The 56,245-nt window shown below is 73.9% G+C and carries 49 protein-coding genes (1 of these 49 cut by a window edge); 20 read left to right on the top strand and 29 right to left on the bottom strand.

The window, feature by feature from the left end:
- Both ADK52_RS22055 and ADK52_RS22050 read right to left on the bottom strand, forming a co-directional pair.
- On the bottom strand, positions 1-1,360 hold the 5' portion of the coding sequence (locus ADK52_RS22055) for a class I adenylate-forming enzyme family protein (RefSeq protein ID WP_053691586.1). The gene continues 389 nt to the left of window position 1, outside the view; 1,360 of the gene's 1,749 nt are visible here — the first part of the coding sequence; the start codon lies at positions 1,358-1,360; its stop codon lies beyond the left edge, outside the window.
- Positions 1,357-2,136 carry an SDR family oxidoreductase gene (locus ADK52_RS22050; RefSeq protein ID WP_053691559.1) on the bottom strand — a complete coding sequence of 260 codons (780 nt, stop codon included), beginning with the start codon at positions 2,134-2,136 and terminating at the stop codon, positions 1,357-1,359. The genes ADK52_RS22055 and ADK52_RS22050 overlap by 4 nt, the downstream gene beginning before the upstream one ends.
- A gap of 79 nt (positions 2,137-2,215) precedes the next feature.
- Here ADK52_RS22050 and ADK52_RS22045 point away from each other — a divergent pair, with 79 nt between their 5' ends.
- From ADK52_RS22045 to ADK52_RS22030, 4 genes are all read left to right on the top strand, one after another.
- Entirely contained in the window at positions 2,216-3,511 is a 1,296-nt protein-coding gene (locus ADK52_RS22045) for an exo-beta-N-acetylmuramidase NamZ domain-containing protein (RefSeq protein ID WP_053691558.1), read from the top strand.
- Positions 3,512-3,676: 165 nt separating this feature from the next.
- On the top strand, positions 3,677-5,053 hold the full coding sequence (locus ADK52_RS22040) for a hypothetical protein (protein ID WP_053691557.1): 1,377 nt from the start codon (positions 3,677-3,679) through the stop codon (positions 5,051-5,053).
- 151 nt (positions 5,054-5,204) lie between these two features.
- Positions 5,205-5,831: a hypothetical protein gene (locus tag ADK52_RS22035; protein ID WP_063783905.1), complete on the top strand. Its 627-nt coding sequence runs from the start codon at positions 5,205-5,207 to the stop codon at positions 5,829-5,831.
- Entirely contained in the window at positions 5,828-6,652 is an 825-nt protein-coding gene (locus ADK52_RS22030; protein ID WP_234344125.1) for a 3-keto-5-aminohexanoate cleavage protein, read from the top strand. Before ADK52_RS22035 ends, ADK52_RS22030 begins: the two co-directional genes overlap by 4 nt.
- On the opposite strand, the gene soxR is transcribed toward ADK52_RS22030, so the two are convergent.
- Positions 6,633-7,076: a redox-sensitive transcriptional activator SoxR gene (gene soxR, locus ADK52_RS22025; RefSeq protein WP_053691584.1), complete on the bottom strand. Its 444-nt coding sequence runs from the start codon at positions 7,074-7,076 to the stop codon at positions 6,633-6,635. The genes ADK52_RS22030 and soxR overlap by 20 nt on opposite strands.
- A 134-nt stretch (positions 7,077-7,210) precedes the next feature.
- Here soxR and ADK52_RS22020 point away from each other — a divergent pair, with 134 nt between their 5' ends.
- On the top strand, positions 7,211-7,672 hold the full coding sequence (locus tag ADK52_RS22020; protein WP_053691556.1) for a MaoC family dehydratase: 462 nt from the start codon (positions 7,211-7,213) through the stop codon (positions 7,670-7,672).
- Here the strand turns inward: ADK52_RS22020 and ADK52_RS22015 are convergent.
- The 3 genes from ADK52_RS22015 to ADK52_RS22005 form a co-directional block, all read right to left on the bottom strand.
- A complete protein-coding gene (locus ADK52_RS22015; RefSeq protein ID WP_053691555.1) occupies positions 7,663-8,310 on the bottom strand; it encodes a TetR/AcrR family transcriptional regulator in 648 nt (215 codons plus the stop codon). The genes ADK52_RS22020 and ADK52_RS22015 overlap by 10 nt on opposite strands.
- 119 nt (positions 8,311-8,429) lie before the next feature.
- Positions 8,430-8,720: a YiaA/YiaB family inner membrane protein gene (locus tag ADK52_RS22010; protein ID WP_030161828.1), complete on the bottom strand. Its 291-nt coding sequence runs from the start codon at positions 8,718-8,720 to the stop codon at positions 8,430-8,432.
- 71 nt (positions 8,721-8,791) lie between these two features.
- Positions 8,792-9,943, bottom strand: a complete 1,152-nt coding sequence (locus tag ADK52_RS22005; protein ID WP_053691554.1) for an acyl-CoA dehydrogenase family protein — start codon at positions 9,941-9,943, stop codon at positions 8,792-8,794.
- 90 nt (positions 9,944-10,033) lie between these two features.
- Between ADK52_RS22005 and ADK52_RS22000 the strand changes: the two genes are divergently transcribed.
- The gene (locus ADK52_RS22000) at positions 10,034-10,690 is read left to right on the top strand and encodes a TetR/AcrR family transcriptional regulator (protein ID WP_053691583.1); all 657 of its coding nucleotides are present in this window, start codon (positions 10,034-10,036) and stop codon (positions 10,688-10,690) included.
- 18 nt (positions 10,691-10,708) lie between these two features.
- Here ADK52_RS22000 and ADK52_RS21995 read toward each other — a convergent pair whose 3' ends face one another.
- The 8 genes from ADK52_RS21995 to ADK52_RS21960 all read right to left on the bottom strand — a co-directional run bounded on the left by ADK52_RS21995 (position 10,709) and on the right by ADK52_RS21960 (position 22,441).
- The gene (locus ADK52_RS21995; RefSeq protein WP_053691553.1) at positions 10,709-11,788 is read right to left on the bottom strand and encodes a Zn-dependent alcohol dehydrogenase; all 1,080 of its coding nucleotides are present in this window, start codon (positions 11,786-11,788) and stop codon (positions 10,709-10,711) included.
- A 62-nt stretch (positions 11,789-11,850) separates the two neighbouring features.
- On the bottom strand, positions 11,851-13,263 hold the full coding sequence (locus ADK52_RS21990; RefSeq protein WP_053691552.1) for an aldehyde dehydrogenase family protein: 1,413 nt from the start codon (positions 13,261-13,263) through the stop codon (positions 11,851-11,853).
- A gap of 107 nt (positions 13,264-13,370) precedes the next feature.
- Complete coding sequence (locus ADK52_RS21985) at positions 13,371-14,861, bottom strand: CitMHS family transporter (RefSeq protein ID WP_053691551.1); 1,491 nt, start codon at positions 14,859-14,861, stop codon at positions 13,371-13,373.
- 73 nt (positions 14,862-14,934) lie between these two features.
- Positions 14,935-17,214, bottom strand: a complete 2,280-nt coding sequence (locus tag ADK52_RS21980; RefSeq protein ID WP_053691550.1) for a molybdopterin-dependent oxidoreductase — start codon at positions 17,212-17,214, stop codon at positions 14,935-14,937.
- A gap of 111 nt (positions 17,215-17,325) precedes the next feature.
- Complete coding sequence (locus tag ADK52_RS21975) at positions 17,326-17,946, bottom strand: TetR/AcrR family transcriptional regulator (RefSeq protein ID WP_053691582.1); 621 nt, start codon at positions 17,944-17,946, stop codon at positions 17,326-17,328.
- 35 nt (positions 17,947-17,981) lie between these two features.
- Positions 17,982-19,289, bottom strand: coding sequence for a hypothetical protein (locus ADK52_RS21970; protein WP_053691581.1), 1,308 nt, complete (start codon positions 19,287-19,289; stop codon positions 17,982-17,984).
- 153 nt (positions 19,290-19,442) lie between these two features.
- Positions 19,443-20,246: a cupredoxin domain-containing protein gene (locus ADK52_RS21965; RefSeq protein ID WP_234344129.1), complete on the bottom strand. Its 804-nt coding sequence runs from the start codon at positions 20,244-20,246 to the stop codon at positions 19,443-19,445.
- A 131-nt stretch (positions 20,247-20,377) separates the two neighbouring features.
- The gene (locus tag ADK52_RS21960; RefSeq protein WP_053691549.1) at positions 20,378-22,441 is read right to left on the bottom strand and encodes a right-handed parallel beta-helix repeat-containing protein; all 2,064 of its coding nucleotides are present in this window, start codon (positions 22,439-22,441) and stop codon (positions 20,378-20,380) included.
- A 139-nt stretch (positions 22,442-22,580) separates the two neighbouring features.
- Here ADK52_RS21960 and hmgA point away from each other — a divergent pair, with 139 nt between their 5' ends.
- Together hmgA and ADK52_RS21950 are read left to right on the top strand one after the other, a co-directional pair.
- A complete protein-coding gene (gene hmgA / locus ADK52_RS21955) occupies positions 22,581-23,903 on the top strand; it encodes a homogentisate 1,2-dioxygenase (RefSeq protein WP_053691548.1) in 1,323 nt (440 codons plus the stop codon).
- A gap of 82 nt (positions 23,904-23,985) precedes the next feature.
- Entirely contained in the window at positions 23,986-24,735 is a 750-nt protein-coding gene (locus tag ADK52_RS21950) for a GntR family transcriptional regulator (RefSeq protein WP_053691547.1), read from the top strand.
- 27 nt (positions 24,736-24,762) lie between these two features.
- On the opposite strand, the gene ADK52_RS43065 is transcribed toward ADK52_RS21950, so the two are convergent.
- Complete coding sequence (locus tag ADK52_RS43065) at positions 24,763-24,927, bottom strand: hypothetical protein (RefSeq protein ID WP_182508688.1); 165 nt, start codon at positions 24,925-24,927, stop codon at positions 24,763-24,765.
- A 194-nt stretch (positions 24,928-25,121) separates the two neighbouring features.
- Between ADK52_RS43065 and ADK52_RS21945 the strand changes: the two genes are divergently transcribed.
- Positions 25,122-26,249, top strand: a complete 1,128-nt coding sequence (locus ADK52_RS21945; RefSeq protein WP_234344127.1) for a type ISP restriction/modification enzyme — start codon at positions 25,122-25,124, stop codon at positions 26,247-26,249.
- A 148-nt stretch (positions 26,250-26,397) separates the two neighbouring features.
- Positions 26,398-27,621, top strand: coding sequence for a CaiB/BaiF CoA transferase family protein (locus ADK52_RS21940; RefSeq protein WP_053691546.1), 1,224 nt, complete (start codon positions 26,398-26,400; stop codon positions 27,619-27,621).
- Between the two features lie 35 nt (positions 27,622-27,656).
- Here the strand turns inward: ADK52_RS21940 and ADK52_RS21935 are convergent, their stop codons facing one another.
- Positions 27,657-27,926 (bottom strand): hypothetical protein, encoded by a 270-nt coding sequence (locus ADK52_RS21935; RefSeq protein ID WP_172671376.1) that lies wholly within the window; start codon positions 27,924-27,926, stop codon positions 27,657-27,659.
- Positions 27,927-28,241: 315 nt separating this feature from the next.
- Between ADK52_RS21935 and ADK52_RS21930 the strand changes: the two genes are divergently transcribed.
- Positions 28,242-30,032, top strand: a complete 1,791-nt coding sequence (locus tag ADK52_RS21930; protein ID WP_063783904.1) for a serine/threonine-protein kinase — start codon at positions 28,242-28,244, stop codon at positions 30,030-30,032.
- Between the two features lie 74 nt (positions 30,033-30,106).
- Here ADK52_RS21930 and ADK52_RS21925 read toward each other — a convergent pair whose 3' ends face one another.
- Positions 30,107-30,910, bottom strand: a complete 804-nt coding sequence (locus tag ADK52_RS21925) for an SGNH/GDSL hydrolase family protein (RefSeq protein ID WP_053691578.1) — start codon at positions 30,908-30,910, stop codon at positions 30,107-30,109.
- A gap of 253 nt (positions 30,911-31,163) precedes the next feature.
- On the opposite strand from ADK52_RS21925, the gene ADK52_RS21920 reads away from it, so the two are divergent.
- Both ADK52_RS21920 and ADK52_RS21915 read left to right on the top strand, forming a co-directional pair.
- On the top strand, positions 31,164-32,264 hold the full coding sequence (locus tag ADK52_RS21920) for a DUF5925 domain-containing protein (RefSeq protein WP_053691577.1): 1,101 nt from the start codon (positions 31,164-31,166) through the stop codon (positions 32,262-32,264).
- 141 nt (positions 32,265-32,405) lie between these two features.
- Positions 32,406-32,948 carry an FABP family protein gene (locus tag ADK52_RS21915; RefSeq protein WP_053691545.1) on the top strand — a complete coding sequence of 181 codons (543 nt, stop codon included), beginning with the start codon at positions 32,406-32,408 and terminating at the stop codon, positions 32,946-32,948.
- Between the two features lie 33 nt (positions 32,949-32,981).
- Here ADK52_RS21915 and ADK52_RS21910 read toward each other — a convergent pair whose 3' ends face one another.
- Positions 32,982-33,386, bottom strand: a complete 405-nt coding sequence (locus tag ADK52_RS21910) for a GntR family transcriptional regulator (RefSeq protein WP_053691544.1) — start codon at positions 33,384-33,386, stop codon at positions 32,982-32,984.
- 53 nt (positions 33,387-33,439) lie between these two features.
- Here ADK52_RS21910 and ADK52_RS21905 point away from each other — a divergent pair, with 53 nt between their 5' ends.
- The 3 genes from ADK52_RS21905 (at position 33,440) to ADK52_RS21895 (ending at position 36,163) form a co-directional block, all read left to right on the top strand.
- Complete coding sequence (locus ADK52_RS21905; protein ID WP_053691543.1) at positions 33,440-34,384, top strand: GNAT family N-acetyltransferase; 945 nt, start codon at positions 33,440-33,442, stop codon at positions 34,382-34,384.
- Positions 34,381-34,863, top strand: coding sequence for a DUF402 domain-containing protein (locus ADK52_RS21900; protein WP_053691542.1), 483 nt, complete (start codon positions 34,381-34,383; stop codon positions 34,861-34,863). The genes ADK52_RS21905 and ADK52_RS21900 overlap by 4 nt, the downstream gene beginning before the upstream one ends.
- A gap of 262 nt (positions 34,864-35,125) precedes the next feature.
- Positions 35,126-36,163 (top strand): lytic polysaccharide monooxygenase, encoded by a 1,038-nt coding sequence (locus ADK52_RS21895; RefSeq protein ID WP_053691541.1) that lies wholly within the window; start codon positions 35,126-35,128, stop codon positions 36,161-36,163.
- Between the two features lie 32 nt (positions 36,164-36,195).
- On the opposite strand, the gene ADK52_RS21890 is transcribed toward ADK52_RS21895, so the two are convergent.
- The 3 genes from ADK52_RS21890 to ADK52_RS21880 form a co-directional block, all read right to left on the bottom strand.
- Positions 36,196-37,062, bottom strand: coding sequence for an esterase/lipase family protein (locus ADK52_RS21890; RefSeq protein WP_053691540.1), 867 nt, complete (start codon positions 37,060-37,062; stop codon positions 36,196-36,198).
- 228 nt (positions 37,063-37,290) lie between these two features.
- A complete protein-coding gene (locus ADK52_RS21885; RefSeq protein ID WP_053691539.1) occupies positions 37,291-38,283 on the bottom strand; it encodes a DNA polymerase Y family protein in 993 nt (330 codons plus the stop codon).
- Entirely contained in the window at positions 38,280-41,888 is a 3,609-nt protein-coding gene (locus ADK52_RS21880; protein WP_199828534.1) for a DNA polymerase III subunit alpha, read from the bottom strand. The genes ADK52_RS21885 and ADK52_RS21880 overlap by 4 nt, the downstream gene beginning before the upstream one ends.
- Positions 41,889-42,014: 126 nt before the next feature.
- On the opposite strand from ADK52_RS21880, the gene ADK52_RS21875 reads away from it, so the two are divergent.
- Positions 42,015-43,109 carry a hypothetical protein gene (locus ADK52_RS21875; protein WP_053691537.1) on the top strand — a complete coding sequence of 365 codons (1,095 nt, stop codon included), beginning with the start codon at positions 42,015-42,017 and terminating at the stop codon, positions 43,107-43,109.
- A gap of 63 nt (positions 43,110-43,172) precedes the next feature.
- On the opposite strand, the gene ADK52_RS21870 is transcribed toward ADK52_RS21875, so the two are convergent.
- The gene (locus ADK52_RS21870; RefSeq protein ID WP_053691536.1) at positions 43,173-44,825 is read right to left on the bottom strand and encodes an amidohydrolase; all 1,653 of its coding nucleotides are present in this window, start codon (positions 44,823-44,825) and stop codon (positions 43,173-43,175) included.
- A 68-nt stretch (positions 44,826-44,893) separates the two neighbouring features.
- Complete coding sequence (locus tag ADK52_RS21865; protein ID WP_053691535.1) at positions 44,894-46,306, bottom strand: purine-cytosine permease family protein; 1,413 nt, start codon at positions 46,304-46,306, stop codon at positions 44,894-44,896.
- A gap of 252 nt (positions 46,307-46,558) precedes the next feature.
- Here ADK52_RS21865 and ADK52_RS21860 point away from each other — a divergent pair, with 252 nt between their 5' ends.
- Entirely contained in the window at positions 46,559-47,116 is a 558-nt protein-coding gene (locus ADK52_RS21860) for a TetR/AcrR family transcriptional regulator (protein WP_053691534.1), read from the top strand.
- A gap of 162 nt (positions 47,117-47,278) precedes the next feature.
- A complete protein-coding gene (locus tag ADK52_RS21855; RefSeq protein WP_053691533.1) occupies positions 47,279-48,142 on the top strand; it encodes an alpha/beta fold hydrolase in 864 nt (287 codons plus the stop codon).
- A gap of 81 nt (positions 48,143-48,223) precedes the next feature.
- Here the strand turns inward: ADK52_RS21855 and ADK52_RS21850 are convergent, their stop codons facing one another.
- The 4 genes from ADK52_RS21850 to ADK52_RS21835 form a co-directional block, all read right to left on the bottom strand.
- Positions 48,224-48,997, bottom strand: a complete 774-nt coding sequence (locus tag ADK52_RS21850) for a hypothetical protein (RefSeq protein ID WP_053691532.1) — start codon at positions 48,995-48,997, stop codon at positions 48,224-48,226.
- 88 nt (positions 48,998-49,085) lie between these two features.
- The gene (locus tag ADK52_RS21845; protein WP_053691531.1) at positions 49,086-49,961 is read right to left on the bottom strand and encodes a S1 family peptidase; all 876 of its coding nucleotides are present in this window, start codon (positions 49,959-49,961) and stop codon (positions 49,086-49,088) included.
- 148 nt (positions 49,962-50,109) lie between these two features.
- Entirely contained in the window at positions 50,110-50,940 is an 831-nt protein-coding gene (locus ADK52_RS21840) for a DUF1684 domain-containing protein (RefSeq protein WP_053691530.1), read from the bottom strand.
- Positions 50,941-51,018: 78 nt separating this feature from the next.
- Positions 51,019-52,359: a DUF5685 family protein gene (locus ADK52_RS21835; protein WP_053691529.1), complete on the bottom strand. Its 1,341-nt coding sequence runs from the start codon at positions 52,357-52,359 to the stop codon at positions 51,019-51,021.
- A gap of 282 nt (positions 52,360-52,641) precedes the next feature.
- Here ADK52_RS21835 and ADK52_RS21830 point away from each other — a divergent pair, with 282 nt between their 5' ends.
- Positions 52,642-53,091, top strand: coding sequence for a cell division protein SepF (locus tag ADK52_RS21830; RefSeq protein ID WP_053691528.1), 450 nt, complete (start codon positions 52,642-52,644; stop codon positions 53,089-53,091).
- Positions 53,092-53,100: 9 nt separating this feature from the next.
- On the opposite strand, the gene ADK52_RS21825 is transcribed toward ADK52_RS21830, so the two are convergent.
- Together ADK52_RS21825 and ADK52_RS21820 are read right to left on the bottom strand one after the other, a co-directional pair.
- Entirely contained in the window at positions 53,101-54,270 is a 1,170-nt protein-coding gene (locus ADK52_RS21825) for an acyl-CoA dehydrogenase family protein (protein ID WP_053691527.1), read from the bottom strand.
- A 95-nt stretch (positions 54,271-54,365) separates the two neighbouring features.
- Positions 54,366-56,042: an MFS transporter gene (locus ADK52_RS21820; protein WP_053691526.1), complete on the bottom strand. Its 1,677-nt coding sequence runs from the start codon at positions 56,040-56,042 to the stop codon at positions 54,366-54,368.
- Positions 56,043-56,245: the final 203 nt, after the last annotated feature.

The following is a 56,245-nucleotide window of genomic DNA, read 5'->3' as shown; positions in this document are numbered from 1 at the left end:
CCGTGTCCGCCGGCAGCCCCCAGTAGCCGGGGACGACCTGGGGTCCGCGGACGGCGATCTCGCCGCTCTCGCCGAAGGGCACCTCGGCGCCGTGCTCGTCCAGGATCCGTACGAGCGTGTCGGCGCCGGGCAGGCCCACCGAGAGGGTGCCGGAGACGGGGTCCACCGGGGCTTCGAGGTGTACGGGCACGGAGGCGCAGGGGGCGGTGCACTCGGTGAGGCCGTAGCCGTTGCGCAGGTAGAAGCCGAAGGCGGAGCGGAGCCGTTCGACGAGGGCGGGCGGGAGCGGGGCGCCGCCGGAGGAGAGCACCTGGAACGAGGCGAAGTGGTCGGCGGTGGCCCCGGGGTGGGCGGCGAGGGCCATGAAGGCGGTGGCCGGGCCGACGGTGTAGGCGGGGCGGTGCGCCAGGAAGGCGTCGAGGACGACGCCGGCGTCGAAGCGGTGGGCGAGGACGAGGGTGCCGGCGTTGGCGAAGCAGGCGCCGAGCTCGCAGACCATGCCGGTGATGTGGAAGAGGGGGGCGAGGGCGAAGTAGGTGGCGCCCTCGGGGAGCGGGTGCCCGGTGACCTGGCGGACGGCGTTGTGGGTGAGCGCGCCGTGCGGGTTCATGGCGCCCTTGGGGGTGCCGCTGGTGCCGGAGGTGTAGCTGATGAGCGCGGTGTCGGCGGCCGTGAGGCCGGGGTCCGGCGGGGTGGGGTGGCCCCGGCGGGCCACGGCGGTGAGGTCGGCCGCGACCACGGGGGTGGCGGGGGCCGGCCCGATGGGGTCCGGGCCGGCGGGGGCCGGTTCCGCGGGGGCCGGTTCCGCCGCGGCCGGCTCTGCGGGGGCCGGTTCCGCGGGGGTGAAGACGCGCGGGTCGTTCCGGGTCTGGAAGTCCCGGTCCGAGGCGGTCAGGGCGACCCGTACGGCCGTGTCGCGGACCGCGCCGGCCACGTACGACGTCCACGCGCGGTCTCCGCAGACCAGTGCGACGGCCCCGGAGTCACGCAGGATGTGCCCGATCTCGCCCGATTTGTACATGGGGTTGAGCGGGACGACCACCGCCCCGGCCTTCCACGCGGCCAGGACGGCGAGCACGAAGTGCGGGGTGTTCTGGAGCATGACGGCGACGCGGTCCCCGCGCCCGATGCCGTGCGCGGCGAGGTGGCCGGCGACGGAGTCGGAGAGCGCGTCGGTCTCCGCGTACCCGATGCGGCCGTCGAAGTAGGCCAGCGCGGTGCGCCCGGGGGCCCGGGCGACGGCGTCGCGGAAGGCGTGCAGCAGGCTCGGCGGCGGGGAGACGGGGGCGCGCTGGGCCGGGCTGAGCAGTCCCAGCCACGGCTTGGCGGCGTAGCGGGAGGACGGGTCCGGCCGCGTCACCTGGTCTCCCACTTCTGCTGGATGTGGTTCATGCCGGTGAGCCAGCGGTCCGGTTCGGTGGCGCGGGCGGCGTAGTAGTCCGCGACCTCGGGGTGCGGGAGGATCAAGAACCGGCCCTTCTCCATGCCGTCGAACAGTGCGTCCGCAACCGCTTCCGGCTCGATCGCGGTCGGCGCGAGGACGAGTTCGCCCGCCGAGCCCGCGGCCGTCAGCATGTCGGTGCGCACCCCCTGCGGGCAGATGGCGTGGACCTCCACGCCGCGGTGGCGGTAGGTCAGCGAGAGCCACTCCGCGAAGGCGAGCGCACCGTGCTTGGTGACACTGTACGGCGCCGCCCCGATCATGGTCAGCAGTCCCGCGGCCGAGACGGTGGACACGAAGCGCCCGCTCCCGCGCTCCAGCCAGTCCGGCAGCAGCAGCCGGGCCGCGCGGACGTGCGCCATGACGTTGGTGTCCCAGGCCGCCTCCCACACGGCCTCGTCGGCGAACGCGTCGCCGCCCGAGCCGAGTCCGGCGTTCGCGCAGTAGACGTCCACGCTGCCGCCGAGGGCCTCGCGGGCCTCGGCCACGACGGTCGACGCGTCTCCCGGGACGGCGATCGCCCTGGCCCCGATCCCGCCCGCCACGGCGGCGGCCTTGGCGGCGTCGAGGTCGTTGACCACCACCGTGGCCCCCTCGGCGGCGAAGCGGCGGGCGAGGGCGGCGCCGATGCCGCCGCCCGCGCCGGTGACGACGACTCGCTGGTCCTGGTACGCGCTCACGGGATCACCTTTCATGGCGTTCACGGCCGGATGCCCGGCAGACTAACCGGTCGGTATGTCGGGGTGGAAGAGGGCCGACGTCTAGCGTGGCCGGATGACGCTGTCGCGACGGGGGCTGCTGGGACTGGCGGGTACGACGGGGGCCTTGGGGACGCTGGGGGCGGTGGGTGCGGCGCCGCCCGGGCGGGTGGCGGGCGTGGCCGCGGCTCCGGCTCCGGGTCCCGCGCCGGCCACCGGCGACCGGGTGCGCACGGGCTTCGAGCAGCTCGCCGCGGATGGCTACGAGGTGCTCGCCGGCCGGCGGGTGGGGGTCGTCACCAACCCCACCGGGATCACCGCCGACGCCCGCCACCTGGTCGACGTACTGCACGAGGACGCCCGGGTGGACCTGGTGGCGGTGTTCGGGCCGGAGCACGGGTTCCGCGGCACGGCGCAGGCGGGCGACTCCGAGTCGGCCGGGCGCGATCCGGCGACGGGGCTGCCGGTGTACGACACGTACGGCAAGAGCGGGCAGAACCTCGCGGACGTGTTCACGGCGGCCGGGATCGACACGGTCGTCTTCGACATCCAGGACGTCGGGGCGCGCTTCTACACCTACATCTGGACCCTGTACGACTGCATGCGCGCGGCCGCGCTGGCCGGCAAGGCCGTGGTCGTACTGGACCGGCCGAACCCGGTGGGCGGCCGGGGGGCCGCCGGACCCGTCCTGGAGCGCGCGTACGCGAGCGGCGTGGGCCGCGAGCCGATCGCGCTCGCGCACGGGATGACCGTGGCCGAGCTGGCCCTGCTGTTCAACGCGGAGTTCCTGGCGGCGAAACCGGTCAGGCTGAGCATCGTACGGATGACCGGGTGGCGGCGGGACTCGTTCTTCGGGGCGACGGGACTGCCCTGGGTGCCGCCCAGCCCGAACGTGCCGACGCCGGACACGGCCCTCGCGTACGCCGGCACCTGCCTGTTCGAGGGCACCAACCTGTCCGAGGGGCGCGGGACGACCACGCCGTTCGAGGTGGTCGGCGCGGAGGGGACGGACCGGCGGTGGGCCGAGGCGGCGCAGGCGCTGGGGCTGCCGGGGGTGTGGTTCCGGGAGGCCTGGTTCACGCCCACCTTCTCGAAGTTCACCGGGAAGGTGTGCGGCGGGGTCCGGCTGATCGTGCACGACCGGGCGGCCTTCGATCCGGTACGGGCCGGGATCGGGCTGCTGGTGACCGCGAAGCGGACCTGGAGCGGCTTCGCGTGGCGCACGGACCACTGGATCGACCAGCTGACCGGATCGGACCGGGTCCGGAAGATGGTGGACGCGGGGGCGGGGGTGGAGGAGATCGCGGGCGACTGGGCGGCGGGGCTGGAGCGGTTCGCGGCGGTGCGGGGGCGGTACCTGCTCTATCCGTGAAACCCGCGCGGGCCGTGGGGATCCGTGAGCATGCGCGTGGATCCGTGAGCATCCTCGTGGATCCGTGTGAATCCTCGTGAATCCGTGGTCGGCAGGGGTCTGGCCGGGTAAGCGCGGCAGCAGGATGCTGGACGGCACCGGAGAGACGGCGCGGAGGGGGACCTCATGTCGGATGCAACGGCGGCGGCGGGCGGGATCGGGGTCGGTCCGTACGCGGAGCTGACCTTCGACGCGGACGGTGACGTGGACCAGGGCACCCAGGATGCGGTGGCCGCCCTCGAAGCCACCGACCTGCTGGTCTTCGCGCACGGCTGGAACAGCGACCGGTCGACCTCGACCCGGCTCTTCGACCGCTTCTACGCGCCCTTCCCGGGGCTGGTGGGGCCAGGGGTGCGGCTGGGGTACGTGGGCGTCGTCTGGCCCTCGATCCGGTTCTCGGACGAGCCGATACCGGACTTCGACCCCCACGGCGCGCTCGCCGAGCCGGGCCACGGGACGGCCCTGGACCCCGCCACGCTGCGGGCGCTCGGGGAGTTCTGGCCGGGGCGGGTGGCGGAACTGGACCGGGTCGCCGAACTGCTGGAGGAGCGGCCGGATTCGGCGGCGGCGTTCACCGAGTTCGGGGCGCTGGTACGGGAGCTGGCGGGCGTGGACGTGGTGGACGCGGGGGGCGGCGGGGGCGCGGGGGATGCGGGGGGCGCCGTCGATCCGGCGGGCGCGGCCGCCGCCGTCGCCGTCGCCGGGCCGGTCGTACGGGACGTGCCCGCCATCTTCACGCTGGACGTGCTGGAGGTGTGCCGCGCCTTCACGGAGGGGCTGGCCGAGGCGGGCGCGCCGGTCGGGGGCGCCGCCGAGCCCGGTTTCTCCCTCGGCGGCGGTCTGCGCGCGCTGTGGAACGGCGCCAAGGAGCTGCTGCGGCAGGCCACGTACTACCAGATGAAGAAGCGGGCCGGAGTCGTCGGCGAGCGCGGCCTCGGCCCGGTGCTGGCCGAACTCGCGGGCCGCCGCCCGGCCCTGCGGATCCATCTGATCGGCCACAGCTTCGGGGCCCGGGTGGTGTCCTTCTCGCTGCGCGCGGTGCCGGACGGCGCCCGGTACGTGAAATCCGCGACGCTGCTCCAGGGGGCCTTCTCCCACTACGCCTTCACCGACCGGCTCCCCCACGACAAGGGCAGCGGCGGCGCCCTGCGCGGGATGCAGCGCAGGGTCGACGGCCCGGTGCTCGCCTGCCACTCCCCGTACGACTCGGCCCTCAAGGTCTTCTATCCGCTGGCCTCCCGGATGGCAGGGGATTCGGCCGGTCTCCTCGGCTTCGACGAGCGGTGGGGCGCGATCGGTCATGACGGGGTGCAGGCGGTGCCGGGCGCGCCGCGGCTCACCCTGGACGCGGCCCTGCGCGCGGGCATCCCGGAGGCCGGTTGCGTCAGCGTGGACACCGGGTCCGTGGTGCGCCGCGGCGGTCCCCCGTCGGGGGCGCACAGTGACATCTGCCACGAGGAGCTGGCCCGGCTCGTGGTTGCTGCGGGGCGCATGGGGCGCTGAGTTCCGGCCATGTGCCACCCGTACGCCTCGACCGCCCCCGCATGCGCCCGCACCTGGCCGGGCATGTTGGGCACATCTCACGGTGCGTCGTCGTTCGACGTAGTACGACGCCCCCCGGTGCGGGCGTGGGCGCGACGGAGGTGAAGGTGTGATGGCGGGATTCCGAAGTCTGGCGTACCAGGTGCGGGACGCACGCAATGACCGTGCCCTGCGGCGCCATTCGCTGCGCCGCTGCCTGGAGCGGTTCGCTCCGTACGGGCACCGGGCGACGTGGTGGCACCTGTGCGACCGGCACGGGATAGCCCCCGAGGACCGGGCGGCCGATCCGCAGCGGCTGGTGGCGGCGTTGGAGGAGCTGGAGGACGCGCGGGCGGTCTGGCTGGAGTACGAGCGGCAGTTCGCGGAGCGGCGCCGGCGGGAGAAGCACCACGGGCTGCGCCGGCCGGAGTGGGCGTGGGGCGGCAGCGGGGATGCGGTGGTGCGGTGCGCCGATCCGGGGGTGCGGCCGGACGGGACGCTGGGCGAGGTGCTGCGGCGGCTGGTCGCGGCGCTGGAGTCGGAGCCGGGGACGGGGTGCCCGGTCTGCGGGGAGCAGGAGCTGCGCTGGCCCGCGCACGGGCCGGGGCAGAGACGGGGGCCCCGCGCGGGGCATCGCACCTGGGAGGGTGCGTGGGCCTGGGACGGTCCGGTGTGTGCGGGTTGCGGGATCGTCGTCCCGAGGCCGGCGCTGGCGGACGCGGTTTCGGTGGCGGACCCGGCTTCGGCGGGGGCGGCGTGAGCCTGCGGGAGCCGGGGGCGCCGGGGCCGGATCCGGTTTCGGTCCTGGTGTCGCTGAACGGGGCGCGCGGTGCCGTCGACGGCGGCGCCGTGCCCCTGTCCCCGCCGGACGTGGTGGAGTCGGCGCTGGCGGCGGTGGCCGCCGGGGCCGGGGAGGTGCTGGTCCATCCGCGGACCCCGTGCGGCCGGGAGAGCCTGTCGCCCCGGGTCGTGGGGCCGCTGCTGGAGGCGGTGCGGGGCGCGGGGGTCTCCGTACCGCTTTCGGTGTCCGCGGGGATCGGGGCCGAGCCCGATCCGGCGGGGCGGCTGGAGCGGGTCCGGTCGTGGACGGTGCTGCCGGACCGGGCGGTGGTGCATTTCGCGGAGCCGGGGGCCGAGGAATTGGCACAGGCCCTGCTGGCGCGGGGCGTGGCGGTGGACGCGGTGGTTCCGCTGGGCGGGGAGGCCGGGGCCGGGCGGGGCGCCGAGCCGGAGACCGGGGCCGGGACCGAGCCGGGGGCCGGGCCGCTGGCTCGGTTCCTGGCCTGGCCGGTACGGGACCCGGCGCGGATCCGGCTCGCGGTGGAGCTGGCCGCGGCCGATCCGGCGCTGGTGGCGGGGCTGCGGTGGCTGCCGCCGGTACCGCTGCTGCTGTTCGGGCGGGAGGCCGCCGCCTGGCCGGTGCTGCGGCTGGCCGCACGGTGCGGTGCGGGAGCGCGGACCGGCCTGGGCGACGTACGGCACCTGCCGGACGGCCGGCCGGCGCGGTCGAACGCCGAGCTGGTGGCGGCGGCCCGCGCGATCGTGGGCAGCGCGGCGGCCGCTACAACCGGGAGCCGGTGAGCTGCTCTCCGAAGACGTCGTCCGGGTTGGACAGGGCGCAGTTCTTCAGCGAGAGGCAGCCGCAGCCGATGCAGTCGGTCAGGTGGTCGCGCAGGCGCGCCAGCCGGCTGATCCGATGGTCGAGCTCGGCGCGCCAGGTCTCCGAAAGCCGGGCCCAGTCCTCGCGGTTGGGGGTGCGCTCCTCGGGGAGCTGGGCGAGTGCGTCGCGGATGGCGGCGAGCGGGATGCCCACGCGCTGGGCGGCGCGTACGAAGGCCACCCGGCGCAGTGCGTCACGGCTGTAGCGACGCTGGTTGCCGGTGGTACGGCGGCTGCTGATCAGGCCCTTGGTCTCGTAGAAGTGCAGCGCGGAGACGGCCGCGCCGCTGCGGGCGGACAGCTGGCCGACGGTGAGCTCGTGGACTTTCTCGGGAATCTGCGGCACGAGGCCGAGGGTAGTCGGCCGGTCCGACATTCGTTGACAGACGTGTCGTTGACAGATACATGCGGCCCCACCATGCTGAGCAGCGCACTGAGCAAGCGCTTATTCGCCTGACATCGCCAGGGAGAGGGAGACGCATGGCCGAGCCGAGGATCTTCACGTCCGCCGAGGAACTGCGCGCGGGGATCGGGGAACCGCTCGGTCCGAGCGGGTGGCTGGAGGTGGACCAGAAGCGGATCGACCTGTTCGCCGATGCCACCGGCGACCACCAGTGGATCCACGTGGACCCGGAGCGGGCCGCGGGCGGACCCTTCGGCTCCACCATCGCCCACGGCTATCTGACGCTGTCGCTGCTGCCGAGCCTGGTCCCGCAGATCATGCGGGTCGAGGGCATGAAGATGGGCATCAACTACGGCACGAACAAGGTGCGTTTCCCGGCTCCCGTCCCGGTCGGCTCGCGGCTGCGCGCCACCGCCGTGATCACGGAGGTCACGGAGGCGGGCGGCGGCGTCCAGGTCACGGCGACGGTCACGGTCGAGCGCGAGGGCGGCGACAAGCCGGTGTGCGTCGCCGAGTCGGTGTCCCGCTACTACTTCTGAGGCGTACCGGATCCGTCCGGGGCGGCTCCCACCATGCGCAGGACGAGGTCGGCGTAGAGCGCGCCGACCTGGTCGGGCGTGCGGCGGCCGGCCGCGTTGAACCAGCGGGCCACGTCGATGCAGAGGGACAGGACGGCGAGGGTGGTGCCGGGGACGTCCGGAACGTCGAACTCCCCGGCCGCGACCCCGTCGGCGAGGATGCGGCGTACGGCGGCGTCGCTCTGCCGGCGCAGGGCCACGATCTCGGAGCGGTGCTCCGGGGCGAGGGCGTCCAGCTCGTACTGGACCACGCGCGCGGTGGTGTGGTGCGCGGCGTGCCACAGCACGAAGGACCGTACGGCGGCGTCGAGCCGCTCGGCGGCCGAACCCGGGCCGGAAGCGGCGGTCTCCAGGATCTCCAGGGCCTTGTCGTGGCCGATCCGGCTGATCCGGTGGAGCAGCTCTTCCTTGGTCTTGTAGTGGATGTAGAGCGCGGCCGGACTCATGCCGGCCCGTCCTGCGATGTCACGTGTGGTGGTGGCGTGGTACCCGCGCTCCGCGAACGCTTCGACGGCGGCGACGAGCAGCCGCCGCGCGGCGTCGGGGGTGACCTCCGACCACGGCCGGTAGCCGGCGGTCGTCTCCTCCGCGCTGTCCATCGCTCGCTCACCCTCTTCGTCCTGTGGAAGGAACACCTTACCGGAGGGTGAGCAAGCGCTTAGCCGACTTGGCTCCGGGCCTCGGAGCCGGCCCCGGACCCGGGCCGCGGCCTCGGGCCTCAGACCTTCGGCTGGAAGGGGTCGTAGTCGGCCATGATCTTCTCCATCCGGGCCTGGTCGACCCGGGTGACGATCTGGGTGAGCTCCTGACGGTCCCGGATCACCTTGGCGAGGGTGAAGGCCGAGGTGGTGAGGTAGAGGACCGCGATGCCGAGAAAGGCGCGGACCCAGCCGTCCACCTGGAGGTGGTAGATCCCCACGGCGACGGCACAGATGGCGATGGCGAAGGACGCGACGGACTGACCGTAGTACGCCGCCGAGTTGCGCTGCTTGACCGGTGTCTCACTCATGGGCCCAGCATCGGGCGGCGCGGCCGCGGACACCTCCGCGCACGTACTCAGATGCGTACTCAGACGCGCGCTCAGAAGGCGGACACTCCGGTACGGGCGCGGCCGATCAGCAGCTTCTGGATCTGGCTGGTGCCCTCGTACAGGGTCATCACGCGGGCGTCGCGCAGCAGTTTGCCGGCCGGGTACTCGTCGATGTAGCCGTAACCGCCGTGCACCTGGAGGGCGTTGCCCGCGGCCCGCACCGCGGCCTCGGAGGCGAAGAGCTTGGCGGTGGAGGACTCGGTGGCGAAGGGCTGACCGCGGTCGACGAGGTCGGCGACCCGCCAGGTCAGCAGCCGGGCCGCGTCCACGTCGACCGAGATGTCGGCGATCAGCTCCTGGACCAGCTGGTGGTGGGCGATGGGCTTGCCGAACTGCTCGCGCTGGGCGGCGTACGAGACGGCCGCGTCCAGCGCCGCCTGCGCGATGCCGACGCACCCGGCGGCGACGGACATCCGGCCCTTGGCGAGGGCCGACATGGCCACGGAGAAGCCCTTCCCCTCGGGGCCGAGCATCGCGGAGGCGGGGACGCGTACCCCGTCGAGGGCGAGTTCGGCGGTGGCCTGGCCGCGCAGGCCGAGCTTGCCGTGGATCTCACGGCGGGTGAGTCCGGGGGTGTCGGCGGGGACGAGGAAGGCGGAGATCCCGCGGTGGCCGGGCTCGTCGCCCGTGCGGGCGAAGAGGAGGACCACGTCGGCCCAGGTGCCGTTGGTGATGAACATCTTGCTGCCGCTGATGACGTACGCGTCCCCCTCGCGCACGGCGCGGGTGGTGAGGCCACCCGCGTCGGAGCCGGTGCCGGGCTCGGTCAGGCCGAAGCAGCCGAGCGCCTCGCCGGAGCAGAGGCGGGGCAGCCAGGCGCGCTTCTGCTCCTCGGTCCCCCAGGCGGCGAGGGTCTTGGCGACCAGGCCGAGGGAGACGGAGACGAGGCCGCGCACGGCGGAGTCGCCGCGGCCCAGTTCCTCGGTGACGAGGACGTAGGCGAGGTGGTCGCCGCCGGAGCCGCCGTACTCCTCGGGGACGGTCAGGCCGAGGAAGCCGAGGTCGCCGAGTTTCTTGACGATGGCCCGGTCGACGCTCTCGGCGCGGTCCCAGTCGGCGGCGTACGGGACGATCTCGCGCTCGGTGAACGCGCGGGCGAGCCGGCGTACGGCTTCCTGCTCCTCGCTCAGCTCCAGATTCACCGGGCACCTCCGGGCAGTCCGGCGCGGGTCGACCCGGAAGGGTTAACTAGCACCGGTAGTTTATGGCGGGCAGGCCCTACTATGTGGCGCATGGCCAGACCGCGCAAGCCCCTCCTCAGCCGGGACCTCATCGTCGGAGCGGCGGGCGCGCTGGTGGACGCGGAGGGGCTGGAGGCGGTGTCGACGCGGCGGCTGGCCGCCGCACTGGGGGTCAGCGGGCCGTCGCTGTACAACCACTTCCGCACGAAGGACGAGATCCTGGACGCGGTCGCGGACGCGGTGAGCGCACGGGTCGACTTGTCGATGTTCGAGCCGGGGGCGGGCCGGGACTGGCGGGGCGCCCTGCACGACTGGGCCCACTCGTACCGGGACGCGCTGTCCGACCATCCGAACATCGTGCCGGTGCTGGCGCGCGGCCCGGGCCGGCGCCCGGCGGGGCTGCGGGTAGCGGACGCGGTGTTCGGCGCGATGACGGAGGCCGGTTGGCCGCCGGCCCAGGCCACGCGGATCGGCGCGCTGATGCGGTACTTCATCCTGGGCTCGGCGGTGGGCTCGTTCGCCGGGGGTTTCGTGGACGACGAGGCGGCATACGACCCGTCGGACTACCCCCACCTGGGCCAGGCCCACCTGCTGGCCGAGCGCCGGCGCGAGGTGGACGAGGGCGCGTTCGAGACGGGCCTGGCCGCCCTGCTGGACGGGCTGGCCCTCCAGCACGAGGCGTTGACGAGCCGGGTGGCCGACGACTAGAAGGCCGCCGGCCACCGGCTAGAACACGACGAGCGAGCGGCCGCCCTTGCCGGCGAGCATCGCCTCGAAGGCGGCCGGGATGCCGTCCAGGGTGATGCGGTCGGTGACCAGGGAGCCGAGGTCGAGGCGGCCCGCGCGGACGTGGTCGGCGATCAGCGGGAGATCGCGCGCCGGGTCACTGTTCCCGTAGACGCAGCCCGTGAGGGTGCGGGCGAAGTGGAAGATCTCCAGGGCGTGGAAGCTCACCTTCTGCTCCTTGCCGCCGATGCCGACCACCGTGGTGCGCCCGCCGCGGCGGGTGGAGTCCCAGGCCCCGCGGATGGACTCCGCCCGGCCCGCGCACTCGACGGCGACGTCCGCGCCCTGTCCGCCGGTGAGGGCGCGGATCTGCTTGGCGGTGGTGTCGGAGGCGAGTACGAACTCGGTGGCCCCGGCCGCCCGGGCCAGCTCCTCCTTGGCCGGGGAGACGTCGACGGCCACGATCGGGCCCGCCTCGGCGATCCGCGCGGCCTGGAGGGCGGCCAGACCGACCCCGCCGACTCCGAAGACGGCGACGGACTCGCCGGGGCGCACCCGGGCGCTGTTGCGCACCGCGCCGTAGCCGGTGAGGACGGCGCAGCCGAGCAGCGCGGCCTCGGCGAGCGGGATCCCGGCGGGCGCGGGCAGCACGCAGTTGGCCGCGACGACCGTCTCCTCGGCGAACGCGGCCACGTTCAGCCCCGGGTGCAGCGGGGTCCCCCCGGCGTCGTGGGCGTAGACCGCCCCGACCCCGCTGAGCGCCTTGGCGCAGAGCCACACCTCGCCGATCGAGCAGTGGTGGCACTGCCCGCAGGACGGGGACCAGTTGAGCACCACTCCGTCGCCGGGGGCGACGTGGGTGACGCCCTCGCCGACGGCGAGGACCGTCCCCGAGCCCTCGTGGCCGAGGACGGCGGGGACGGGGACCGTCATGGTGCCGTCGGTGAGGGAGAGGTCGGAATGGCAGACACCGGCTGCGGCGAGCCGCACCCGGACCTGGCCGGGGCCGGGATCGGGCAGGACGATCTCCCGTATCTCCAGCGGGGCTCCGACGGCGGGCAGGATGGCGGCGCGGACCATGGTCGATTCCGTCTCTCGGGCTCAGGGGTGCAAGGCGGTGGCGTGGAGCTGGTGCGGGCGGCTCAGAACTGCAGCGACTTGGTCTGGAGGTACTCGGCCAGGCCGTGCGGGCCGAGCTCGCGGCCGACGCCCGACTGCTTGTAGCCGCCGAAGGGCGCGAGCGGGTTGAAGCGGCCGCCGTTGATGTCCACCTGGCCGGTGTCCATGCGGCGCGCGAAGGCGACCGCGGTCTCCTCGTCCGCCGCCCAGACCGCGCCGCCCAGCCCGTACACGGTCCCGTTCGCGATGCGCAGGGCCTCGTCCCGGTCCTCGTACGGGAGGATCGACAGCACCGGACCGAAGATCTCCTCCTGCGCGATGGTCATCTCGGGCGTGACGTCGGCGAACACGGTCGGGGCGATGAAGTACCCGTGCTCGTACGGCGCCTCGGGGCCGCCGGCGACGAGGCGCGCGCCCTCCTCGACGCCCTTCGTGATGTACCCGCGGATGCGGTCGCGCTGCTTGGCGTTGATGACCGGGCCGAGGCGGGTGCCCGGGTCGCGGGGGTCGCCCGAGGGGTACTTGGCGACGGCGGCGGCCGCGAGCGAGACGGCCTCCTCGTACTGGTCGCGGTGGACGAGCATCCGCGTGAGCGCGTTGCAGCTCTGGCCGGAGTTGTTCATGACGTGGCCCACGCCCGCCGCGACGGCCTTGGCCAGGTCGGCCCCGGGCAGGATGACGTTGGCCGATTTGCCGCCGAGTTCGAGGGCGACGCGCTTGACGGCGGCGCCGGCCGTGGCGCCGATCTGCTTGCCGACCGCGGTGGAGCCGGTGAAGGAGACGAGGTCGACTCCCTCGTGCGCGGCCAGCGCCTGTCCGGCGACCGGGCCGGTCCCGGTCACCAGGTTGAACACGCCCGCCGGGATGCCCGCCTCGTGCACGGCTTCGGCGAAGAGCTGTGCGGTCAGCGGGGTGTCCTCGGCCGGCTTGAGGACGAGGGTGCAGCCGGCGGCGAGAGCGGGTGCCACCTTGGCAACGATCTGGTGCAGCGGGTAGTTCCAGGGCGTGATGGCCCCGACGACGCCGACCGGCTCCAGCAGCACGGTGGAGTTGCCGATCCGCTCCTCGAAGGCGTACGAGGCCCCCAGCTCGGAGAACGAGGAGGACACCGCGATCGGCGCGCCCACGTGGACCATCTCCGAGAAGCCCCGCGGGGAGCCGAGTTCGGCGGTGATGATCTCGGCGAACTCGTCCTTGCGGGCGACCAGCACGTCGCGGAGCGCCCCGATCAGGGCGGCCCGCTCGGCCGGAGCCGTGGCCGCCCAGCCGGGGAAGGCGGCGCGTGCCGCGCGTACGGCCGCGTCCACGTCGTCGGCGTTCGCGGCCGGGACCCCGGCGATGACCTGCTCGTCGGCCGGGTTGACCACCTCGATCCGCTCGCGTCCGGCGGCGGGCCGCCACGCGCCGTCGATGTACATCCCGTCGTGGGCCTTCATGGCTTTCCTCCCGAGCGCGCACGAACGCGTGGACGCGTAGACCTGACCTCGTTCGACCACCCTACAAACTACCGCCGGTAGTTTTCGGCCCGCCAGTGCTCCCGGGGTCAGATGATGCCGAAAAGCATCCCTGCCCCGAGGACGACGAGGGAGGTCAGGGCCGCCCATTTCACGGTGAAGCGGGTGTGGTCGCCGAACTCGACCTTGGCCATGCCGACGAGGACGTAGACGGCGGGAACCAGCGGGCTGGACATGTGCAGGGCCTGACCGACCAGCGAGGCGCGGGCGATCTCCAGGGGCGAGACCCCGTGGGCGGCGCCGGCCTCGGCCAGGACCGGCAGGACGCCGAAGTAGAAGCCGTCGTTGGACATGAAGTAGGTGAGCGGCAGGCTGAGCAGGCCGGTGACCAGGGCCATGTGCGGGCCCATGCCCTCGGGGACGACCCCGACGAGCCAGTCGGCCATGTGCTTGACCATGCCGGTGCCGCTGAGGACGCCGGTGAAGACGGCGGCGGCGAAGACCATGCCGGCGACGTTCAGCACGTTGTCGGCGTGGGCGGCGATCCGGGCCTTCTGATCGGGCATGTGCGGGAAGTTGACGGTGAGGGCGAGGGCGGCGGCGAGGAGGAAGAGCACCGGGATGGGGAGCAGCTCGGTGATCATCGCGGTGAGGAGGGCGACGGTGAGGCCGGCGTTGAACCAGTAGAGGCGCGGGCGGAGGGTCGCGCGGTGGGGGTCGAGGCCCTGGAAGCCGTCCTCGTGCGCGGCGGGGTCGGAAGCGGACTCGTCGGCGGAGCCGGAGCCTCCCCCCGTACGGGAGGCGGGGACGGACGGCTTCGCCGGAGCCGCGGACCCGGCCTTGGCGTCGGCGGATCCCGTGGCGGTGGCGGACCCGGTCGTGGAGGTGGCGGTGGCGGTGGCGGCGGCGGTGGCGACCAGCAGGGGCTCCTGGGCGGGCTCCGCCGTCTCCCCGGGCATGACCAGCGTCCCGACCCGGCGGCGTTCCTTGAGGCCGAGGACGTACGCGAGGCCGAACACGAACAGCAGGCCGACCGCGAGGGCGGGGATCATCGGGACGAAGATGTCGGAGGCGTCGACCTTGAGGGCGGTGGCGGCGCGGGCCGTGGGGCCGCCCCAGGGCAGGGTGTTCATGACGCCGTTGGCGGTGGCGGCGACGCCCGTCATGACCACCAGGCTGAGGCCGAGCCGCTTGTACAGCGGGTACATGGCCGAAACGGTGATCATGAAGGTGGTCGAGCCGTCCCCGTCGAGCGAGACGATCGCGGCGAGGACCGCGGTGCCGACCACGACCCGCACCGGGTCCGCCTTGCAGAAGCGCAGGATGCCGCGCACGATCGGGTCGAAGAGGCCGACGTCGATCATCACGCCGAAGTAGACGATGGCGAACATCAGCATGGCGGCGGTCGGCGCGAGTTTGCCGACGCCGTCGATGACGTAGTCGCCGAGGTGGGCGCTCTTTCCTGCGAACACGCAGAACAGCGCGGGGATGAGGACGAGCGCCGCGATGGGCGAGATTCTCTTCATCATGATCAGGACCAGGAAGGTGGCGATCATGGCGAAGCCGAGGAAGGTCAGCATGCAGGGAACGTAGGTGCCCCCTCCTTGCGTCAACAAGACGTCAGCGTGTGAGCAATACGAGCAAAACCCCAGCTCAGGGCAGGGGTGTCAGTTCAACGGGGAAGCCGTTGAGCACCGCGGTACCGGACAGCCGGTCGAGCCGGGAGCCGTCGAGGAGCTGGTTGACGTTGGCGCCGGGCGCGGCGGAGGCGACGGAGAGCCGGGCCCCGTCGCGGTCGTGGCCCCAGCCGTGCGGGAGGCTCACGACGCCGGTGCGGACGGTGTCGGTGACCTCGACGGGGACTTCCAGGCTGCCGCCGTCGGCGGTGATCCGGGCCAGGCCTCCCTCGGTGAGGCCGAGCCGCCCGGCGTCCTGCGGATTCACCTGGAGGGTGCAGCGGTTGGAACCTCCGGTGAGGGCCGGGACGTTGTGCAACCAGCTGTTGTTGGACCGCAGGTGGCGGCGGCCCACGAGCACCAGGCCGGCGGGGCGGTCGGCGAGCGCCGCGCGCAGCCTGGGGAGCTCGGCCGTGATCGGGTCCGGGAGCAGTTCGATCCTGCCGCTGCGCGTCCTCAGCACGCCCGGGAGCCGGGGCCGCAGCGGGCCCAGGTCGATGCCGTGCGGGTGCGCGAGCAGCCGCTCCAGGCTGAGGCCCTCGCCACCGCTCCCGCCCGCGTCCCCGCCCTCGACCGGTCCCGCCTCGGGCGCGGAGCCGGCGCCGAACCGGTCCCCGTACGGCCCGAGTCGGAGCATCAGGTCGAGCCGCCGCTCGGGGCCGCTCTCCCCGGTGAGCAGGCCGGCCAGGCGCGCCGGGTCCTGCCCGTGCAGCGGGGAGCTCGGGTCGGCGGTCTCCCTGGCGAGGGCGCCCCGGATGACCGTCTCGTCGACGGAGGACGGGTCGGCGGATCCGTGCAGGCCGGAGACGGCCAGGACGAGGCGGGCATGGATCTCGCACTCGTCGAGCCGGCCCGCTTCCAGCGGGACGGCGGGACGGCTGTAGCGCACCTGGTTGCGGATGGCGAACCCGTTGAAGGCGAAGTCGTGGTGGGCGCTCTGCGAGGGCGGCGGCGGAGGCAGCACGACGTGGGCGTGGCGGGAGGTCTCGTTCAGGTACGGGTCGATGCTGACCATGAAGTCGAGCCCGGCCAGGGCCGCGTCGAGGCGCCGCCCGTCGGGGGCCGACAGCACCGGGTTGGCGGCGATGGCGACCAGCGCCCGGATCCGCCCCTCCCCCGGCGTCTCGATCTCCTCGGCCAGGGCGGCGATGGGGAGTTCGGACTTGGCCTCGGGGTGTCCGCTGACCCGGCTGTGCCAGCGGCCCAGGGCGAAGCCCTTGCCGGGCCCGGCGGGGCGCGGCCGCGGGCCGGCGGCCGGGAGCGGGAAGAGGACTCCCCCGGGCCGGTCGAGGTTGCCGGTGAGGATGTTCAGCACGTCGACCAGCCAGCTGGCGAGCGTGCCGTACTCGACGGTGCAGCTGCCGATCCGCCCGTAGACGGCGGCGGTGGGCGCGGCCGCCAGGGCGCGGGCGAGGTCGCGGATCTCGGCGGCCGTGAGGTCGCAGGCGGGGGCGACGGCCTCAGGAGTGAAACGCGCGAGGGCTTCGGCGAGTTCCCCGAGTCCCTCGGTCCGTTCCTCCAGGGCGCCGGGGGCCGCGAGCCGCTCCGCGAGGAGGGTGTGCGCGAGGGCGGCCAGCAGCAGGGCGTCGCTGCCGGGACGCGGTGCGAGGTGGAGGTCGGCGAGCTTGGCGGTGCGGGTGCGGCGGGGGTCGACGACGACCAGGGTGCCGCCGCGGGCGCGCAGCGCCTTGAGCCGGCCCGGGAAGTCGGGGGCGGTGCACAGGGAGCCGTTGGACTCGACCGGGTTGGCACCGAGGAGCAGCAGGAAGTCGGTGCGGTCGAGGTCGGGGACCGGGATGGCGAAGGGGTCGCCGAAGAGGAGCCCGCTGGAGACGTGCTTGGGCATCTGGTCGAGGGTGCTGGCGGTGAAGAAGTTGCGGCTGCCGAGGGCTTTGAGCAGCAGCGACGGATACAGGTTGCCCGCCATGGTGTGCACGTTCGGGTTGCCGAGGACGACGCCGACGGACTGGGCTCCGTACTCCTGCACGAGGGCCGGGACGGCGGCGGCGATGGCTTCGAACGCCTCCTCCCAGGTGGCCTCCTGGAGCCGCCCGTCACGGCGGACGAGGGGGGTGCGCAGGCGGTCGGGGTCGGCGTCGAGCGCGCCGAAGGCCGCTCCCTTGGGGCAGATGAAGCCGCGGCTGAAGACGTCTTCGCGGTCCCCGCGGGCGCCGGTGACGGCGGCGCCCTCGATGGTGAGGGTGAGGCCGCAGGTGGCTTCGCAGAGGGGGCAGATGCGCAGGGCGGTGCGGGGCATGGGCCCTCCAGGGGCGGCAGGCGCGACACGGACACGCGGGCGAGCCGAGCATACCGACCGGTTGGCACGGTGGGGAGGGGCCGGTTCGCGGCGGCCCCCGCCGCGTGCGGGTCAGTCCAGTACGCGGGACAGGTACGCGTGCATCATCGCCCGGGTTTCGGCCACGATCGCGGGATCGCCGGCCGGGTCGGCCCGGAAGGCCAGCTTCGTCAGCGCGTCCGTGGCCTCTACGGCGACCAGGACCGCCCGCTCCAGGGTGGCGTCCGGGGTCAGGCCGAGGTGCGCGCCGAGCAGTTCGGTGAGGCGTACGGCGACCAGCCCGTTCGGGTCGGCGGCCGGACCCTCGGCCGGCGGGGCGGGCACCCCGAAGTCGACGAGCGCGAAACCGGGGACGGTCCGCTTCATGGCAAGGTACTCGTCGAGCACGGCGTCCACGACGGGCCGCCAGTCGCCGGCCGGGAGCGCGGCGAGGCGGTCCGCGATGGCGTCGGTGTACCGGTCCAGGTTGCGGTGGGCGAGGGCGATGGACATGGCCCGCTTGTTGCCGAAGAAGCGGTAGACGGAGCCGATGGGCACGCCGGCGCGCAAGGCGACGGCCCGGGTGCTGAGGTTCTCGTACCCGGTCTCGTCCAGGAGTTCGGCGCAGGCGTCGAGGATCCGGGCGAGCCGGTCGGCGCTGCGCTGCTGGATCGGCGTCCGGCGCAGGGGGTGGGCGGGGGGCACGGGGTCCATCATGCCGCTCCTGGCTCCTCTGTTCAGCAGCGGTCTCAGTTCAGCAGGAGACCGATGCCCCCGATCGTGTAAATGATCATGAGCGCGAGCAGCGGCAGCTGGCCGGCGACGGCCCTGGCGGGCGGGAAGAGGCGTACGGAGCGGTCGTGGGCCGCGATCACGCCGAGTACGTGACCGGCGACGACGGCGATGACCTGGAGGGCGGCGAGACCCCCTGGACCCAGTGGTGGCAAGGGTTCTGGGGCGTTGTCAGTGCCGAGTGCCATGATTACTGTGCGTGGTCCTTCGGTGACGAGGAGGGAGAAGTAGTGGGCGACGAGATAGCCGAGCGCGATCGGCACGAGTGAGTGCGCGAAGGCGGTCAGCGGGCCCGGGTGCGGGCCGCAGACGAGGCGGGTGGCCGCTGCGCAGAGGCAGTACAGGGTGGCGACGAGGGCGACGGAAGCGAGCAGTCCGAGCGTGGCCGTGGGGGTGCGGCCGAGGGGGGAGGTCTGGAGGGTGTTGATCCAGGAGGGGTTGTCGGAGTAGCCGTCGTAGGCGGTGGAGCCGAGCAGGACGCAGACGGTGGCGACGAGTCCGGGCCGCTCGGGCGTCGCGTCGAGTCCGTGGAAGGGGTTGCGCAGGACCAGGCGGCCGTCGCTGCGGCGGCCGAGGGGGGAGAGCCGGGCCAGGAGGGCGGAATACGCCTCGAAGGCGTCCGCGTCGGCGAACCAGCGCTCTCCGAAGCGGGCGGCGAGCGCGAGGTGGACGGCGGTGTAGACGGCGAGGGCGGTCAGGAGGGTGGTGGTGGATGCGGGATCCGGAGCGGCGAGTTCGAGCCAGGTGAAGCCGAACAGTCCGGCGGCGGCGGGCCATTGGCCGAGGCGGGCGGGAAGGGGGGCGGGTGCGTGCCGCGGGCGGGCGCGGGGCAGCCGGCGGCAGAGGCGGTGGAGGGTGCGGAGCGGGTTGAGCAGGCGCCAGACGGGGCCCAGGAGGAGGGAGGCGGGGACGAGGCCGACCCAGAGGAGGACGTAGACGGCGCCGGGGGCGGGGTTGCGCGCGGGGTCGTCGGGACCGAGGAGGAGGCAGAGGAGGACGGCGAGGGCGGCGGCGAGGCCGAGTCCGCGCAGGGCGGTACGGGTGGCCGGCGCGTCGGCGATCCGTTCCAGGGCGGCGGGCAGGGCGAGGCCTGACCGGTCGCCGCGGAATCGGGAGGAGGACCAGAGCAGGCCGAGCGCGAGGAAGGAGACGAACAGTGCGGCGAAGGCACCGGCGAAGGCGTAGAAGGGAGAGATCGGCAGATCGTGCTGGGACCCGATCCCGTGCGCGAGGGTGGTGAGCGGACCGGCCGGGCGATCGACCACGCCCCGGCCCCCGTCACCACCGCCCGCGACGGGCACGAGCCCGAGCCCGACCGGGGTCACCGCGGTCCGCCCGCGACGGAGCCGTGCCCGGGCCCGGGCGGGGTCATCGCGGTCCGCCCGCGGGGCACGGTGCGGGGCGGCTCCCGGGCGGGGTCATCGGACGAGGAGCTGGGTCAGGACGAGGCGGGACTCGTGGGTCTCGACCTCGAAGAGGCCCGTACGGTCGGCCGTCAGGACCAGGGTGGCCTCCTGGCCCGCCGGCAGGGCGAGTTCCTTGTCGTAGCCGTGGACGTGCAGGGTGTCCGCGCGGTCGCTGGTGACGCGCAGGGCGACGCGTTCCCCGCGCCGCAGCTCGGTGCGGCCGGGGGCCGGGCTGACCTTGCCGTCCCGGACGGCGATGGTGACGGTGCGGTCGGCGGGCGCCTCCGACGGCGACGGTGACGGCGAAGGCGGCGGTGACGCGGGCGTTGACGGCGGGGTGTGGGCGTGGCCGGCTTGGCCGGAGGTGGTGGCGGCGGGGGCGGTGAGCTGCAGCGTGCCCTCGACGGCCTTGCCGGCGACGGCCCAGGCGGTGTGGTCGTCGGCGTAGAGGCGGACGGTCAGGGTGTGCGCGCCCTCGGGCACCTGAGCCGCCGGCAGGTGGAACCAGGGGCCGTACAGCCGGGCCAGTTTGCGGCCGTCGAGCTCCAGGTGGGCGTGGCCGGCGCCCGGGAGGGCGGCCCCACCGGTGCTGTCGGGCGTGAAGCGGAAGTTCTTCACGGTCAGCTGGAGGTTCCAGCCGTCCTCCGAGTCGGGGCGGGCGGCGAGCTGGACCTGTGGCGCGCCCTCGGCCGGGACCTCGCGGAGCCGGTGGCCGGTGGGGTCCTGGGCGTCGAGCAGCGTGCCGGCGCCGCCGGTGGCCTGCTCGTGGCTGGTGCCGGGCTTGTGGTGGGTGGTGGCCCGCCCGCCGCAGCCCATGGCCGCGCCTCCCACGAGGAGGAGGACGAGCGCGAGCAGGGCCGCGCTTCGGGCGCCGCGCCGAGTCCGCGCCCCGAGGGGCGGTGTCCCGCAGCCGTCGCACCCGATGGGGCCTGCGGCCCGGTCGTCGCTCACTGTGCTCCTCCTTCGGCCGGGCGGGCCGGGGCCGGGGCCGGGGCGCCGCCGACCGGGCGGGAGGCGGCGATGGTGGCCCAGAGGGTCCACGGGATCAGGACCAGGGCCCGGAGCCAGGAGGGGCCGACGGGGATCCCGGGGATCATCAGGACGGCCTTGTCGAAGGCGTCGAGGAGGGTGAGGGCCGCCAGGAGCAGGGTCAGCCGCGCCAGCCAGGGGCGGGTGGGCCGCAGGGCGAGGCCCGCGCCCGTCCACCACAGGCCCAGCAGGAGCAGGGCCAGGGCCGGCACGGCGGTGTCCACGAGCGGCATCGTGGAGCCGGCCACGTCCAGGGCCAGCCCGGCCAGGCCCAGCAGCGAGGCCGCCGTGCCCAGTCGGGACCCGCGCAGGCGGCGCCACCACAGCACCCCGCCGACGAGGAGCAGGACCGCCGCCACCGCCAGCGCGATCTGGGTCTCCACCCGCTCCATGCCCCGCGCGCCGTACCAGTCGCAGCCGGCCGGAAGCTTGCGCGCCTGCACGCTGTAGTCGGCGCAGACGAGGAGCTGGGCGAGCTTCACCGGTTCGCCGACCAGCCGGGAGGAGGCGCCGGACACCTCGCCGCGCCGGTCGCCGCAGTGCGGGAGCGTGCCCGGGGTGGAGCCGTCGGGTCCGCTCTGCCAGCAGTTCCCGCTGCCCTGGCCGTCCCACCACACGTCCATGCCGTTGGGGCGCGAAGCCCCCGACTTGTCCTTGCCGAGGACGTTGGCGGCGTACCGGTTGTGGTGGGAGGTGTCCGCCTGCTTCGACCACGCCTCCTCGCCCCGGATGAACGCCGGGACCGCCGAGAGGAAGAAGCCCGCGCGCCGGTGCCCGTACACCCAGTTGTTCTCGTACACGTTCCAGTTGCCGCCCGCGGTGATGATCCCGGTGCCCGGCGGCATGGAGATCTGCGGGCAGACCACCCCCTGCTCGTAGCCCCGCTCGATCGGCGGCTTGGCGCAGGTGCCGTCGGCGACGTACCCGTAGTAGTCGGCGTTGTTGTCGTGGATCAGGTTCCGCTCGAACTTGGCGTGGTTCTGCGGGAGTCCGGGGTGGCCGGGGAAGGCGCTGTCCATCGAGGCGCCGCCCATGTTCTGGTCGAACTCGTTGTCGTGGACCCAGACCGAGTCCCCCGCGGTGCCGGAGTAGCCGACCATGTTGTGGTGGCTGTGGCAGCCGGTGATCTCGATGGAGTAGCGCGGGACCTCGTAGCCGCGCCCGTCGTTGATGTTCGAGGCGCTGCCCGGGTAGATGCCGGAGTCGCCGTTCCCGTACGACTCGCAGTTCTTGTACAGCCCGTGGTCGCTGGCGAAGGTCAGGAAGCCGTACTCGTCGTTCCACCGGGTCAGGACGTCGTCGATGACGAACCCGTCGCCCGCGAGCACGTACAGCGAGTTGAAGGTAGTCCGCTGCGCGGTGAAGTTGCGGAAGTAGATGCCGTTCGATTTGTCGGCGCGGATGGCGTTCAGCTTCTGGTACTTGGCGTCGATGACGACGTCCTGCCGGTTCGCGCCCGTGCCCTCGATCTGCAGGTCCGTCTTGCCGAGGATCGCGACGAGGTTCTGGTTGTGCCGGCACTGCACCTGCTGTTCGTACGTGAGGATCTGGTAGCCGAGCGAGGAGTTGGGGGCCTTGAGCGCGGCGCACTCCCCCGTCGGCTTCGGCAGCGAGGGCTCCTCCTCGTACAGGCCGGGGAGGACCGCGATGTTCATGCCGGGCCGGTCCACGGCGTCGACGGCTTCCTGGAGGTGCCGGTAGCCGCTCTTCTCGCACCGCTCGTACAGGGCGAGGTTGCGCAGCCTGAGCTCGTCCGGGAAGGCGGATATCCGGCGTTCGAAGGCGGGCCGGTCGGTCTTGCAGACGACCAGGTCGGGCTCGGTCTGCCGGTACCGGGGCACGGACCCGGAGCCGTCCGGCAGGGTCACGGGGCGCTCCTCGTGCGCGCGGGCGGCGGGCGCGGCGGCGAAGAGGGACAGGAGCGCGAGGAGGGCGGCGAGGAGCGCCGCCGGCACGGCAGGGAACCTGCGGGTCCACGACATGCGCGTGAGAGTAGAGCAATGTTCACCTTTTCGGGACCCCCCGCGGCACCGCGGAATCGGGGCCGCCATTGACGCGCGGGCCGCTGAATCCTACTGTCGACCATAGGATTCCTTCGACTGTGACAGAGCGGGAGCACCCATGAGCGAGCAGGCCGAGCAGGCCCGGAAGACGGCCGGGGCACTGGAGTACCTCACCGGCTTCGGCAACGAGCACAGCTCGGAGGCCGTCCCCGGCGCCCTGCCGCCCGGCCGCAACTCGCCCCAGCGCGCCCCCCTCGGCCTGTACGCGGAGCAGCTCAGCGGCAGCGCCTTCACCGAGCCCCGCAGGCACAACCGCCGCTCCTGGCTCTACCGGATCCGCCCCTCGGCCGCCCACCCGCCCTTCACCCGGGTCGACAACGGCGCCCTGCGCTCCGCGCCCTTCACCGAGGCCCCGGCGGACCCCAACCGGCTCCGCTGGAACCCGCTCCCCGACGCGGCCCCCGGCACCGACTTCCTGGCGGGCCTGTGGACCCTCGGCGGCAACGGCGACGCCACCCAGCGCACCGGCATGGCCATCCACCTCTACTGTGCCAACGCCTCCATGACCGACCGGGTGTTCAGCGACTCCGACGGCGAGCTGCTGATCGTCCCCGAGCGCGGCGGCCTGCTGCTGCGCACCGAACTGGGCCTGCTCAGCGCCGGCCCCGGCGAGGTGGCCCTGATCCCGCGCGGCGTGCGCTTCCGCGTGGAGCTCCTGGACGAGGACGCCCGCGGGTACGTCTGCGAGAACTACGGCCGCCCCTTCGAGCTCCCGGACCTCGGCCCGATCGGCGCAAACGGCCTCGCCGCCGCGCGTGACTTCCGGGCCCCGGTGGCCGCGTACGAGGACGTCGAGCGCCCGACCGAGGTCGTCAACAAGTTCTGCGGAAACCTCTGGTCCGCCACCTACGACCACTCCCCGCTCGACGTGGTCGCCTGGTACGGAACGCACACCCCGTACGTGTACGACCTGCGCCGTTTCAACGTCCTGGGCTCCATCAGCTACGACCACCCGGACCCGTCGATCTTCACCGTGCTGACCTCGCCCTCCGACACCCCGGGCCTCGCGGGCGTGGACTTCGTGGTCTTCGCCCCGCGCTGGCTGGTCGGCGAGGACACCTTCCGCCCGCCGTACTTCCACCGCAACGTCATGAGCGAGTACATGGGCCTGATCGAGGGCGCCTACGACGCCAAGGCGGAGGGCTTCGTCCCCGGTGGCGGATCGCTGCACAACATGATGTCGGCGCACGGACCGGACCGGGAGACCTTCGACAAGGCGAGCGCCGCCGAGCTGAAGCCGCAGAAGATCGACGACGGCCTGGCCTTCATGTTCGAGACCCGCTGGCCGATCACCGCCACCACCCAGGCGGCCGGCGCCGATCACCTCCAGCGCGGATACGACGACGTCTGGCAGGGGCTCCAGCGCCACTTCCGCGCCTAATATCGCTACGCGCGCCCCACGCGCTGCGCGTCACGTGCCACGCACCACGTGCGCCACGCCCCGTCCGTACGGAGAACCACCCGTGACCGCCTTCGCCCCCGACTCGCTGGTGCTCAACCGGAAGCTACCGCTCTGGTACCAGGTGTCACAGTCGCTGCGCGCCTCGATACTGGGGCGCACCCCGGACGCCTCGCTGCGCCTGCCCACCGAGGAGCAGCTCGCCGAGCACTACGGGGTGAGCGTGCTGACCATGCGCCAGGCGCTCAAGGAGCTGGAGGGCGAGGGGCTGATCAGCCGGCACCGGCGGCGCGGCACGTTCATCGAGCCGGGTGCGCGGCGCGGGGCGCCGGTACGGCTGCTGGGATCGGTCGACGCGATCGTGGCGCAGCAGTCGGGCGACCGTACGACGATTCTCGGCCACGCGCGGACGGCCGTGTCCGGGGAGCTGATGGAGCACTTCCCGGACACGGCCGAGGTGGTCACGTACCGCCGGCTCCGCCACGACGGGGAGAGCGGCGAGCCGACGAACTGGGCGGAGAACGCGGTCCGGCCGGAGGTCGCGGAAGCCGTGGACCTGGCCGATCTGGCGCGCTGGCCGATGACCAAGGTGCTGCGCGACGTGGTGGGCGTGAAGATCAGCCGGATCACGGACACGGTCGAGGCGCGGCTCGCCGACCCGGAGACGGCCGAGCTGCTCCGGGTACCGCTGCTCAGCCCGATCCTGCACTACACGGGTGTGACGTACGACGAGGACGGGCGGGTCGTGGACGTGGCGCGGATCCGGTATCGGGGTGACCGGTTCTCGTTCACGGTGACGGTCGACGCCACCTGACGGCCGGGCCGCCACACCCCGCGGGGGTCACTTCCCGTCGTCGTCCGTGCTGCGCTCCCCCTCCGCCTGCGACGGCGTGGTCCGCATCGTGTCGGGGTGGTGGTGCTGCAGCTTCTCCTTCTCGTCCATGTCCTCGTCGAGCCGCTCGCCCTCGGCCTGCGACGGAGTCGTGTACTCGTCGTAATGACTCATGTGCGCCTCCTCCTCGACATCGGAACATATCCGTATATAGGGAGCGTAGCTCTTCGGCCCGCACCCAGCCCGGCCACCCCCCGCACGCGCCCCTGCACACGCCCCCGCCCATGCCCCGCCCGCGCCCCCGGCCGCCGCCTCCCGTCGCTACCATCTGCCGGGTGAGCGAAGACGTACCGCTGCTGGACGATCTGATGCCCTGGGCCGTGGGCGGCCTGCGCCTGGGCCGGGCCTGGGTGGCGGCCCCCGACCCGGCGGCCCTGCGCGCCCGCTGGGCGGCTCTGACCGGCGCCGAAGGCACCGAGCGGGAGCGGCTGTTCCGCCCGACCCGCAGCCGTACGCCCACCACCGGCGCCGCGGCCCTGCCCGGCCGGCGCTCGCCGTCGACCGCCCGTTTCGCCGACGCGCCGGGCCCCTGCCCGGAGCCCCTGCGGGTGCTGCGCGACCCCTTCGACGAGCAGTGGCTGCTGCCCGACCAGCGGCTCATCGACCTGGCCCGGCCGGAGCTGTGGCGGGTCCTGGACGAGCACCAGCTCTTCGCCGTGGAGACCCCGGAGCTGCTGGTCACCGCGCACCTCCCGGCCGGCCGGCTGGGCCGGATCCGCCCCCTGCACCGGCGCCCCGGCGGCGCCGAGCCCAATCTCGCGCCGGGCCTGCTGCCACTGCTGGGCGAGCGCTACGGCGGCTGGGTCACCCCGCAGGACGTGCTCTGCTGGATCCTCGCCGCGGGCCGCCCCGGCCCCCGGGGGTACGAGGTCCCGCTGACCGGCGACCCCGGCCGCTGGCGGGCCGGGCTGGAGCTGGGGCACCGGCTGCTCACCGTCCAGCTGCGCGGCGGGCCCGGCGCCGAGCCGCCCCGGCTGCCGGGCGGGCGGCGCCCGTACGTCCGCTCGGCGGTCCAGGCCTGGCCGGACGGGCTCGCGTACGACCCGGAGACCGAGACCCTGAGCCTCGGGACCGGGACGGTCTCCCCCGTGCCGCCGGGCGCCTGGGAGTACGAGGTCCAGGGCGGCACCCGGGTACTGGAGGCCTGGTTCGCCGCCCGCACCGCCCACCGCGATCCCGGGGCCGACGGGCTGGAGGCGCTCGGTCCGGCCGAGTGGCCGCAGGCCTGGACCTCGGAACTGCCGGCCCTGGTGACCACCCTGGCGCTGCTGGCCGATCTGGCCCCGGAGCGGGCGGCGTTCACCGCCGGGCCGCCGCTGCCCGCCGCCGAGCTGGCGGCGGCCGGGGTGCTGCCTCCGCCGCGCTGGTCCCGGCGCCCGGCCTCGGTGCTCGACCACCACGAGGAGGGCCCGGGCGGCCAGTTCGCCCTGCTCTGACGGACGGAGCACGGGACCGGACCGCCCGGTGCGGCGGGATCGGGAGACGGCCCGGACCGGCGCCATGGGCGGCCGAACCGCGCACAACCGGCGATGTCGGCGTTCTGCCTGGTGACAGACGGGGGTCCGAGCAGGTAGGCAGGCTGTCATGACAGCCGACTCACCCGCACCCGCACGCCCCGTGGAACCGCCGCCCCTCGACGGCGTCACCGTCGTCGCCGTCGAACAGGCCGTCTCGGCCCCCTTCGCCACCCGCCAGCTCGCCGACCTCGGAGCCCGGGTGATCAAGGTCGAGCGGCCCGACGGCGGCGACTTCGCGCGCGCCTACGACACCGCCGCCCACGGACTGGCCTCGCATTTCGTCTGGGCCAACCGCGGCAAGGAGTCGATCGCGCTCGACCTGAAGGACCCGCGCGGCCTGGAGGTCCTGCACGGGCTGCTCGACGGGGCCGACGTGTTCGTCCAGAACCTCGCGCAGGGGGCCGCCGCCCGGCTCGGGCTCGACTCGGCCGCGCTGTGCGCGCGGTACCCGCGGCTCGTCGCCGTCGACATCTCCGGCTACGGGGCCGAGGGCCCGTACGCCCACAAGCGCGCCTACGACATGCTCGTGCAGTGCGAGGCGGGGCTGGTCTCGGTGACCGGCACCCCCGAGCAGCCCGTCAAGGCGGGCATCCCGGCCGCCGACATCGCGGCGGCCATGTACGCCTTCTCCGGGGTCCTGGCGGCCCTGCTGCGCCGCGGGACCACCGGGCGCGGGGGCCGGGTCGAGGTCTCGATGCTCGACGCGCTGGCCGAGTGGATGGGCCATCCGCTGCACCACACCATGCACGGCGGGGAGCAGCCCGTACGCACGGGCCTCGCGCACGCCGTCATCGCCCCGTACGACGCGTACCCGACGGCGGACGGGGACCGGGTGCTGCTGTCGGTGCAGAACGACCGCGAGTGGCGGCGGCTCGCCGAACAGGTTTTGGAGCGACCGGAGTTGGCCGAGGATCCGGCATACGCGACGAACGCGGCGCGCACCCGGGGCCGGGAGAAGACCGACGCGGTGGTCGCCGAGGCGCTGGCCGGGCTGGGCGCGGACGAGGCGATCGGGCGGCTGGAGGCGGCGGGCATCGCCTGCGCGCGGCTGAACTCGGTGGCCCGGCTGGCGCAGCACCCTCAGCTGGCGGCGCGGGACCGCTGGCGCGAGGTGGGATCACCGGCCGGTCCGCTGCGGGCACTGCTGCCACCGATCGGACTGCCGGGAGGCGCGGAACCGCACATGGGTGCGGTACCCGTGCTCGGCGAACACACCGAGGCCCTGCTGCGCGCCCTGGGGATGACGGGCGCGCAGATCACGACACTGCGCCGGGATGGTGTGGTTGCGTAGGGCCGGGGCGAAACCAATGACGGTCGGGGACGTTGTTACGAGCGGCGGCTGCCGAAGAGCGTGCGACGCAGACGGCGCAGCGGCGCGAAGAGCGAGACGCGCGCGCTCCGGCTCCGCAGGCGGTGCGTGTGGTCGCGGGACGTCAGTTCGCGCATCAGCAGCGTCGCTTCGGCGGCCTCGCGGTGAGGGACGGCGGGTCCGCCCAGCACGGCGAGGTGGCGGTCGAGGCGCGAGCTGGTCGCACTGCTGCCGCAGGTGATGGCAGGCACGCGAGGCGGCCTGCTGCGCATTGCTATCTGTTCCATGATCTCTCCCCACCCGTACGAGGGCACCCGGCCCGGGCAGGGTAACCCTATCGCCCCCGCGTCGTGCTCGGGTATCCCGGTGGTGTGAATTACCCCTATGGGGACGGGGAGTTGACGGTTACTCAGCGGAGTCGGCCGTCACTCTCCGCAGGGAGCGGGGCGCTCCGGGAACCCTTCCCCGGCCCCGATGGGCCCTTCGGCAGCTCCGCGCGCGCGTCCCGCCCCGGAGCGGGCCCACATCGCGTCCGCTGCGCTAACTTGGAGTGACCGCCCGCCGACACACGGACACGCCTGGGGGCTCGCGTGAGTGACAACATGGGTGAACCGGGCGGGGAATCCGCCGCAGGCCGTGTCATCTCGGGCCGGTACCTGCTCCTCGACCAGCTGGGCCGGGGCGGCATGGGCATCGTGTGGCGGGCCCGCGACGAGGTGCTCGGCCGCGAGGTGGCCGTCAAGGAGGTCCGGGCCCCGGCCGGACTGGACGGCGCCGAGATCGGGCGGATGTACCGGCGGCTGGAACGGGAGGCCTGGGCGGCGGCCCGGGTCTCGCACCGCGGGGTCGTCACGGTCTACGACGTGGCCAGCTACGACGGCCGGCCCTGGATCGTGATGGAGCTCGTGCACGGACTCTCGCTGGCCGACGTGCTGGAGGCCGACGGACCGCTCACCCCGCAGCGGGCCGCGCACTTCGGGGAACAGGTGCTGGCCGCGCTGCGCTCGGCGCACGAGGCCGGGGTGCTGCACCGGGACGTCAAACCCTCCAACGTGCTGGTGGCCAACGACGGCCGGGTGGTGCTGAGCGATTTCGGGATCGCCAGCCTGGAGGGCTCCTCCTCGATCACGATGACGGGCGAGGTGCTGGGCTCCCCCGAGTACCTCGCGCCGGAGCGGGCACTCGGGCGTGAACCGGGGCCCGAGTCGGACCTGTGGTCGCTCGGGGTGTTGCTGTACGCCGCCGTCGAGGGGGTCTCGCCCTTCCGCCACGACACCCCGCTGTCCACGCTGCGGGCGGTGGTGGACGACGAGCTGCCGCCGCCGCACCGGGCCGGTCCGCTGACGCCCGTACTGGAGGGGCTGCTGCGCAAGGATCCGCAGGAGCGGCTGCCCGCGGCGGAGGTGGCGCGGATGCTGCGGATCGTCGGGGCGGGCGGGATCCTGCGGGGCTCCGGCGGGGCGGTGTCGGGCCCGGACTCCCCGACGGCCACGGCGCACCACCGGCACGACCGCCAGGACGGGCCGACCCCGCCGATGCCGATGCCGATGCCCGTGCCGGGGCCGGCGCCTTCTCCGGTGCCCGGTCCGGCGGGGCCCGGGCCCTGGCCCGGGGGCGGGGCGCCGCCGCGCGAGGGGCGGGCCGGGGCGGTGCTGACCGCCGGGATCGTGGTGCTGCTGCTGGCGGTCGCCGCCCTGGGGTGGCTGCTGCTCAAGGACCGCGAGGAACCGGGCGGAAGCGGGGGCACCGGCACGACGGCCCCGGCCACCTCGTCGGCCCCGTCCGCGAGCGCGTCCGGGGCGCGGTCGCCGTCCGGGGCCCCGTCCCCGTCCCCTTCGCCCTCGCCGTCCGCTTCGCCGTCGGCCGCGCCCGCGGCGCGGTTCGCCGTGGCGGTGCGCGCCGTACGGGACGACTACCGCGGGACGTGTCCGCCGCCCGCCGACCAGGCGCCGGCCTTCACGGCGACGGTCGACGCGGACCGTACGCCCGCCGTGCTGGAGTACCGCTGGGCGACGCGCAGCGGGGTCACCACCGGCCCCGGCTGGCAGTCCGTCACGTACGAGGCGGACGGCCCCCGGAGCCGGCAGCTGGACCACACCGAGCTCACGTACTACCCGAGCGCGACCTTCACGGACGCGGTCCGGCTGGAGGTACGGGGGGAGGCGCCGACCGCCTCGGAGTGGGTGGAGTTCTCCGTGACCTGCGAGACGGAAGGGGAGGGGGAGCCCCCGACGGGCGGGCCCTCCCCCTCCCCCGGTGCGAGCGGTACGCCGGCCCCGGCCCCGGTCTCGGCGGGGCCGGTGACCGCAGGGCCGGTGTCCGCGGGACCCGAGACGCCGGAGGCGCAGGATCCGGCCCCGGAAGCGGCCGGCCCGGAGGCCGCCGCTTCGTAGGCGCCGCTTCGTGGCCACCGCTTCGTGGCCACCGCTTCGTGGCCACCGCTTCGTAGCCGCCGCGGCGGCCCCGATCAGGCGGCGCTGGTGAACACGGGCAGGTAGCCACCGGACTGTCCGGCGGCGGTGGGGTGGTACGACTCGCCGATGTTGAGCCAGTTGACGCTGTGCAGCCACGCGTCGCCGGAGCAGATCTCGTGGCCGGTGAAGGCGCCGGCCACCGAGGCGAAGGTGAACCCGTGGTTGGCGGCGCGTTTGGCGATGGCGGCGTTCAGGTAGTCGGCCGCACCGTTGATGGCGGAGCGCTCGCCTTCCGTGAGCCCGGTGGCGCAGGTGCCGTTCAGCTTGTAGAAGCGGGGATAGCCGAGGACGACGACGTGGGCCCCGGGCGCCCGGCCGTGGATGGCGTCGTAGACCTGGTCGAGCTGGCCGGGGAGGGTGGAGTCGACGTACGCCTTCGCCTGGTTGACGCGGCTGACGCAGGTGGACTCGGACTGGAGCACACAGGTCGTCATGACGTCGGAGAATCCGGCGTCGTTGCCGCCGATGGTGATGCTGACCAGGTCGGTTCCGGAGTTCAGCGGGGAGAGCTGGCCGGAGAGGACGTCACCCGTACGGGCGCCGGAGCAGGCCGCGAAGGAGAAGGTCTGCGGGGCGTGGGCGGCGGCCCACAGGGCCGGGTAGGCGCGGGTGGTGCGTTTGCAGTTGCCGCTCCCGCTGTCGTAGTTGCCGGCGCCGACGCCGGAGGAGTACGAGTCGCCGAGGGCGACGTAGCCGAAGTCGGCCGTGGCGGCGGCCGCCTGTCCCGCGCCGAACAGGGCGGCGCCCGCGGCGAGTAACAGGGATGAGGTCAGGGCGGCGAAGCGCGACATCTTCATGCTCATGTGTGCGGCTCCTTGTGGGGGGAGGTACACGGGGGTTACTCGGGGGTTACTCGGGGGTTACTCGGGAGTTACTCCTGAGTCCGTGGTACTGGGAGCCGGGCATGGCCGGAAGTGTTCATGCCAAGAATTTTCGGCGCGGAGTTGCGAGCCGAATCTTCACCACCGGTGCGTTTGAAGAGGGAACTTGGGCACCCGATCCGGCGAAACACGGGTGCACGAGGCCACTTCGTGCCGGATCATGGGCGCCATGCCAGCCAACCCGCATGACGCGCTGCCGATCCGGCTCAACGTCGACGACAGCGATTCACCGTCTGACGTCGTGGACGCGCTGTTCCTTGGCCGGTTCGCGTCCGGCGAGCAGCCGTACTCGCACAGCGTCACGATCGAGCGGGTGAAGGCGGAGGCGACCCTGCTGCCGCCCGAGGCCACCGTGCTGCGCTCCGCGCGCGACTCCGACCGCAGCGCCACGCTCGCCGAGGGCGAGGGCTGGACGATGCTCGTCTCCCGCTGGAGCCGCGGCGCGGACGTGACGGTGACGGCGGTCAGCGACGAACTCGCCGCCAGCGTCCTCGGCGGGGCCACGGAGGGGGTGCAGGACGAGCCCGAACCGCAGCCGGAGAACGTCACGATGGGGTTCTGGTACGTCTCCCCGCGCCGCGGCCCGTACCGGACGACCCGCCAGATCGCGGCCGGGACCTGGGCGGAGGTGCGGCCCAACTACACGGCGCCGGTGGCCGGGGCGATGGACCGGCTGATGAAGGTGACCCCGGACGACATCGCGGGCCGGCTGCTCCTGCTGCACGGCCCGCCGGGCACGGGCAAGACCTCCGCGCTGCGGACGCTGGCCCGGTCGTGGCGGGACTGGTGCCAGGTGGACTGCGTCCTGGACCCGGAGCGGCTGTTCAACGACGTCGGCTACCTCATGGACATCGCGATCGGCGAGGACGAGGGCACGGCGAAGGGCCGCTGGCGGCTGCTGTTGCTGGAGGACTGCGACGAGCTGATCCGCGGCGAGGCCCGGCACACGGCGGGCCAGGCACTGTCGCGGCTGCTGAACCTGACGGACGGGCTGCTGGGCCAGGGCCGCAACGTACTGGTCGGCGTGACCACGAACGAGGACCTGGAGCGGCTCCACCCGGCGGTGGTCCGGCCGGGCCGCTGCCTGGCCCGCATCGAGGTCGGCCGGCTGACGCACGGCGAGGCGGTGGACTGGCTGGGCACGGACGAGGGGGTGTCGCGCGAGGGCGCCACGCTGGCCGAACTGTTCGCGCTGCGGCGGGGCGCGGGCCCCGCGTCGCTGCTGCCGCCGCAGGGCCAGCACGGCGCGGAGCCGGGCCTCTACCTGTAGGACCGGCTCCGCCGGGCGGGGTGCGCACGGGCCGTACCCGCGCGCCGAGGACAATGGGCCCCGGACCGCCCGCCCCCGGGTCCAGGCCGCCCCCGGACCCGGCCGAAGCGCCCGGGGACACCACCGAGCAGGAGAGTGCACGTGCCCGAGCCGGCGCAGGAGAATCCGTACCCCGACAGCCACGTCCTCGGCGAGGGCCCCGAGCCGCACCCGCAGCTGCGGCCGGTGCTGTCCCTCCTCGGGCGCTGGCACGGCCGGGGACGCGGCGCATACCCGACCCTGGAGCAGGGGTTCCGGTACGAGCAGGAGATCACCTTCAGCCACGACGGCCGGCCGTTCCTGCGCTATGAGTCGCGGGCCTGGCTGATCGACGAGTCCGGCACCGCCCTGCGCCCCTCGGGACGGGAGTCCGGGTGGTGGCGGATCCTGCCCGACGCCTCCCTGGAGGTCGTCCTCGCGCACCCGACCGGCATCGTGGAGACGTACGTCGGCCGCGTGTCCGGGACGGAGATCGAGATCGCCACCGACACCGTTGCCCTCACCCCCAAGGCCAAGGAGGTCACCGCCATGCGGCGCCGGTACGCCTTCGGCGACGGGGAACTGACGATCGAGCAGGACATGGCGGCGATGGGCGAGCCCCTGCGACACCACCTCCGGGCGCAGCTGCTCCCGTACAAGGGCTGAAGGACCAGGGGTCCGTCAGGGCCCAGGGGTCCGTCAGTTGCCGTAGCGGGCGCGCAGGGCGTCGAGGGCGGCCGCCGTCGCCTCGTCGAAGCTCAGGCCCAGCCGCTTCGCGCGCTCCGCGTAGGCCTGCGCGGCGGTGGCCGCCTCGCGGGCGGCCCCGTCGCCGGCCGCCGCGACGAAGGTTCCGTTCCGGCCGCGGGTCTCGATCACCCCGTCGCCCTCCAGGGCCCGGTAGGCCTTCGCGACCGTGTTCGCCGCCAGCCCCAGCTCCTCGGCGAGCCCGCGCACCGTCGGCAGCTTGTACCCGACCGGCAGCTCCCCCGAGTGCGCCGCCTGCGCGATCCGCGCGCGCAGCTGCTCGTACGGGGCCGGCGCACCGGCCGCGCCGTCGATCCGGATCTTCAGGTTCGTCGAGGTCACCCGGCGATTCTCCCCCATCCGCCGGGAAATTCGGAGGCATTCGCCCCGCCCCCGCGCCTACGGTCGACGCCATGACCGTAAAGATCCGCGACCTCCGCCCGGACGATCCCCACGACGCGGAGTCCGTCGTACGGGTGCGCCGCGCCGCGCTGCCCTTCATGATCACCACCTCCGCCGGTCTGGCCCACGAACTGGCCACCTCGCACCCCGACAGGCGCTACCGCGTCCTCACCGCCGAGACCGAGGACGGCCTCGTCGTGGGCACCGCCGAGCTCGGGCACGTGCACCGGAGCCCCGAGCCCGGCCAGTCCTTCGTCAACGCCTACGTCGACCCCGCACACCGCGGCCGCGGCGCCGGGACCGCCCTGCTGCGCACGGCCGAGGAGTACCTGGCCGCCGAGGGCGCGGTGGAGACGTACGCCTGGGTCCTCGACGAGCCGGCCCACCGTTCCTTCGCCGAGCGGCGCGGCTACCGCCCGTCCCGCTCCGCGCACTTCCTGCGCCTGGACCTGGCCGCCGGCCCGCTGCCGGAGCTCCCGGCCGTCCTCCCCGCCGGGGTCGAGCTGCGCCCGGCCTCGGCCTTCGCCGCCGACCCGCGCCCGCTGTTCGAGGCCGACGCGGCGGTGTCCGCCGACGAGCCGGGCGACGTACCGGAGGTGGCCGCCGACTACGAGGACTGGCTGGGCAGTGTCTGGAACGAGCCGACGCTCGACCGGGAGCTGACCCGGGTGGTGCTGGTCGACGGGGTCGTGGCCGCGTTCTGCGCGGTCCGGACCGATGGCGCCGCCCGCTACGGCTCGGCGATGACCGGCACCCTGCGCGCGTTCCGCGGCCGCGGGCTGGCCAAGCTCGCCAAGACGGACTCGCTCCGGCGGGCCCGCGCCGCCGGCTACACGGAGGCCTTCACCGGCAACGACACGGGGAACGAGCCGATGCTCGCCGTCAACAAGTGGTTCGGGTACGAGATCTGCGCGACCGAGACGCGCTTCGCCAAGAAACCGGAGAACAGGACATGACCGACGGCCTCACGGTCACCCTCACCAAGGCGGGCCGCACCAAGATCCGCTACCCCGCCGCCCTGGTCGCCGACACGGGCGACCGGATCTCCGTACGGGCCCCCTGGGCGGCGGAAGACGTACGGGACTTCGGCTTCGTGCGCTTCGAGCCGGGCGACGTCTTCACCGAGCACTTCTGGCGGACCCGCTGGTACGCGGTCAAGGAGGTCCGGACGGGCGAGGGCGTCCTCAAGGGCTGGTACTGCGACATCACGCGCCCGGCGGTGGTGCGGGACGGCGCGATCCTCGTCGAGGACCTGGACCTGGACCTGTGGGTCTCGGCGGACGGAGCGAGCGTCCTGCGGCTGGACGAGGACGAGTTCGCGGCGAGCGGCCTCGGGGAGAGCGACCCGCGGGCGGCGGCCGAGGCCGTGCGCGCCCTCGACGCCCTGGCCGCCCAGGCGCACGCGCCGGAGGGCCTGACCGCGCTCCTCACCTGAGCCCGGCTCCTGCCTCGCATCTTCTCCTGGGGGGCTGCCCGGGGTCTGCCTGTAGGCCCGCTTAGTGGTTCCTTAAGCGGAGCCTAAGGATCTTCGGGAGGGCCCCGAAAGGGGTGGCGGCGGGGGTGCGGGGGGCTAGCTTGGCGGGGCCGAGGAGGGCACGGGGCGGCGTCGGATCCCACGGGGGGCGGCGCCGCCCGGCCGGCTCCCGGCACACCCACGACCGTGGTGCCCGCATCGCCGCTCCGAAGGAGATCCACCCATGCCCGCACGCCGCCGCCGCACCGTGACCCGTATCGCCGCAGCCGGCCTCGCCCCGCTCGCGGTGGCCGCGTACGCCGCCGGGCCCGCGGCCGCGCACGGCTCGATGACGGACCCGGTCAGCCGGGTGGCGGCCTGCTACGCGGAGGGGCCGGAGTCGCCGAAGTCGGCGGCCTGCAAAGCGGCGGTGGCGGCGAGCGGGGCCCAGGCGTTCTACGACTGGAACGCGGTGAACATCGCCAACGCGGCGGGCAACCACCGGTCGCTGATCCCGAACGGGCAGCTCTGCTCCGCCGGCAACGACAAGTACCGGGGCCTGGACCTGGCCCGCGCCGACTGGCCGGCCAGCCCGATGACCCCGGGCGCGCACACCTTCCGGTACAAGGGGACCGCCCCGCACAAGGGCTCCTTCGAGCTGTACGTCACGAAGGACGGCTACGACCCGTCGAAGCCGCTGAAGTGGTCGGACCTGGAGCCGGCGCCGTTCGCGAAGGTCACGGACCCGGGCATGCAGAACGGGGACTACGTGTTCTCCGGCACCGTGCCGAACAAGTCCGGGCGGCACCTGATCTACAGCATCTGGCAGCGCTCGGACAGCCCGGAGGCCTTCTACACCTGCTCGGACGTGGTGTTCGGCAAGGACAACGGCGGGAGCGGCGGCAACGGCGGCGGCACCGGCACCGGCACCACCCCGAGCACGAAGCCGAGTACGAAGCCCAGCGCCAAGCCCTCCACCGGGGACGGGCGCCCGTCGGACGCGCCCAAGGCCCCGACGGACCAGCAGATCGCCGACGGTGAGAGCAAGTCCACCGTGGAGCACAACGGCCACGGCGACAACGACCCGAGGACGAACGGCAGCACCGCCCTCGCCCCGGTCCCGTCGGACTCTCCCGCGGGCACCCACCTCGCCGAGACGGGCGGAAGCGCCGCCACCCCGGCGATCGCGATCGCCGGGGCAGGCGTGCTGGCCGTCGGAGCGGCCGTGCTGTTCGGGGTGGCCCGACGCCGTGCGACGACGCCGGGCCGCCACGGCCGCTAGTCGGACGGCCTTACCGGCCCCTCACCTGCGCGTCATTCGAAGACCGACGCGCAGGTGGTCCGGGTCGCGTGCGCCGGGTCGAGGGAGTTGACCGCCTCGTGCCAGGCGATCCGGTCGGTGAGCCCGATGGCGACGTGCTCGGAGAGGTCCAGCGGGCACAGGTCCTGGAGCACGACGTTGCGTACGTTGGATCCGGTCCCCTGGAGGAAGGCGCTCCGGTACGGCGTGACGACCTCGTCGTACTTCGTCGCGATGACCGTGTACTGGACCCCGGGGACGGTGTCCCCGCCCGCGTTCAGCTTGGTGACGAAGGGGGATCCGGCGATCTGGTCGGCCAGCCCCGGGGTCGCCGAGCTGATCAGGTCCTCGGCGCCGGGGAAGTACGGGAGCAGCTGGGTGAGCCCGTCCAGGGTGGTTCCGTGGTTGTCGGGAGCGAGCCCGATCAGGGCGTTGACCTTGGGGGCGCCGCCGAGGAACTTGAGGTAGTAGTTCGGCATCATGCCGCCCTGCGAGTGGCCGACGATGTCGGTCTTCGGGGCCCCGGTGGAGGCCAGCACCTTGTCGACGAACACCTGGAGCTGGCCGGCCGACTTGTCGATGGGGCCGAGCCCGTTGAAGAACGGCACGCCGGGCAGTTGCCCGTAGTCGAGCGAGTAGACGCAGTACCCGCGGTGCACGAGGTACGGCGCGAACCCGAGCCAGTTGTCCACGGAGTTGCCGAACGTGCCGTGGACGAGGACGACCGGGCGCGGATGGGCGGCGGAGGGTTTGCAGGACCAGTCGTTCCAGCCGCTGCTGGGTGCGGACGCGGCCTGCGCGGCGCCGGTGGGGGCGACGAGGGCGGCGGCGGCGAGGGTGAGGACGGCCAGCGGGCGGAGCAGGCGTCGCCAGTGCAGCATCGAGTGATCTCCTTGCGGGTCAGGGAAATACGTGGGGGTTCGTCCCGTGATCCGGATCACAAGGGGGCTGCTTCCCGCCAAATTACGGGTGAGTAGCAAGACTTGGAAGTTACGCGTCAGTAAAAAATGCGTGTCCCGGGAGGCGGAGGAGTAGGCGGAGGAGCACGCGCAGGAGCACGCGCAGGAGCACGCGCAGGAATGGGCCTGCGCCCGACACCCCCAGGGGCGTCAGGCGGCGGCCTTGTGGAAGGTGGCCGCCGGGCGGACCGTGCCCGGGCCGAAGCGGGCGTTCGCGCGGTCGACGGCCGCCTCCACCGTCAGGCGGGCCTCGCGGACCGGGTCCAGCGAGATCTGCCGGGACGCCCGCCCGGCGTCCGTGAGGTCCTCGGCGCGCAGCACCATGCCGGTCAGCCGGGCCCGTTGCAGTCCGGCCGCGTCCAGCAGGCGGTACGCCGCCGCCCGCAGGTCCTCGTCGTGCCCGGACGCCTCGGGGAGCCGCCGGGTCCGCTCCCAGCGGGTGCCGCCGGCGAACTGCAGCGTCAGCGACAGGGCCCGGGCCGCCTGGCGGCGGCCGCGCAGCACCGCGCCGAGGCGGACCACCAGGGCGAGGAGCACGGCCCGGGCGTGCGGGCCGTCGAGCTCGTGCCGGGTGAAGCCGCTGCGGACGGCGGCCGACGGGGGCAGGTCCTTCGGGGTGACGGGGCGGGGGTCGATCCCGCGGGCGCGCTCCGCCGCCAGCCGGCCCGCCCGCTGCCCCAGGATCCGTTCGACGGTGCCCGGGGAGACGGCCGCGACCGCGCCGACCGTGTGCAGTCCGTACCCGCGAAGCACCTCCGCCTGCTTGGGGCCGATGCCGTGCAGCGCCTCCACCGGAAGCGGCCCCAGGAAGACGTCCGCCCCGCCCTCGGGCACGGCCAGGACCCCGCCGGGCCCGGGCACCCGGGCGGAGGCCGTCGCCGCCACCGCCCAGGTCCCGGCGACCCCGATCCGTACGTCGGTGCCGAGCCGGGCCAGCGCGCGCAGCCGCACCAGCTCGGCGATCCGGCCGGCGTCCGCGCCGAAGTACCGCCGGGCGCCGCGCACGTGCACCAGCGCCGCCCGGGGCGGCAGGGCCTGCACGGTCGGGGAGAACTCCCTCAGGAGTTCGAGGACTTCGCGGTACCCCTCCTCGGCCAGCCCCGGGGCACACCGCACGTGCAGGACGCCGTTCACCGGGGTCATCCCGCGCTCCCCGGGCTGGAGTGCCACAGCTTGCGGCCGGTGGCGGCGCGGTCGCCGGGCGGCTGGAGGTCGGCCCACGGGTTCAGCTCGTACCCGGTGGACAGGTGGATGCGGCGCCCGGAACCGGCGGAGCCGGCCGCGCCCCCGGCGCCCCCGGCGCCCTCGACACCCCCGCCACCCGGCAGCGGCTCCGCCAGGCGGGCCGCGACCGCGTCGAGGCCGCCCGCCGCCCGCAGTTCCACCAGCTCGGCCAGGTCCCAGGCCGCCGCGCCGACCACGCTCAGGCTCTGCGGTCCGCGCCGCTGGACGACACCGCGCACGAGCAGCAGGAACGAGTGGAAGACGGTGTGCGCGCACGCCTCGTGGCTGTCGTCGAAGAAAGCCAGGTCGACCAGGCCCGTCCCGTCGTCCAGCGTGGTGAAGATGACCCGCCTCCCGGAGCGGATCGGCGGGGTCTGGGTGGCCGCCTTGGCCCCCGCGACCAGCACCGTCCGGCCGTGCTCGACCTCGCGCAGCCTGCGGGCCGGGACCGCCCCCAGCTCCGCGAGGAAGGCGTGGTGGTCCCCCATCAGGTGCCGTGAGGCGTCCATGCCGAGCACGCCCAGCTCCGCGCTGAGCCGCTCCGCCTCGTTCAGGTCGGGCAGGCCGACCGGGGCCGTGGACCGCCCGCCGTCCAGCGGGAGTTGGACACCGCCCGGCCGGGACCCCGCCGACCGCTGCGCGCCGTGCAGTTCCGCCACGTGCAGCAGCAGGTCGCGCCGGTTGGCGCCGAAGGCGTCCAGCGCCCCGACCTGGGCGAGCCGCTGTGCGACCGGCCGCCCGGGGTGGGCCCGGTCCCAGAAGTCGCGCAGCGATCCGTACGGCTGCCCGTCCTCGATCCGCCGCGCCTCCGCCTCGCTGATGCCGTGGACGTCGGCCAGGGCCAGCCGGAGCCCCCACACCGGCGGAGCCCCCGCCTCGGACACCAGTTCGATGTGATGGGCCACCGCCGACCGGTTCACGTCCAGCGGCAGCACCGGCACGCCCCGCCGCCGCGCGTCCGCCAGCAGCAGCCGCTTCGGGTACATCCCCGGGTCGTGCGTGAGCAGCCCGGCGTAGAACGCGGCCGGGTGGTGCGCCTTCAGCCACGCCGACTGGTACGTCGGCACGGCGAAGGCCACCGCGTGCGCCTTGCAGAAGCCGTAGCTGCCGAACGCCTCGACGATCTCCCAGGTCCGGCCGATCACCTCGGCCGAGTAGCCCCGTTCGCCCGCCTTCGCCGCGAACCACACCTTGATCCGCGCCTGCGACTCGGGGTCGGAGAGCCCGCGCCGCACCCGGTCCGCCTCGTCGCGCCCGCAGCCGGTCATGACGTGCACGATCTCGATGATCTGCTCGTGGAAGACCACCACCCCGTACGTCTCGCGCAGCGCCTCCGCCAGGTCCTCGTGCGGGAAGCGGACCGGGGCCCGCCCGTGCCGGGCCTCGATGAACGGCCGCACCATGTCGGCGGCGACCGGCCCGGGCCGGAACAGCGAGATGTCGACGACCAGGTCGTGGAAGGTGGACGGCTGGAGCCGCCCCACCAGGTCGCGCTGGCCCGGCGATTCGATCTGGAAGCAGCCCAGCGTCTCGGCCGAGCGGATCAGTTCGTACGTCGCCCGGTCGCCCGGCGGCACCTGCGCCGGGTCGTCCAGGTCGAGCTCCTCCCCCGTACCGCGCCGGATCTCCGCGACGGCGTGCGCCATCGCGGACTGCATCCGTACGCCCAGCACGTCGAGCTTGAGCAGCCCGAGCTCCTCCACGTCGTCCTTGTCGAACTGGGACATGGGGAAGCCCTCGCCGCTGGTGGGCACCACGGGGGTGCGGGCGAGCAGCGAGGCGTCGGAGAGCAGCACCCCGCACGGGTGCATGGCGATCCCGCGCGGCAGCGCGTCCAGCGCCTCGACGAGTTCCCACAGCCGCCCGTGCTCCTCGCCGCGCACGTCGCGCAGTTCCGGCAGTTCGGCCAGGGCCGTGCGGGCGTCTCGGGCCCGGATGTGCGGGAAGGCCTTGGCGAGCCGGTCGACGGTGGCCGGGTCCATGGACAGGGCGGCCCCGACGTCGCGGATCGCGTGCCGGACCCGGTAGGTCTCGGGCATGGAGACGGTGGCGACGCGTTCGGTGCCGAAGCGGTCCATGATCCGCCGGTAGACCTCCAGCCGGCGGGCGGACTCCACGTCGATGTCGATGTCGGGCAGGACGTGGCGGCGCTTGGACAGGAACCGCTCCATCAGCAGGCCCTGCTCGACGGGGTCGGCGTGGGCGATGCCGAGGAGGTGGTTGACGAGGGAACCTGCGCCGGAGCCGCGGGCGGCCACCCGGATGCCCATCTCCCGTACGTCGTCCACGACCTGGGCGACCGTCAGGAAGTACGAGGCGTACCCGTGGTAGGCGATGATGTCCAGCTCGTGGTGCATCCGCTCCCAGTACGCGCGGTCGTCGGCGTAGCCGCGCAGCACCATGCCCGCGGAGGCCCTGGAGGCGAGGACCCGCTGGGCGGTGCGGTGGGCCGCGCCGACGAGGTGGGCCTCGGGGAAGTGCACGGAGCCCATGCCGAGGTCGTCCTCGGGGTCCACCGCGCAGGCCTCGGCGGTACGCCGGGTCTGCGCGAGCAGCCCGCGCGCGTCGGCGGGGCGCAGACCGGCTGCCCGGCAGATCCGGTCGGCGGCCTCGGCCATGGCGGCGGGGCCCTTGAGCCAGCGCTCGCCGCCGTCGAGGCCGCGGGGGTCGACGGGGACGAGCCGGCGGGCCGAGTCGAGGACGTCGGCGACGGGGCCCTGGCCGGGGTCGGCGTACCGGACGGCGTTGGTGAGCACGGCCGGGACGCCCTGCTCGGCGGCGAAGCCGACCGTACGGGCGGCCAGGCGCAGCGAGCCGGGGCCGGTGCCGGTGCGGCCGTGGTCGACGGCCTCCAGGCGGAGGGAGTCTCCGTAGACCTCCCGCCAGGGCGCGAGCAGCCGGGCGGCCCGGTCCGGCCGGCCGGCGGCCAGCGCCCGCCCCACCTCTGACCCGGGGCCGAGCAGTACGTACACCCCTTCGCCGCGCAGTCCCGCCCGGGGCAGCACCGGCGGGCCGTCACCGGCGGCGGCGTGGGCGTGAGCGGCGGAGACCATACGGCACAGCTCGGCCCAGCCGGCGGCGCCGTCGCGGGCCAGGAAGGTGGCCCGGGGCGCGGACTCGTCGACGAAGGCGCCGCCGACGACGGGGGTCCGCCGCCGGTAGGACGCCTCGCCGGAGCCGCCGGAGCTGCCAGAGCCGCCCGGTCCGCCAGGTCCGCCCGGTCCCGCGGAGCCCCCCGGCCCCACGGAGCCCGCCGCGGGCGACACGGCCAGGTCGACCCCGAACAGCGGCCGGATCCCGGCCTTGGCGCAGGCCTTCGCGAACCGGACGGCGCCCGCGAGGGTGTCGCGGTCGGTCAGGGCGAGGGCGTCCATGCCCCGGTCGGCGGCGCGTTCCGCCAGCGTTTCGGGGTGGGAGCCTCCGTAGCGCATGGAGAACCCCGAAACGGTGTGCAGATGCGTAAAACCAGGCACCCGCGGCCTCCTGCTTCGCTCGAACGTGAACACCACCCCCGTCTCCACCATAGAGCAATTCGAATATCCGTGCGAAACATTCGTTCGAAGTCCCCGCTGGTCCGGCCGCCTCCCACCCGTCATCCGTTCGGCCCGCCCCTGCTGCGCTCCACCCCCCGTACGCCGAGCGTGTGAGACATGACCCCGCCCACCTCCCCGCCCCCGCCCGCCGGGTTCCTCGCCGAGGTCAAGGACGCCGTGACCGTCCGGGCCGCCCTGCTGCTCGTGGGGGTGCTGGCGCTCCAGCTCGCCTTCGTCACCTCGTACATCGGGGCCTTCCACCGGCCCGTGCCCAGCGAGATCCCGATCGCCGTGGCCGCCCCCGCCCGGCAGGTCGCCGAGCAGTCCGCGCAGCAGCTCGCCGAGCTGCCGGGGAAACCGCTCGACCCGCACGCGGTGAAGGACGAGGCGGCCGCGACGGCGGAGGTGAAGAACCGGGACGCGGACGGGGCGCTGGTCATCGACCCGGCCGGCCCGACCGACCGGCTGCTGGTGGCGAGCGGCGCCGGCGCCTCGCTCTCGCAGGCCCTCGAAGTGGTCGTCGGCCGCGTCGAGCAGGCCCGGGGCCGGACCGTCCGGGTCGTCGACGTGGCTCCGGCCGCCGCGGGCGACGCGCGCGGGCTGAGCGCCTTCTACCTCGTCATCGGCTGGTGCGTCGGCGGCTACCTGTGCGCCGCGATCCTCGCGATCAGCGCCGGAGCCCGGCCCGCCAACTCCCACCGCGCCTTCATCCGGCTCGGCGCGCTGCTGCTGTACGCGATCGCCGCCGGGCTGCTCGGCACGGTCATCGCGGGTCCGGTCCTGGGCGCGCTGCCCGGCGGCATCATGGCCTTGTGGGGGCTCGGCACCCTGGTCGTCTTCGCGGTCGGGGCGATCACCCTGGCCTTCCAGGGGGTGGCGGGCGTCGTCGGCATCGGCCTGGCGATCCTGCTGGTGGTGGTGTTCGGCAACCCGAGCGCGGGCGGCGCCTACCCGTACCCGCTGCTGCCGCCGTTCTGGAGGGCCATCGGCCCGGCCCTGCCACCGGGTGCGGGCACGTACGCCGCGCGCTCGATCACGTACTTCGGGGGCAACGCCGCGGCCGGGCCGATGCTGGTGCTGGCCGCCTGGGCGGTGCTCGGCTCGGCCGTCACCGTGGCCTGCGCGGTCTTCCGCAGGGGCCGCCCGGGGCCCGCCGTGGGCAGCGGGCTCCCGGAGGACCCGCCGTCCGGCGAGGGGGCCGCGGCTCGCTGAGCACCCGGGGCCCGACCGGGCCCGGCATGATCCGGAAGAGACGGCCTAGCCGGAAGACAGGGCCTAGCGGGCGGTGTGGACCACCTCGCCCGCGACCACCACCGTCTCGGCGACCGTGCCCGGGATCCGCTCCGGCGCCACGGCCAGGATGTCCCGGGACAGCACCACGAAGTCCGCCGCCTTGCCCACCGTCAGCGAACCCCGGTCCGCCTCCAGGAAGTTGGCGTACGCCGAACCCATCGTGTAGCCGTACACGGCCGTCGCCACGTCCACCGTCTCGGCCGGCTGCCACGGGTCTCCGCCGTCCAGCGGGCGGCGGGTGACCGCCGTGTAGATCCCGATCATCGGGTCCATCTCGGCCACGTTCCAGTCGCTGGAGAACGCCAGCACCGCCCCCGCCCCGGCCAGGCTCCGCATCGGCCACGCCTTGTGCCAGCGGCCCTCTCCCACGTTCTCCGCCCAGTCCTGGCCCGGCCCGGCGATCTCCGGCGCGCAGTGCCTCGGCTGCATGCAGGCCACCACGCCGAGCTCGGCGAAGCGCGGCACGTCCGCCGGGTCCAGGCATTCCACGTGCACCACCTGGTGGCGCGCGTCCCGCGGCCCGTTGACCGTACGGGCGTGCTCGACGGCGTCCAGGACCGTACGGATCCCCCGGTCACCCGTGGCGTGCACGAAGCACTGGAACCCGCGGGCGTCGAGCCGCGCCAGCAGCTCCGCGAACTCCTCCGCCGGGTAGAAGGTCTCGCCCCGGTGCGCCCCGCACCCGGTGTACGGCTCCAGCAGCGCGGCCGTGCGCGGCTCGACCACGTCGTCGATGTACAGCTTGAGCGGCCCGACCCGCAGCCGGTCCCCCGGGTACGTGCGGGCCGCCGCCGCGAACGCGTCGAGCTCCTCCTCGGTCGTGCCGCGCGGGTGGAACAGCGCCGCCACGATCCGCGAGCGCAGCCGGCCCTCGGCGCGGGCCCGCTCGTACAGCTCCAGGTCGTCCAGGGAGTTCTGCGGTTCCACGACCGTGGTGATGCCGAAGCCGATCGCGTCGTCCAGGCTCTTGGCGAGGCGCCCGTACTGCCGGTCCGGTGAGGCCCACGGCACGCCGAGCTCGCGCAGCGCCCGGTGGCCGTCCCGGGAGAGCCCCTTGATCGCGAAGTCCTTGACGAAGCCGGTGGGCTCGCCGGTCTCCGGGTCGACGGCCGCGGTGCCGAAGGGCAGGTCGGTACGGTCCTTCGCGACCCCGAGGCGGCGCATCGCGGCCGTGTTCAGCCAGGCCGTGTGCACGTCGTACGAGAGCACGATCGCCGGGACCTCCCCGGTGACCGGGTCGAGGTCGGCGGCGGTGGGCATCCGCCCGCCCGGGATCGCGGAGTAGTCGAAGGCCTCGGCCTCGATCCACCCGGCGTCCGGGTGGGCCTCCCGCCAGGCGCCGATCCGGTCGAGGATCGCCTCCAGGGTGCGCACCCCGGCGAGCTGTACGCAGGCGTCGTCGGAGCCGAGCCGGACGTGGTTGTGGGCGTCGACGAAGCCGGGCAGGACCAGCCGGCCGCACGCGTCGATCCGCTCGGTGTCCGGGCCCGCCCAGGCGCCGGCCTCCGCGTCCGGGCCGAGCCAGACGATCCGTCCGTCGGACACGGCCAGGGCTTCGGCCTCGGGCAGGTCCGGGTCGACGGTGTGGATCCGGGCTCCGGTGAGCAGCAGGTCGGCGGGGAACGGGTGCGGCATGGGTGGTGCTCCTGTGCAGAGGGGGAGGGCAGAGGTGACGGAGGGGGCGGAGGGGGCGGTACGAGGGGTCAGGCGGCGGGGGCGTACGCGGGGACGCGGCGGGCGGCGAGGGCCCAGTACGTGAGCGCGGAGACGGCCGAGCCGAGCAGGGTCAGGTCGGCGCCGCCGAGCGGGGCCACCAGCGGGCCGGTCCACAGCTCGGAATCGCAGGTCAGCGCGGCGAAGGCCATGCCGGCCAGCAGCGCGGCCATACCGGCGGGGGGGTAGCCGGCCCGGTACCAGTACGCGCCCGCGCTCCCGGCGTGCAGCGCGTCGGAGTCGTAGCGGCAGCGGCGCATCAGCATGTCGGCGAGGAAGACCCCGCCCCAGGGCGCGAACACGATGATCAGCAGGGAGAGGAAGGAGAGCAGCGAGGTGGTGAAGTCGGTCAGGAACAGCGCGGCGAGCGATCCGGCGGCGGTGACCGCGGCGCTGATCACGATGGCGCGGGCGCGGCTCCACGGGATGCCGAGGACCTGGAGGTTCAGGCTGGAGGAGTAGAGCGTGATGATCGAGTTGGTGACGGAGCCGCCGAGGACGAGGGCCAGGAACACCGGCTTGAACCAGCCCGGGAGCAGGCTCTCGGCTCCCGCGACGGCGTCGGTCATGTCGGTCTGCGTGGCGGCGGCCACCCCGGCGACGCCGAGGGCGACGGAGGAGACGAATCCGCCGAGCGCCCCCATCCAGGTGATCGACTTCAGCGAGGTGGTCCGGGGCAGGTAGCGGGTGTAGTCGGCGGGCATCGGCAGGTACGAGAAGGGCCCGGCCAGCATCACGACGAAGGCAAGGCTCCAGCCGGACAGGCCCGGGGCTCCGGCGCCGGCCGGGGCGCCGGTCTCGGCGCCGGGCAGGAGGAAGACGAGCAGCGCGCCGAAGCCGAGGGCGAGGACGTAGGCCATCCAGCGCTCGGCGAACTGCACGGTGGCGTGGCCCCACATCGCGACGGCGAAGGTGAGCGCGAGGGTGATCCCGAGCGCGAGGCCCCGTACAGCCGTGCCTTCGCCGAGGCCGACCTCGGCGAAGAACACCTCCAGGGCGAGCGTGCCGACCACGGTGTTGACGATGGTGTAGCCGATGCTCACCACCCAGTTCAGGACGCCGGCCGGGAAGTTCCCGCGGACCCCGAAGGCGGCCCGGGAGATGACGAGGGTGGCGGTGCCGGTGCGGATGCCGCTGAGCCCGGCGGCGCTGACCGCGAAGAAGGAGAGTCCGCTGATCACGACGACGGCGGTGGCCTGCCAGAAGGAGAGGCCGAAGGCCACGGCGAGGGCGCCGTTGATCACGTAGGTGAAGGTGAGGTTGGAGCCGAACCAGAGCCAGAAGAGGTCCTGGGCGCCACCGTGCCGTTCGGCGTCGGGGATGGGGTCGATGCCGTGGGTCTCGACCCGGAACACCTCGTCGACGTCGGCCGTCGTGTCCTGCGTCGCGTCCTGCTGCGTCATGCGCCGTACCCCTGACTGTGGACCCACTGAACCTTGAATGACGTTCTAAGTTCTTGAATGGCATTCAAGATGCGCCGCCGATCGGGACCGCGTCAAGACCCTGTCCGGGATAAGGTCGGGCCACGAAGATCGGGAAGGCGGCACGGGGTGGCGGGAGCGGCGGGAGCAGCCGGGTCGGCGGCCGGAGCGGGGTCGGCGGCGGGCGCAGCGGGGTCGGCGCGGCGGCGCGACGGGCGGATCGCCCAGGAGCGGATGCTGGAAGAGGCCATGGCGGCGATCGCCGAGGGCGGGCTGGCGGAACTCACCATGTCCGCGCTCGCCGAGCGTCTCGGCACCAGCGGCGGCCACATCCTCTACTACTTCGGCAGCAAGGACCGGCTGCTGCTGGCCGCCCTGCGCTGGAGCGAGGACCGACTCGCCGCGGAGCGCGCGCAGTTGCTGGCCCGCCGGGTCACCGCACACCGCAAGCTCGCGCTCTTCCTGGAGCTGTACCTGCCGCGCGGGCCGCGCGATCCGCGCTGGACCCTGTGGATCGAACTGTGGGCCCGCACCCCCGCCAACGAGGACCTGCGCGCCGCCCAGCAGGAGATCGACGACGGCTGGCAGCGGGACCTGGAGGCCCTGCTCACGAAGGGCGTGGACCAGGGCCGCTTCGCCGCCGCCCTGGACGTGCCGGCCCGCGCCTCGGAACTGCTCGCCCTGCTGGACGGACTGAGCACCCGGGTGGTGCTCGGACAGCGCGGCGCCGACCGGGCCGCGTCCCTGGAGCGGGCCCGCTCGGCGGCGGCCCTGCTCGTCCCGCACCTCTAGGGGGTGTCCGCACAGTCCCGCCCGGCCCGCACTACCGTGCGGACACCCCTAGGCCGGGGCGCGCGGAAGGCCCGCCCGGGACTTCCGCCGTGTTCCCCCGTCCTGCGGGGGCGGACCGTGCTTCCATCGCGAGACGGGACGCCACGGCGGGAGGGGACGGGAATGCGCATCGAGGTGGGTCTGGCCGACGGGCGAAGGCTGATCGCAGAGCAGTGGGGGGCTCCCGACGGCTCACCGGTCCTGCTGCACCACGGCATGCCGGGCAGCCGCCTGGGCGTCGCGCTCGACGACGCCGCCGAGCGGCATCCGCACGTCCGCTTCTTCTCCTACGACCGGCCCGGCTACGGGGAGTCCGACCGCGCGCCGGGGCGGCGGGTGGCCGACGCCGCCGCCGACTCCGCCGCCGTCGCGGACGCCCTGGGCATCGGCCGCTTCGCCGTCGTCGGCCGCTCCGGGGGCGGTCCGCACGCCCTCGCCTGCGCGGCCCTGCTCCCCGACCGGGTGACGGCGGCGGCCTGCCTGGTCGGCCTCGCGCCGCGCGACGGGACCGGGCTCGACTGGTACGCCGGCATGACCCCGTACAACGTGGACCACTACACCCTCGCGGACCACGACCCCGCGGCCCTGGAACGGCTCCTCACGCCCAGGGCGGCGCGGATCCGCCGCGATCCGGGGCGGCTGCTCGAAGACCTCCGCGCGGACCTCCCCGCCGCGGACCTCGCCGTCCTGGCCGATGCCCGGGTACGCCGCTCCATGCTGGACAACTTCCGCGAGGCGCTGCGGACCTCCGCGGACGGCTGGCTGGACGACTCGCTCGCGTTCTGCCGGCCCTGGGGATGCGACCCGCGGGCCATCACCTGCCCGGTCATGCTCTGGCACGGCGCCGAGGACGTGTTCTCACCGGTGGGCCATTTCCACTGGCTGGCGAAGAACATCGGGCACAGCGCGGCGGTGCTCAAACCCGGAGCAGGCCATTTCGCGGCCCAGTACGCCCTCTCCGAGGCTCTGGACTGGCTCCGGGGCTGAAAGGACCGAAAAAGCTGAAAGGGCTGAAAGGGCTGAAAGGGCTGAAAGGGCTGAAAGCCTCTGCCGGGGCCGTCTTGCGGCTCATGGGGCGCGCGGCGCGGTTCGCGGTACGGGCACGGGCCGTCCCGACCGGAGTTGCTCCACGGGCGCGGCCACCGGTTCCCGGGCTCCCTTGAGGCAGTCGATGACCCGCTCGTGCGTGTCCCCGACGCTGTCCGTCACCCGGATGCGCAGGTGGAACGCCCGCACCTCGTCGACGAACCGCTTCGAGAACACCCCCACCACTATGGTCTCGTACGTACCGGTCGCCACGAGCGGGAATCCCGCCCCGATGCTGGTGAGGCGGAAGTCGGCCGCGGGGCGCAGCCCGATCTCGCCCAGCCGCTCACCGGCCTGGCGCAGGCTCATCCACGCGTCCTCGGAAACCGGCCCGTCGAGTACCTCACCCTCCGGCACCACGAAGTAGTCCACGCGCTGCACCCCTGCGTTGTGCTGGCCGCCGTTGAAGACGCCCGTGCTCCAGGCCTTCGACTCGCCCGGCAGTTCCCCCGTCACGTAGTCGGAGCGCCACCCCAGCATGGGCCGGACCGTACGGGCGTACTGGGCGCGGGCCAGCACGGCTCCGGCCGCCACCGCCAGCAGGCTGGCCAGCGGTTCCTCGGGCATCAGCTGGAGCCGCCAGGGCCAGTGGGCGCGGGTCGCCTCGGACAGGTTGCCGCGGACGACCTCCCAGACGAGGACGGCGACGAGCAGGCACAGCAGCACCAGGGGCACGGTGAACAGCCAGGGATTGCGCCGGACGCGGCGCTGCGCATCGGAGACGGGCCCGCCCCGGCCGGAGGATGCATTGCTCATGCGTGCCGCCCCACTCCTCAACGCTCCTCAACAATGATCCCCCGCCCGGGAGTTGGGCGGGGGATCATTGTGCCGCAGGGCGGACGGGTCAGTACACGCTCACGCCGTAGGCGTTGAGGGCCTCGACGGCGGGCTGGAAGAAGGTGGTTCCGCCCGAGGTGCAGTCGCCGCTGCCCCCGGAGGTCAGGCCGATGGCGCGGCTGCCGGAGTAGAGCGGGCCGCCGCTGTCGCCGGGTTCGGCGCAGACGTTGGTGCGGATCATGCCGTAGACGATGTCGCCGCCGCCGTAGTTGACGGTGGCGTTGAGGCCGGTCACCGAGCCGCCGTGGGTGCCGGTGGTGGAGCCGCGCCGGGTGACGGACATCCCGACGGTGGCGTTGGCGGCGCTGGTGATGTCCTGGCTGCCGACGGTGCCGGGCGGGACCGGCGAACTGCTGGCGTACTTGATCAGGCCGTAGTCGTTGGTCGGGAAGCTGGAGCCGACGGTCGAGCCGACGGTGGTGGTGTGCGAGGAGTTCGTCCACCAGGTGCCGGCGCCGTCGGTGCAGTGCCCGGCGGTCAGCACGTAGTACGTGTTCCCGCTGCGCACGTTGAAGCCGAGCGAGCAGCGCCAGCCCGAGGTGTAGATGGCGTCGCCGCCGGAGATCAGCTTGCGCAGCTTGCCGGGGGTGCGCTCGATGCGCAGGGCCGCGGCGTCGGCCCCGGCCTCGGTACGGATCTTGGAGATGTCCGCGGCGGAGACCGTGGAGTCGGCGGTGACCACGAGGGTTCCGCTGGCGGGGTCGGTGTACCAGGCGGTGCCGGCGACGTCGGCACGCTGGACGGAAGCTCCGGCCGCGGCGAGCCGCGCCGCGCTGAAGCCGCTGTCCGCGCTCGCCGCGGTGGGGGCGGCGAGCCCGGCGACGGCCGCCAGGCCGGCGGCCACGGCGAGCAGCCGGGTACGGGTGATGCTCTTGATCCTCACTTCTCGTCCTCCCGGGAGGGATCGGGGGCCCGGCGGACAGTGGGGGGCGCCGGAGCCCGTGAGGCGCAGCCGGGGGTACGGCGGGCGCACAGGATTTCGTCGTGCCCCTGACAAGCCCCCGGAAGGCGCTGTCGGGAGTGTCTCGGCGTCAGATTCGGGCGGCAAGGGCATCTTTCAGCCTCCGCTCGCCCGCCGCGACCTCGAAGGGCAGGGTGTTCCCCGGTGGCGGGAACGGGCAGATGAAGTGATCCGCGAAGGCGCAGGGCGGCAGCACGGTCCGGTTGAAGTCGACGGTGATCGAGCCGTCCACGGGGTCCGGAACCCCGGGCCTCAGGAAGCGGAAGCGGTAGCTGGAGCTCCCCCCGGTGGCATCGCCGATCACGGCCCACAGGCTGCCGTCGTCCTCGTCCACGGCGACCTGGAGGGTGTGCCCGGCGCCCCGGTACGCGAAGCTCAGCTCGCCGCCGAGGCCGAGCCCGCGCGCCCGCCCGTCGGCGTTCGCCACCTGGACGGTCCGGTCCTCTCCGTACGGCCGGAAGCGCCCCGGCAGTACGAAGTCCGGGTCGTACGGGGTGGCCTCGATGCCGGCGAAGGCCCGGCGCGCCGCGGAGGCGGGGTCGAAGATCCGGACCGCCCACTCCCCCTCGCGCCGGATCACGGTGATCCGGAGGTCGTGGGCGGCGGTGACCCGGGAGCGCACGGGCGGGGCCTCGTCGGCGGCGAGGACGGCGTCCCCGGCGAAGGGCTCGCCGTCGAGGCTGAGGCCGTCCTCGGCGGCGGCGCTCAGCGCCACCCCGCCCTCGATGGCGCGCCAGCGCCCCGGAACGGCCGGAATTCGACCTTCCGGGTAGTCCGAGAGCCAGTGGGTGCCGATGAGGGACAAGGGGCCGTAGGGGGCGGACACGGTAGCCACCCGATGCTCGTGCCATTTCCGCCAGGCGGTCTTCGGATCGTCTGCGTCATCTGCGTCATCGCTCATGCCGCTCACCCCTTCCACACGGGCCCGGACGGGAATCTCCCTGTACGCCGTCCGGCCCCGTGCGCGTCTGACCGGGTCTCAGCAGTCGCAGCCGCAGCCGTCGCAACAGCACCCGTCACAGCTGCAGCAGTCGCAGCAGCCGCTGCAATCGGGGCAGCCGTTGCCGCAGTCGCAGGCCTCGCACCACGCGTCCCGCTTCTTGCGGGACCACGGGCCCTCGTGGTCCGTGCAGCACAGCTGGCAGGTGCAGAACAGCCCGATCGCGACCGCGCAGCCGGCGAGCAGTCCGCGGCGCGGCTTCTGCGGGGGCAGCCCGCCGCCGGGGCCCACGGGCGGCCCGGGTATCCACGGACCGCCGGGCCCGCCCGCGCCGCCGCCGTACGGATTCCCGCCCTGGCCGCCGTACGGACCGCTGCCGTGCGGAGCGCTGCCGAACTGGCCTCCGCCGTACGGACCGCCGCCGTACGGGCCCGCCTGGCCCGGGCCGTGGCCCTGCGGCGGCGCCCCGTGGCCGCCCTGCCCCGCGGCGTTCATGCCCGCGAGCCCGCCCGTGTGCGCGCAGCCGGTGACCCCGAAGGCCCGGTCCACCGAGCTCTTCAGCTCGTGCACGAGCAGCCGGTGGGCCAGCCCGGCGTCCGCGAACTCGACCTCGCGCAGCGCCAGCCTGATGCCGTGCAGGGCGTCGTCGGCCAGCCTCCGGGCCTCGGCGAGCGGGGTCCCGGTGGCCGTCAGCGGGTTCCAGGCACCCGCGGCGGCGTCCGCGGCCTGGTCCTCGACGGCGTCCAGCAGGTGCGCGAGGCGCCCGAAGTAGCGGCCCGCCTCGGCGAGCGCGGGGGCGTTGCCTGGCCGTCCGGCCAGCTGCGCGGTATGGGCGAAGGCGGCGGCGGTCGCGGTCTCCGTCGGCTCGGTCACCACGAGCACCGGCGTGCCGGGCCCGGCCAGCGTCTCGATGCCCTCCTGCCGGTCCACGGCGTCGACGAGGACGGCCGTGTCGAAGCCGAGCGAGGCCCCGGTGCGGGCTCCGGCCCGGTCCCAGCCGCGGGCCACCCTGCGCGCGGCGGCGGCGATCGGCGCGCGGGCCAACAGCCCGTCCCGGTCCGCCACGTGGTCCCGTACCTTCGCCGAGGCGAGGACGAGCGAGACGGCGGCCGCGAGCCGCGCGCCCTCCCCCTTGGCCACCGCAGCGGTCCGCATCCCGCGCAGCGGGCAGGGGCCCGCGGTGCGCCGGGAGCCGGGCGCCGGTCCGGACTGAGCCTCCGTCAGAACGGAGACGAGCAGCCCGTCGTAGTTGGTCACGATCCGGGCGAACTGTCCGTGGTCCGCGCGAAGTGCCAGGCACAGCCCGCAGAGATGGGCCATCCACTCGGTCTTGAAGCGCTCCCCCAGCCGGTGCGTGCAGGGTCTGACGATGCCGAACAAAACGGTCCCCCGTGTGTCATACGCGTGCGTGATGCGCATCGTATCGAGCCGGATCGTTCACCCGTACGTCCGCGTCGGTCACCCACACGGCGGCAGCGGTCGTATTTTCACTCAGTCAGCAGTGGTACCCGCCAGGAAGCTTGACGGTGCAACGGATGTTCTGCACCAGTACCGTCACGAAACCCCTGCGCGGCGGCTATCCACTTGGCGCGTTGTCAGCATCATGGACGACCATAGGGGCAGCGGAGAGAAGACAACCGACCGCGGTGAAAGGAGGCGTCCATGGGTTCGGTACGCAAGGCGAGTGCCTGGTTGGGTCTCGTGGAGGACAACGACGACGAGCGTTACTACGACGACGACTACGCGGAGGCCGCACAGGGCTCCGTCTCGGGCCCCGGCGACCAGTGGGTCACCGACCCCCGGGTCAAGGTCGCGTCGGAGTCGGCCGTAGAGCAGGGCCGGCGGATCGCGACGGTCACCCCGGACGGCTTCCGAGACGCGCGTGGCATCGGCGAGCTGTTCCGCGAGGGCGTCCCGGTCATCGTGAACCTGTCGTCCATGGACCCGGCCGACGCCAAGCGCGTGGTCGACTTCGCGGCCGGCCTGACCTTCGGCCTGCGCGGTTCGATCGAGCGGGTGGCGACCAGGGTCTTCCTGCTGACCCCGGCCGACACCCAGATCGTGAGCGGCGAGCCCGCCGGCCGCTCGCGCGACTTCTTCAACCAGAGCTGAGCAGGGCCCTCACCGGAAGGCGTCGAGCCCGGTGAGCGCCTTGCCCAGCACCAACTGGTGCATCTCGACGGTGCCCTCGTAGGTGAGCACCGACTCGAGGTTCGTGGCGTGCCGCATGACGGGGTATTCGAGCGAGATCCCGTTGGCCCCGAGGATGGTCCGCGCGGTGCGGCAGATGTCGATGGCCTCGCGGACGTTGTTGAGCTTGCCGAAACTGATCTGCTCCGGCCGCAGGGTGCCCGCGTCCATCCGCCGGCCCAGGTGGTGGGCGAGCAGGATGCCCTTGTGGAGTTCCAGCGCCATGTCGGCGAGCTTCGCCTGGGTGAGCTGGAAGCCGCCGATGGGCTTGCCGAACTGCTCCCGCGTCTTCGCGTAGTCGAGCGCGGCCTCGAAGCTGGCGCGCGCCGCGCCCATGGCCCCCCAGATGATCCCGTACCGCGCGTGGCTGAGACAGCCCAGCGGCCCCTTGAGCCCGGTGACCCCGGGAAGCACCGCGTCCGCGGGCAGCCGTACGTCGTCCATGACCAGCTCGCTGGTCACGGAGGCCCGGAGCGACCACTTGTGCTTGATCTCGGGCGCGGAGAACCCGGCCGAGTCGGTGGGGACCGCGAAGCCGCGGATCCCCTCGTCGGTCTGCGCCCACACCACGGCCACGGCCGCGACGCTGCCGTTGGTGATCCACATCTTGCGGCCGTTCAGCACCCAGTCGGTGCCGTCGCGCTTGGCGTACGTGCGCATGGCGGCCGGGTCGGAGCCGATGTCGGGCTCGGTCAGCCCGAAGCAGCCGATCAGCTCGCCGGCGGCCATGCCGGGGAGCCAGCGCTGCTTCTGCTCCTCGGAGCCGTACTTCCAGATCGCGTACATGGCGAGCGAGCCCTGTACCGACACGAGGGACCGGATCCCGGAGTCGGCGGCTTCCAGTTCGAGGCAGGCGAGCCCGTACTGCACGGCGGAGGCGCCGGCGCAGCCGTACCCCTCCAGCGACATCCCGAGTGCCCCGAGCGCGCCGAGCTCTCGCGCCAGCTCCCGGATCCCGGGCAGCTCACCGCTCTCGTACCATCCGGCGATGTGCGGCAGCACCCGCTCGGCGGCCCAGTCGCGCACGGTGTCGCGGATGGCGAGGTCCTCGGGCGCGAGGAGCTCGTCGATCCCGAGCGGATCGGTGGGTACGAAGGGCACGGCGCCTCCTGATGCGGACCTGCGGTTCGAAACCTAGCGGTGCAAGTTTGTCCTCGCGGTCGCCCGCGGTCCACCCCCCACTGCCCGCGCCGCCGTCAGGCCGGGCGGGCGGCCGGGTCGCGGTCCGGCGCCGACGCCTGCACCGGCGCCGCGGCCGGGATGCGCGCGGCCTCGGGGCCCGCCTGGGCGGGAAGGTGGACAGGCTCCGCTTCGGGGTCCGACGCGAGGTCCGGGCACTCCATCACCCGCGGCAGCTTCAGCGCCATCACGGCCCCCGCCAGCAACAGCCCGGCGCTGACGACCAGGGTCACGTGCAGCCCGTGCACGAACGAATGCCGCGCCGCCGCGTACAGCGACTGCCCCGCCGCGCCCCCGAGCGCCCCCGCGATCTGGTACGCCTCGCCCAGGGAGTTCGCGGCCCCCGCCGCATCCGACGCCGACACCCCCGGCACGTGCGTCAGCCCCGGCGCGTAGGCCGCGTTCATGACACTGCCGAGCAGCGCGATGCCCATCCCCGCGCCCAGCTGGTACGAGGTCTCGCCTATGGAGGCCGCCCCGCCGGCCGTGGCCGCCGGTGCCTCGCTCAGCATCGACTCGTACGCCGCGAACAGCGTGGTCTGGAGCCCGAAGCCGAGCAGGATGAACCCGACCGTGAGCAGCACCGGCCGGTCGTGCTGCCCCATGAACGTGAGCAGCAGCACGGCGAACGCCGTCAGTACGAAGCCCAGCGACACCATCGTCCGCGGCCCGATCCGGGCCAGCGTGTACGACCCGGTGGCGCCGGCCGCCATGGCCGCGAAGGTCAGCGGCAGCAGCCGCAGCCCGGTCTCCAGCGGGCTGAGGTGCAGCACCAGCTGCAGGTACTGGACCGCGATCAGTTCCAGCCCGACCAGCGCCAGCATGGCGAGCACGATGCATCCGACGGAGGTCGAGAAGGCGGCGCGGGAGAACATCCGCATGTCGATCAGCGGGTGCGTGCGCCGCTTCTGCCGCCGTACGAAGAAGATCAGCAGCGCCGCGCCGAGCAGCAGCGGCACCAGCGCCTCGGCGTCGAGGAGCCGGCGCTCCGCGCCGATCCGCTTGACCCCGAGGACGAAGCCGAGCACGCCGGCGGCGGCCATGAGCGCGCCGACCACGTCCCACGGCCCGTCGGCGGCGCCGCGCGACTCCGGCAGCAGCCAGCGCCCGAGCGGCAGTATCAGAGCCATGAGCGGGATGTTGATGAGGAAGACCGAGCCCCACCAGAAGTGCTGGACGAGGAACCCGCCGAGGACCGGTCCGCTGGCCGCGCCGATGGCGGCGACGGCGGTCCAGATGCCGATGGCGAGGGCCCGCTCGCGCCGGTCGGGGAAGACCTGCCGCAGGATCGACAGGGTGGCGGGCATGATCATGGCGCCGCCGACGCCGAGCAGCGCGCGGGCGGCGATCAGCACCTGGGCGTTGTCGGCCAGGGCGGCCAGCGCCGAGGCCGCGCCGAAGAGCCCGTAGCCGAGGAGGAGTATCCGGCGGCGGCCGACCCGGTCGCCGAGGGTGCCGAAGAGGATCAGGAGGGCGGCGCAGACCAGGGGGTAGGCGTCGACGATCCACAGGAGCTCGACCGAACCGGGGCGCAGGTCCTCGGTGACGGAGGGGACGGCGACGTGCAGGATCGTCGCGTCGAGCGCGACGAGGACCAGGCTGACGCACAGGACCGCGAGGACGAGCCAGCGGTTGGTCCCGCCGGAGGCGGCGCGCAGCCGCAGCCGGAAGGCGGCCGCGTTCGTCCCCGACATGCATGTACCTCCCAGATGATCGCTCGCACTCGGCGGACCAGCGTCTGCGGAGCCGCGGCGTTGGTGCACCGTGCGGCGTCCTACGGGGTCCGGCATCGACACGCGAGTGAAGCGTCAGCGTACGCGAGTTCGTCTGTCCGACACGTGGCCAAGCTCTCACCGCGGCGGCGACCGCGGTGTGGTGTGTGCCACTCGCCCCACCC

Source organism: Streptomyces sp. WM6372, from assembly GCF_001279655.1.
GTDB lineage: Bacteria > Actinomycetota > Actinomycetes > Streptomycetales > Streptomycetaceae > Streptomyces.
Note: the sequence above shows the minus strand (reverse complement) of the source record. Positions and strands in the feature narration are given on the sequence as shown.

Bases quoted from the DNA above. Each gene is read 5' to 3' on its own strand.
- ADK52_RS22050 (WP_053691559.1), bottom strand. From the start codon at position 2,136: ATGAAAGGTGATCCCGTGAGCGCGTACCAGGACCAGCGAGTCGTCGTC.
- ADK52_RS22045 (WP_053691558.1), top strand. From the start codon at position 2,216: ATGACGCTGTCGCGACGGGGGCTGCTGGGACTGGCGGGTACGACGGGG.
- ADK52_RS22040 (WP_053691557.1), top strand. From the start codon at position 3,677: ATGTCGGATGCAACGGCGGCGGCGGGCGGGATCGGGGTCGGTCCGTAC.
- ADK52_RS22035 (WP_063783905.1), top strand. From the start codon at position 5,205: ATGGCGGGATTCCGAAGTCTGGCGTACCAGGTGCGGGACGCACGCAAT.
- ADK52_RS22020 (WP_053691556.1), top strand. From the start codon at position 7,211: ATGGCCGAGCCGAGGATCTTCACGTCCGCCGAGGAACTGCGCGCGGGG.
- ADK52_RS22015 (WP_053691555.1), bottom strand. From the start codon at position 8,310: ATGGACAGCGCGGAGGAGACGACCGCCGGCTACCGGCCGTGGTCGGAG.
- ADK52_RS22010 (WP_030161828.1), bottom strand. From the start codon at position 8,720: ATGAGTGAGACACCGGTCAAGCAGCGCAACTCGGCGGCGTACTACGGT.
- ADK52_RS22000 (WP_053691583.1), top strand. From the start codon at position 10,034: ATGGCCAGACCGCGCAAGCCCCTCCTCAGCCGGGACCTCATCGTCGGA.
- ADK52_RS21995 (WP_053691553.1), bottom strand. From the start codon at position 11,788: ATGGTCCGCGCCGCCATCCTGCCCGCCGTCGGAGCCCCGCTGGAGATA.
- ADK52_RS21990 (WP_053691552.1), bottom strand. From the start codon at position 13,263: ATGAAGGCCCACGACGGGATGTACATCGACGGCGCGTGGCGGCCCGCC.
- ADK52_RS21985 (WP_053691551.1), bottom strand. From the start codon at position 14,861: ATGCTGACCTTCCTCGGCTTCGCCATGATCGCCACCTTCCTGGTCCTG.
- ADK52_RS21980 (WP_053691550.1), bottom strand. From the start codon at position 17,214: ATGCCCCGCACCGCCCTGCGCATCTGCCCCCTCTGCGAAGCCACCTGC.
- ADK52_RS21975 (WP_053691582.1), bottom strand. From the start codon at position 17,946: ATGGACCCCGTGCCCCCCGCCCACCCCCTGCGCCGGACGCCGATCCAG.
- ADK52_RS21965 (WP_234344129.1), bottom strand. From the start codon at position 20,246: ATGGGCTGCGGCGGGCGGGCCACCACCCACCACAAGCCCGGCACCAGC.
- ADK52_RS21960 (WP_053691549.1), bottom strand. From the start codon at position 22,441: ATGTCGTGGACCCGCAGGTTCCCTGCCGTGCCGGCGGCGCTCCTCGCC.
- hmgA (WP_053691548.1), top strand. From the start codon at position 22,581: ATGAGCGAGCAGGCCGAGCAGGCCCGGAAGACGGCCGGGGCACTGGAG.
- ADK52_RS43065 (WP_182508688.1), bottom strand. From the start codon at position 24,927: ATGAGTCATTACGACGAGTACACGACTCCGTCGCAGGCCGAGGGCGAG.
- ADK52_RS21945 (WP_234344127.1), top strand. From the start codon at position 25,122: ATGCCCTGGGCCGTGGGCGGCCTGCGCCTGGGCCGGGCCTGGGTGGCG.
- ADK52_RS21940 (WP_053691546.1), top strand. From the start codon at position 26,398: ATGACAGCCGACTCACCCGCACCCGCACGCCCCGTGGAACCGCCGCCC.
- ADK52_RS21935 (WP_172671376.1), bottom strand. From the start codon at position 27,926: ATGGAACAGATAGCAATGCGCAGCAGGCCGCCTCGCGTGCCTGCCATC.
- ADK52_RS21930 (WP_063783904.1), top strand. From the start codon at position 28,242: ATGGGTGAACCGGGCGGGGAATCCGCCGCAGGCCGTGTCATCTCGGGC.
- ADK52_RS21925 (WP_053691578.1), bottom strand. From the start codon at position 30,910: ATGAAGATGTCGCGCTTCGCCGCCCTGACCTCATCCCTGTTACTCGCC.
- ADK52_RS21920 (WP_053691577.1), top strand. From the start codon at position 31,164: ATGCCAGCCAACCCGCATGACGCGCTGCCGATCCGGCTCAACGTCGAC.
- ADK52_RS21910 (WP_053691544.1), bottom strand. From the start codon at position 33,386: ATGGGGGAGAATCGCCGGGTGACCTCGACGAACCTGAAGATCCGGATC.
- ADK52_RS21905 (WP_053691543.1), top strand. From the start codon at position 33,440: ATGACCGTAAAGATCCGCGACCTCCGCCCGGACGATCCCCACGACGCG.
- ADK52_RS21900 (WP_053691542.1), top strand. From the start codon at position 34,381: ATGACCGACGGCCTCACGGTCACCCTCACCAAGGCGGGCCGCACCAAG.
- ADK52_RS21895 (WP_053691541.1), top strand. From the start codon at position 35,126: ATGCCCGCACGCCGCCGCCGCACCGTGACCCGTATCGCCGCAGCCGGC.
- ADK52_RS21890 (WP_053691540.1), bottom strand. From the start codon at position 37,062: ATGCTGCACTGGCGACGCCTGCTCCGCCCGCTGGCCGTCCTCACCCTC.
- ADK52_RS21885 (WP_053691539.1), bottom strand. From the start codon at position 38,283: ATGACCCCGGTGAACGGCGTCCTGCACGTGCGGTGTGCCCCGGGGCTG.
- ADK52_RS21880 (WP_199828534.1), bottom strand. From the start codon at position 41,888: ATGGTGGAGACGGGGGTGGTGTTCACGTTCGAGCGAAGCAGGAGGCCG.
- ADK52_RS21875 (WP_053691537.1), top strand. From the start codon at position 42,015: ATGACCCCGCCCACCTCCCCGCCCCCGCCCGCCGGGTTCCTCGCCGAG.
- ADK52_RS21870 (WP_053691536.1), bottom strand. From the start codon at position 44,825: ATGCCGCACCCGTTCCCCGCCGACCTGCTGCTCACCGGAGCCCGGATC.
- ADK52_RS21865 (WP_053691535.1), bottom strand. From the start codon at position 46,306: ATGACGCAGCAGGACGCGACGCAGGACACGACGGCCGACGTCGACGAG.
- ADK52_RS21860 (WP_053691534.1), top strand. From the start codon at position 46,559: ATGCTGGAAGAGGCCATGGCGGCGATCGCCGAGGGCGGGCTGGCGGAA.
- ADK52_RS21855 (WP_053691533.1), top strand. From the start codon at position 47,279: ATGCGCATCGAGGTGGGTCTGGCCGACGGGCGAAGGCTGATCGCAGAG.
- ADK52_RS21850 (WP_053691532.1), bottom strand. From the start codon at position 48,997: ATGAGCAATGCATCCTCCGGCCGGGGCGGGCCCGTCTCCGATGCGCAG.
- ADK52_RS21840 (WP_053691530.1), bottom strand. From the start codon at position 50,940: ATGAGCGATGACGCAGATGACGCAGACGATCCGAAGACCGCCTGGCGG.
- ADK52_RS21830 (WP_053691528.1), top strand. From the start codon at position 52,642: ATGGGTTCGGTACGCAAGGCGAGTGCCTGGTTGGGTCTCGTGGAGGAC.
- ADK52_RS21820 (WP_053691526.1), bottom strand. From the start codon at position 56,042: ATGTCGGGGACGAACGCGGCCGCCTTCCGGCTGCGGCTGCGCGCCGCC.